This is a genomic window from Sulfurimonas sp., from assembly GCF_041563495.1.
Lineage (GTDB): Bacteria > Campylobacterota > Campylobacteria > Campylobacterales > Sulfurimonadaceae > Sulfurimonas.
This window is the reverse complement of sequence record NZ_JBFFMZ010000006.1, coordinates 1-57,671: the sequence shown is the minus strand read 5'-3', so window position 1 is coordinate 57,671 and position 57,671 is coordinate 1. Positions and strand designations below refer to the sequence as shown.

At 35.2% G+C, this 57,671-nt stretch carries 61 protein-coding genes and 2 tRNA genes (1 of these 63 running past the window's edge); 45 read left to right on the top strand and 18 right to left on the bottom strand.

All coding sequences use genetic code 11. The features are described 5' to 3' along the window. The 3 genes from ABYK18_RS07815 to gyrA form a co-directional block, all read right to left on the bottom strand. Positions 1–107: the 5' end (the start) of a hypothetical protein gene (locus ABYK18_RS07815; RefSeq protein WP_373036104.1), read on the bottom strand. It extends 307 nt beyond the left edge of the window; 107 of the gene's 414 nt are visible here — the first part of the coding sequence; it begins with the start codon at positions 105–107; its stop codon lies beyond the left edge, outside the window. Further along, complete coding sequence (locus tag ABYK18_RS07810) at positions 56–559, bottom strand: LPP20 family lipoprotein (RefSeq protein ID WP_373036103.1); 504 nt, start codon at positions 557–559, stop codon at positions 56–58. The genes ABYK18_RS07815 and ABYK18_RS07810 overlap by 52 nt, the downstream gene beginning before the upstream one ends. A gap of 66 nt (positions 560–625) precedes the next feature. Continuing rightward, positions 626–3,112: a DNA gyrase subunit A gene (gene gyrA / locus ABYK18_RS07805; protein WP_373036102.1), complete on the bottom strand. Its 2,487-nt coding sequence runs from the start codon at positions 3,110–3,112 to the stop codon at positions 626–628. A gap of 211 nt (positions 3,113–3,323) precedes the next feature. Here gyrA and ABYK18_RS07800 point away from each other — a divergent pair, with 211 nt between their 5' ends. The 4 genes from ABYK18_RS07800 to ABYK18_RS07785 all read left to right on the top strand — a co-directional run bounded on the left by ABYK18_RS07800 (position 3,324) and on the right by ABYK18_RS07785 (position 7,122). Next, complete coding sequence (locus tag ABYK18_RS07800; RefSeq protein ID WP_373036101.1) at positions 3,324–4,577, top strand: ammonium transporter; 1,254 nt, start codon at positions 3,324–3,326, stop codon at positions 4,575–4,577. Positions 4,578–4,689: 112 nt separating this feature from the next. Then, positions 4,690–5,028, top strand: a complete 339-nt coding sequence (locus tag ABYK18_RS07795) for a P-II family nitrogen regulator (RefSeq protein ID WP_373036100.1) — start codon at positions 4,690–4,692, stop codon at positions 5,026–5,028. A gap of 97 nt (positions 5,029–5,125) precedes the next feature. Further along, positions 5,126–6,301, top strand: coding sequence for an ammonium transporter (locus tag ABYK18_RS07790; RefSeq protein ID WP_373036099.1), 1,176 nt, complete (start codon positions 5,126–5,128; stop codon positions 6,299–6,301). Between the two features lie 86 nt (positions 6,302–6,387). Further along, positions 6,388–7,122 carry an energy transducer TonB gene (locus tag ABYK18_RS07785; protein ID WP_373036098.1) on the top strand — a complete coding sequence of 245 codons (735 nt, stop codon included), beginning with the start codon at positions 6,388–6,390 and terminating at the stop codon, positions 7,120–7,122. A gap of 7 nt (positions 7,123–7,129) precedes the next feature. Here ABYK18_RS07785 and rd read toward each other — a convergent pair whose 3' ends face one another. The 4 genes from rd to ABYK18_RS07765 form a co-directional block, all read right to left on the bottom strand. Beyond that, positions 7,130–7,291, bottom strand: a complete 162-nt coding sequence (gene rd, locus ABYK18_RS07780) for a rubredoxin (protein WP_373036097.1) — start codon at positions 7,289–7,291, stop codon at positions 7,130–7,132. Next, positions 7,288–8,403, bottom strand: a complete 1,116-nt coding sequence (locus ABYK18_RS07775; RefSeq protein ID WP_373036096.1) for a response regulator — start codon at positions 8,401–8,403, stop codon at positions 7,288–7,290. The genes rd and ABYK18_RS07775 overlap by 4 nt, the downstream gene beginning before the upstream one ends. 109 nt (positions 8,404–8,512) lie before the next feature. Then, a tRNA-Glu gene (locus ABYK18_RS07770) sits at positions 8,513–8,587 on the bottom strand. A gap of 16 nt (positions 8,588–8,603) precedes the next feature. Beyond that, a tRNA-Lys gene (locus tag ABYK18_RS07765) sits at positions 8,604–8,679 on the bottom strand. 223 nt (positions 8,680–8,902) lie between these two features. On the opposite strand from ABYK18_RS07765, the gene ABYK18_RS07760 reads away from it, so the two are divergent. Genes ABYK18_RS07760 through ABYK18_RS07705 form a run of 12 tightly spaced genes read left to right on the top strand, consistent with a single transcriptional unit; the run spans position 8,903 to position 21,522 of the window. Next, positions 8,903–9,742 carry a VWA domain-containing protein gene (locus tag ABYK18_RS07760; RefSeq protein WP_373036095.1) on the top strand — a complete coding sequence of 280 codons (840 nt, stop codon included), beginning with the start codon at positions 8,903–8,905 and terminating at the stop codon, positions 9,740–9,742. Continuing rightward, complete coding sequence (locus ABYK18_RS07755) at positions 9,739–11,184, top strand: VWA domain-containing protein (protein WP_373036094.1); 1,446 nt, start codon at positions 9,739–9,741, stop codon at positions 11,182–11,184. Before ABYK18_RS07760 ends, ABYK18_RS07755 begins: the two co-directional genes overlap by 4 nt. Beyond that, on the top strand, positions 11,165–12,274 hold the full coding sequence (locus tag ABYK18_RS07750; protein WP_373036093.1) for a hypothetical protein: 1,110 nt from the start codon (positions 11,165–11,167) through the stop codon (positions 12,272–12,274). Before ABYK18_RS07755 ends, ABYK18_RS07750 begins: the two co-directional genes overlap by 20 nt. A 46-nt stretch (positions 12,275–12,320) precedes the next feature. Next, the gene (locus tag ABYK18_RS07745) at positions 12,321–13,334 is read left to right on the top strand and encodes a CsgG/HfaB family protein (RefSeq protein WP_373036092.1); all 1,014 of its coding nucleotides are present in this window, start codon (positions 12,321–12,323) and stop codon (positions 13,332–13,334) included. Beyond that, a complete protein-coding gene (locus ABYK18_RS07740) occupies positions 13,324–14,352 on the top strand; it encodes a hypothetical protein (RefSeq protein ID WP_373036091.1) in 1,029 nt (342 codons plus the stop codon). The genes ABYK18_RS07745 and ABYK18_RS07740 overlap by 11 nt, the downstream gene beginning before the upstream one ends. An 18-nt stretch (positions 14,353–14,370) precedes the next feature. Then, positions 14,371–15,105, top strand: coding sequence for a hypothetical protein (locus tag ABYK18_RS07735; RefSeq protein WP_373036090.1), 735 nt, complete (start codon positions 14,371–14,373; stop codon positions 15,103–15,105). A gap of 38 nt (positions 15,106–15,143) precedes the next feature. After that, positions 15,144–16,091, top strand: coding sequence for an AAA family ATPase (locus ABYK18_RS07730; RefSeq protein ID WP_373036089.1), 948 nt, complete (start codon positions 15,144–15,146; stop codon positions 16,089–16,091). Between the two features lie 9 nt (positions 16,092–16,100). Next, positions 16,101–16,931 carry a DUF58 domain-containing protein gene (locus tag ABYK18_RS07725; RefSeq protein ID WP_373036088.1) on the top strand — a complete coding sequence of 277 codons (831 nt, stop codon included), beginning with the start codon at positions 16,101–16,103 and terminating at the stop codon, positions 16,929–16,931. Further along, positions 16,932–17,342, top strand: coding sequence for a hypothetical protein (locus ABYK18_RS07720; protein ID WP_373036087.1), 411 nt, complete (start codon positions 16,932–16,934; stop codon positions 17,340–17,342). After that, positions 17,335–18,264, top strand: coding sequence for a VWA domain-containing protein (locus ABYK18_RS07715; protein WP_373036086.1), 930 nt, complete (start codon positions 17,335–17,337; stop codon positions 18,262–18,264). Before ABYK18_RS07720 ends, ABYK18_RS07715 begins: the two co-directional genes overlap by 8 nt. Further along, entirely contained in the window at positions 18,261–20,120 is a 1,860-nt protein-coding gene (locus tag ABYK18_RS07710; protein ID WP_373036085.1) for a VWA domain-containing protein, read from the top strand. Before ABYK18_RS07715 ends, ABYK18_RS07710 begins: the two co-directional genes overlap by 4 nt. Then, the gene (locus tag ABYK18_RS07705) at positions 20,104–21,522 is read left to right on the top strand and encodes a BatD family protein (RefSeq protein ID WP_373036084.1); all 1,419 of its coding nucleotides are present in this window, start codon (positions 20,104–20,106) and stop codon (positions 21,520–21,522) included. Before ABYK18_RS07710 ends, ABYK18_RS07705 begins: the two co-directional genes overlap by 17 nt. On the opposite strand, the gene ABYK18_RS07700 is transcribed toward ABYK18_RS07705, so the two are convergent. Continuing rightward, positions 21,514–22,344 carry a prephenate dehydrogenase gene (locus ABYK18_RS07700; protein WP_373036083.1) on the bottom strand — a complete coding sequence of 277 codons (831 nt, stop codon included), beginning with the start codon at positions 22,342–22,344 and terminating at the stop codon, positions 21,514–21,516. The genes ABYK18_RS07705 and ABYK18_RS07700 overlap by 9 nt on opposite strands. 101 nt (positions 22,345–22,445) lie before the next feature. Between ABYK18_RS07700 and bamA the strand changes: the two genes are divergently transcribed. Then, positions 22,446–24,671, top strand: coding sequence for an outer membrane protein assembly factor BamA (gene bamA, locus ABYK18_RS07695; RefSeq protein ID WP_373036082.1), 2,226 nt, complete (start codon positions 22,446–22,448; stop codon positions 24,669–24,671). Here bamA and ABYK18_RS07690 read toward each other — a convergent pair. The 6 genes from ABYK18_RS07690 to plsY form a co-directional block, all read right to left on the bottom strand. Continuing rightward, a complete protein-coding gene (locus ABYK18_RS07690; RefSeq protein ID WP_373036081.1) occupies positions 24,668–26,128 on the bottom strand; it encodes a Ppx/GppA phosphatase family protein in 1,461 nt (486 codons plus the stop codon). The two genes, bamA and ABYK18_RS07690, sit on opposite strands and share 4 nt — an antisense overlap. 11 nt (positions 26,129–26,139) lie before the next feature. Further along, complete coding sequence (locus tag ABYK18_RS07685; RefSeq protein ID WP_373036080.1) at positions 26,140–26,391, bottom strand: YfhL family 4Fe-4S dicluster ferredoxin; 252 nt, start codon at positions 26,389–26,391, stop codon at positions 26,140–26,142. Between the two features lie 102 nt (positions 26,392–26,493). Continuing rightward, positions 26,494–27,792, bottom strand: a complete 1,299-nt coding sequence (locus ABYK18_RS07680; RefSeq protein WP_373036079.1) for a sensor histidine kinase — start codon at positions 27,790–27,792, stop codon at positions 26,494–26,496. A 148-nt stretch (positions 27,793–27,940) separates the two neighbouring features. Continuing rightward, on the bottom strand, positions 27,941–28,615 hold the full coding sequence (gene hsrA, locus ABYK18_RS07675) for a homeostatic response regulator transcription factor HsrA (RefSeq protein ID WP_373036078.1): 675 nt from the start codon (positions 28,613–28,615) through the stop codon (positions 27,941–27,943). 101 nt (positions 28,616–28,716) lie between these two features. Beyond that, the gene (locus ABYK18_RS07670) at positions 28,717–29,046 is read right to left on the bottom strand and encodes a dihydroneopterin aldolase (RefSeq protein WP_373036077.1); all 330 of its coding nucleotides are present in this window, start codon (positions 29,044–29,046) and stop codon (positions 28,717–28,719) included. Further along, positions 29,046–29,660, bottom strand: a complete 615-nt coding sequence (gene plsY, locus ABYK18_RS07665; protein WP_373036076.1) for a glycerol-3-phosphate 1-O-acyltransferase PlsY — start codon at positions 29,658–29,660, stop codon at positions 29,046–29,048. Before plsY ends, ABYK18_RS07670 begins: the two co-directional genes overlap by 1 nt. Before the next feature lie 99 nt (positions 29,661–29,759). On the opposite strand from plsY, the gene nadA reads away from it, so the two are divergent. Genes nadA through ABYK18_RS07580 form a run of 17 tightly spaced genes read left to right on the top strand, consistent with a single transcriptional unit; the run spans position 29,760 to position 44,340 of the window. Beyond that, on the top strand, positions 29,760–30,758 hold the full coding sequence (gene nadA / locus ABYK18_RS07660) for a quinolinate synthase NadA (RefSeq protein WP_373036075.1): 999 nt from the start codon (positions 29,760–29,762) through the stop codon (positions 30,756–30,758). Beyond that, positions 30,755–31,570, top strand: coding sequence for a carboxylating nicotinate-nucleotide diphosphorylase (gene nadC, locus ABYK18_RS07655; RefSeq protein ID WP_373036074.1), 816 nt, complete (start codon positions 30,755–30,757; stop codon positions 31,568–31,570). Before nadA ends, nadC begins: the two co-directional genes overlap by 4 nt. Before the next feature lie 11 nt (positions 31,571–31,581). Next, positions 31,582–31,710: a hypothetical protein gene (locus ABYK18_RS07650; RefSeq protein WP_373036073.1), complete on the top strand. Its 129-nt coding sequence runs from the start codon at positions 31,582–31,584 to the stop codon at positions 31,708–31,710. Between the two features lie 9 nt (positions 31,711–31,719). Next, on the top strand, positions 31,720–32,769 hold the full coding sequence (flhB, locus tag ABYK18_RS07645; RefSeq protein ID WP_373036072.1) for a flagellar biosynthesis protein FlhB: 1,050 nt from the start codon (positions 31,720–31,722) through the stop codon (positions 32,767–32,769). Positions 32,770–32,797: 28 nt separating this feature from the next. After that, on the top strand, positions 32,798–33,475 hold the full coding sequence (locus ABYK18_RS07640; RefSeq protein ID WP_373036071.1) for a bifunctional oligoribonuclease/PAP phosphatase NrnA: 678 nt from the start codon (positions 32,798–32,800) through the stop codon (positions 33,473–33,475). A gap of 1 nt (position 33,476) precedes the next feature. Then, a complete protein-coding gene (locus ABYK18_RS07635) occupies positions 33,477–34,844 on the top strand; it encodes a M23 family metallopeptidase (protein ID WP_373036070.1) in 1,368 nt (455 codons plus the stop codon). 12 nt (positions 34,845–34,856) lie between these two features. Then, positions 34,857–35,741, top strand: coding sequence for a UDP-3-O-acyl-N-acetylglucosamine deacetylase (lpxC, locus tag ABYK18_RS07630; RefSeq protein ID WP_373036069.1), 885 nt, complete (start codon positions 34,857–34,859; stop codon positions 35,739–35,741). Then, positions 35,734–36,195, top strand: coding sequence for a hypothetical protein (locus ABYK18_RS07625; RefSeq protein WP_373036068.1), 462 nt, complete (start codon positions 35,734–35,736; stop codon positions 36,193–36,195). The genes lpxC and ABYK18_RS07625 overlap by 8 nt, the downstream gene beginning before the upstream one ends. Positions 36,196–36,203: 8 nt before the next feature. After that, positions 36,204–37,085, top strand: coding sequence for a homoserine kinase (gene thrB, locus ABYK18_RS07620; RefSeq protein WP_373036067.1), 882 nt, complete (start codon positions 36,204–36,206; stop codon positions 37,083–37,085). 31 nt (positions 37,086–37,116) lie between these two features. Continuing rightward, positions 37,117–37,380, top strand: a complete 264-nt coding sequence (locus tag ABYK18_RS07615) for a DUF448 domain-containing protein (protein ID WP_373036066.1) — start codon at positions 37,117–37,119, stop codon at positions 37,378–37,380. Beyond that, positions 37,364–40,000 (top strand): translation initiation factor IF-2, encoded by a 2,637-nt coding sequence (infB, locus tag ABYK18_RS07610; protein WP_373036065.1) that lies wholly within the window; start codon positions 37,364–37,366, stop codon positions 39,998–40,000. The genes ABYK18_RS07615 and infB overlap by 17 nt, the downstream gene beginning before the upstream one ends. Beyond that, positions 40,001–40,360, top strand: a complete 360-nt coding sequence (gene rbfA, locus ABYK18_RS07605) for a 30S ribosome-binding factor RbfA (protein ID WP_373036064.1) — start codon at positions 40,001–40,003, stop codon at positions 40,358–40,360. Beyond that, on the top strand, positions 40,357–40,803 hold the full coding sequence (locus ABYK18_RS07600; RefSeq protein ID WP_373036063.1) for a ribosome maturation factor: 447 nt from the start codon (positions 40,357–40,359) through the stop codon (positions 40,801–40,803). Before rbfA ends, ABYK18_RS07600 begins: the two co-directional genes overlap by 4 nt. 17 nt (positions 40,804–40,820) lie before the next feature. Beyond that, positions 40,821–41,807, top strand: coding sequence for a bifunctional diaminohydroxyphosphoribosylaminopyrimidine deaminase/5-amino-6-(5-phosphoribosylamino)uracil reductase RibD (gene ribD / locus ABYK18_RS07595; RefSeq protein WP_373036062.1), 987 nt, complete (start codon positions 40,821–40,823; stop codon positions 41,805–41,807). 1 nt (position 41,808) lies between these two features. Beyond that, positions 41,809–42,534: a bifunctional demethylmenaquinone methyltransferase/2-methoxy-6-polyprenyl-1,4-benzoquinol methylase UbiE gene (gene ubiE / locus ABYK18_RS07590; protein WP_373036061.1), complete on the top strand. Its 726-nt coding sequence runs from the start codon at positions 41,809–41,811 to the stop codon at positions 42,532–42,534. A gap of 22 nt (positions 42,535–42,556) precedes the next feature. Next, positions 42,557–43,744 carry an exodeoxyribonuclease VII large subunit gene (gene xseA, locus ABYK18_RS07585; RefSeq protein WP_373036060.1) on the top strand — a complete coding sequence of 396 codons (1,188 nt, stop codon included), beginning with the start codon at positions 42,557–42,559 and terminating at the stop codon, positions 43,742–43,744. After that, a complete protein-coding gene (locus ABYK18_RS07580; RefSeq protein WP_373036059.1) occupies positions 43,741–44,340 on the top strand; it encodes an FmdE family protein in 600 nt (199 codons plus the stop codon). The genes xseA and ABYK18_RS07580 overlap by 4 nt, the downstream gene beginning before the upstream one ends. A 17-nt stretch (positions 44,341–44,357) precedes the next feature. On the opposite strand, the gene sppA is transcribed toward ABYK18_RS07580, so the two are convergent. From sppA to ABYK18_RS07560, 4 genes are all read right to left on the bottom strand, one after another. Then, positions 44,358–45,227 (bottom strand): signal peptide peptidase SppA, encoded by an 870-nt coding sequence (gene sppA, locus ABYK18_RS07575; RefSeq protein ID WP_373036058.1) that lies wholly within the window; start codon positions 45,225–45,227, stop codon positions 44,358–44,360. Beyond that, positions 45,227–46,447 carry a metal-dependent hydrolase gene (locus tag ABYK18_RS07570; protein WP_373036057.1) on the bottom strand — a complete coding sequence of 407 codons (1,221 nt, stop codon included), beginning with the start codon at positions 46,445–46,447 and terminating at the stop codon, positions 45,227–45,229. Before ABYK18_RS07570 ends, sppA begins: the two co-directional genes overlap by 1 nt. Before the next feature lie 67 nt (positions 46,448–46,514). After that, positions 46,515–47,645: a glycosyltransferase gene (locus ABYK18_RS07565; RefSeq protein WP_373036056.1), complete on the bottom strand. Its 1,131-nt coding sequence runs from the start codon at positions 47,643–47,645 to the stop codon at positions 46,515–46,517. Beyond that, the gene (locus ABYK18_RS07560) at positions 47,642–49,006 is read right to left on the bottom strand and encodes an FAD-dependent oxidoreductase (protein ID WP_373036055.1); all 1,365 of its coding nucleotides are present in this window, start codon (positions 49,004–49,006) and stop codon (positions 47,642–47,644) included. The genes ABYK18_RS07565 and ABYK18_RS07560 overlap by 4 nt, the downstream gene beginning before the upstream one ends. A 150-nt stretch (positions 49,007–49,156) precedes the next feature. On the opposite strand from ABYK18_RS07560, the gene ABYK18_RS07555 reads away from it, so the two are divergent. From ABYK18_RS07555 to mnmA, 11 genes are all read left to right on the top strand, one after another. Continuing rightward, on the top strand, positions 49,157–49,492 hold the full coding sequence (locus ABYK18_RS07555) for a hypothetical protein (protein WP_373036054.1): 336 nt from the start codon (positions 49,157–49,159) through the stop codon (positions 49,490–49,492). A 78-nt stretch (positions 49,493–49,570) separates the two neighbouring features. Next, positions 49,571–50,053 (top strand): type II 3-dehydroquinate dehydratase, encoded by a 483-nt coding sequence (gene aroQ, locus ABYK18_RS07550; RefSeq protein WP_373036053.1) that lies wholly within the window; start codon positions 49,571–49,573, stop codon positions 50,051–50,053. 16 nt (positions 50,054–50,069) lie between these two features. Beyond that, positions 50,070–50,558, top strand: coding sequence for a 2-amino-4-hydroxy-6-hydroxymethyldihydropteridine diphosphokinase (gene folK, locus ABYK18_RS07545; protein ID WP_373036052.1), 489 nt, complete (start codon positions 50,070–50,072; stop codon positions 50,556–50,558). Continuing rightward, positions 50,555–51,826 carry a flagellar biosynthesis protein FlhF gene (flhF, locus tag ABYK18_RS07540; protein WP_373036051.1) on the top strand — a complete coding sequence of 424 codons (1,272 nt, stop codon included), beginning with the start codon at positions 50,555–50,557 and terminating at the stop codon, positions 51,824–51,826. Before folK ends, flhF begins: the two co-directional genes overlap by 4 nt. Then, entirely contained in the window at positions 51,823–52,698 is an 876-nt protein-coding gene (locus ABYK18_RS07535; RefSeq protein WP_373036050.1) for a P-loop NTPase, read from the top strand. The genes flhF and ABYK18_RS07535 overlap by 4 nt, the downstream gene beginning before the upstream one ends. Before the next feature lie 21 nt (positions 52,699–52,719). Further along, positions 52,720–53,055: a hypothetical protein gene (locus ABYK18_RS07530; RefSeq protein WP_373036049.1), complete on the top strand. Its 336-nt coding sequence runs from the start codon at positions 52,720–52,722 to the stop codon at positions 53,053–53,055. Then, entirely contained in the window at positions 53,052–53,735 is a 684-nt protein-coding gene (locus ABYK18_RS07525) for an RNA polymerase sigma factor FliA (protein WP_373036048.1), read from the top strand. The genes ABYK18_RS07530 and ABYK18_RS07525 overlap by 4 nt, the downstream gene beginning before the upstream one ends. Position 53,736: 1 nt before the next feature. Next, positions 53,737–54,852 (top strand): flagellar motor switch protein FliM, encoded by a 1,116-nt coding sequence (fliM, locus tag ABYK18_RS07520; RefSeq protein WP_373036047.1) that lies wholly within the window; start codon positions 53,737–53,739, stop codon positions 54,850–54,852. Next, positions 54,845–55,711 (top strand): flagellar motor switch protein FliY, encoded by an 867-nt coding sequence (gene fliY, locus ABYK18_RS07515; protein WP_373036046.1) that lies wholly within the window; start codon positions 54,845–54,847, stop codon positions 55,709–55,711. Before fliM ends, fliY begins: the two co-directional genes overlap by 8 nt. A gap of 1 nt (position 55,712) precedes the next feature. Next, positions 55,713–56,483: a TIGR00730 family Rossman fold protein gene (locus ABYK18_RS07510; protein WP_373036045.1), complete on the top strand. Its 771-nt coding sequence runs from the start codon at positions 55,713–55,715 to the stop codon at positions 56,481–56,483. Between the two features lie 2 nt (positions 56,484–56,485). Beyond that, positions 56,486–57,517 carry a tRNA 2-thiouridine(34) synthase MnmA gene (gene mnmA / locus ABYK18_RS07505; RefSeq protein WP_373036044.1) on the top strand — a complete coding sequence of 344 codons (1,032 nt, stop codon included), beginning with the start codon at positions 56,486–56,488 and terminating at the stop codon, positions 57,515–57,517. The last annotated feature ends 154 nt before the right edge of the window (positions 57,518–57,671 follow it).

Genomic DNA, 57,671 nt, shown 5'->3' with positions numbered 1-57,671 from the left:
CGATACGAGATAAGAAACTCTTTGGCATCCGCAGATGCTAAAGAGCTAAGAAGGATTATTGAGCAAATTGCGCGTGTGAGAGAACAATTTCCATCTCTACTTCGCATAGACCCTCTTTAAAAGTAGTCTCAACAATATTTGAATTTCTAATCATTGCTTTTACTGATGTACGAATAGTTGATCTTTTAACCATCATGTTTTTGATTAGGTCTTGACCATCAATACGAACACCTTTAACTTTCTCAGCAATAAGTCTGTAAGCATCTGCCGTAGCAGCTCTTTTTGCAAGTGCGTAAGCTTGAGCAGGAGAAGTTGTGTTCATCGGTGCTACGCCTTGCCCTGTAACGCTTATAAGAACATTTGAATTCTCTTTTAGAACTTGTTCTTCTTGCTCAGCCGATTTTTTTGTTGCTTTCATATCAGCCATATCTGATTCCATAGAAGCAAGCTTTTCTTCAACTGAAGATATTTGAGTTTCTAGAGAGTTTATTTCTTGAGGTGTTCCGGCTACTAATGCAGAAGCACTTAAAAGTGTTGCTAAAAGCAGAGAATATTTCATGGTGTATCCCTTTTATTAGGCACTAAAAAATGTGCCATTAATTTAATGAAGGAAGAATAGCAAATACTATTCCACTTCTAATGTTGTAGGTGGAGTTGTCTCATCCTCTTCATCTTCTTCCGGTTTTTTAGGACAACGAGAAACATTTACAACATCGTCACCTTTTACAATATATACACCAGATGTGTTTCTGCTAGATTTAGAGATAGTCTGCATATCTACTCTTATCATCTTACCGCCTTTAGTAAGAGCCATCATATCCATTGTTTCATCTACCATTAGACAGCCGACAACATGTTTACCTGTCTTTGGACTCATCTTCATCGCAATAACACCTGAACCACCGCGGTTTGTCAAGCGGTATTCACCGGCATCCGTACGTTTACCGATACCTTTTTCAGCTATGATTAAAATCTCTTGTTCATCATCTGCAATGATGTTAGCATCGATTACTTCATCAGACTCATGTTTGAACTTGATACCTCTAACACCACGAGTGCTACGACCCTGTTCACGAGTTTTTTCAATGTCAAATTTAATACACTGAGCCAACTTAGTGACAATGAATAGATATTTAATAGAACGGTCTGCAATTTTTGCAGTGATTAGTGCATCATCGTCATCAAGAACGATAGCTCTTACACCGTTGCTTCTGATGTTAGAGAATTCACTTAGATTAGTACGTTTAACAACACCTTTTTGCGTAAAGAATACTAAACCTTTCTCTTCACTGAAGTCTGTCGTAGGGATGATAGAACGGATTCTCTCATCAGCCATAAGGTTAAGAAGGTTTACAACCGCTTTACCTTTTGCTATTCTGCTTCCTTCAGGAATTTTGTAGACTTTTAACCAGTGTAGTTGACCACGGTCTGTTACAAAGAGTAAAGTATCATGAGTGTTACAAGTGAAGAATCTTTCTATGAAGTCATCTTCGTAAGTAGTAACGGCTGTTTTACCTTTTCCGCCGCGTTTTTGTTTTTCATATAGAGCAAGAGGAACTCTTTTTATATAGCCTCTGTGAGTGATAGTTACTACCATAGGTTCGTTAGGAATCAAATCTTCGATATCGATGTCATCATAGTCGTCTTCAATCTCTGTTCTTCTTTCATTAGAACCGTAAATCTCAAGAGTTTCATCAAATTCTTCACCAATAATTCCGTGTAAAACTTCTTCACTTTTAAGAATAGATTCTAAATACTCAATAAGTTCTATGAGTTCACGAAGTTCATTTTCAATTTTTTCTATCTCTAAACCTGTTAAACGACCAAGTCTCATAGCTACAATGCTTGTTGCCTGAATTTCACTAAAGTCAAATTCGCTTACCAAATTGTTTTTTGCTTCTTCTTCACTTTTAGAAGCTCTGATTACTCTGATTACATCTTCAATGATTTCTATGGCTTTTTTAAGACCCTCTAATATGTGAGCTCTAGCTTTTGCTTTTTCAAGATCAAAAATAGTACGACGAATAATAATAGTTTTACGGTGATTTATAAAGTGTTTTAATATAGTTATAAGACCAAAGATTCTAGGTTCTTGATTTAATATAGATAGCATGATGATACCAAAAGTAGTCTGCATGCTTGTTTGTTTAAAAAGATTGTTTAGGACTATTTCGCTCATTGCATCTTTTTTCAGTTCAACTACGACTCTCATTCCGTCACGGTCAGATTCGTCACGGATTTCTGAAACACCATCAATCATCTTATCTTTAACAAGATTTGCAATATTTTCAATAAGACGAGCTTTGTTTACTTGATATGGAAGTTCATCGATTACGATAACTTCTTTTTTAGCTTTTTGCTCTATATGAGTTTTTGCACGAACTTTGATACGTCCACGGCCAGTCTCATAAGCGTCCATAATTCCTTTTTTACCAAAGATGATACCGCCGGTTGGAAAATCTGGTGCCTTTACATGTTCCATAATCTCCATTAATGAGATGTCCGGATTTGCAAGAAGCGCTTTTAGGGCAGTTAAAATTTCTCTTGGATTATGCGGAGGTATATTTGTAGCCATACCGACAGCAATACCTGATGAACCGTTAATGAGAAGATTAGGAACACGAGTAGGCATTACGTCTGGCTCTTTAGTAGTACCGTCGTAGTTATCTATCATGTTTACAGTATTTTTTTCAAGATCTTTTAAAAGTTCACCTGCATATTTTGTCATGCGGGCTTCCGTATATCTCATTGCTGCAGCAGAGTCACCGTCAACAGAACCGAAGTTTCCTTGACCGTCGACAAGTTGCATTCTCATTGAAAAGTCTTGAGCCATACGAACAAGAGCATCGTATACAGCTGTATCACCGTGAGGGTGGTATTGACCAATAACATCACCAACTATACGAGCTGATTTTTTGAATTTTGCACCGTGTGAAAGGTTAAGTTTGTCCATTGCATATAGAATTCTTCTGTGAACAGGTTTAAGACCGTCACGAACATCAGGAAGTGCACGACCTACAATTACACTCATAGAGTAATCAAGGTAACTGTTTTGAAGGGTCTCTTCTATATTAATAGTTTGTATCTCGTCGTTGTTTAGCAAATCGCTCATATAAACCACCTAGTTTTGTAAAATAAAATTCATTTATAATATCTGATTAACCCTTAATATATTAGAAAAATAAGATTATTTTTGTAAGAAATTTAATATGTGTGAATATGTGAGACTTTAATAATAGTTGATTAAAAATTAATCAGTTTTTTGATTAATATGTTTCGGTTAACTAGTATACTTTTGGTAGATTAAATATTAAGGATAAATGATGAAGAGATTCTTTCTTGCTCTATTAGCGTTACCGAGTTTGGTATTCGCGGAGGATACATTAAGCGGTGGTGATACTGCCTGGATGTTAGTTGCTACGGCTTTTGTAATGTTAATGACACCTGCGGGGTTAGCACTTTTTTACGGTGGTCTTACTCGTAGTAAGAATGTGCTTAATACTATAGGTATGAGTTTAGGTGCTTACGCAGTTGGTACTTTGGTATGGGTTTTAGTCGGTTATTCAATCGCATTTGGTGACGGTGATATAATAGGTACTGGTAAAGTTATGTTGTCTGGAATCACATCAAGTTCATTAACAGGTACTATCCCTGAACTACTGTTTGTCGCGTTTCAAGGGACTTTTGCTGCGATTGCCGTTGCAATTGCCAGCGGTTCTATGATTGAGAGAGTTAAATTCTCTACATTTATGATATTTGCGGCACTATGGATAGTTGCTGTATATGCACCTGTAACACACTGGGCATGGGGTGGTGGTGAGACACTTAACTTTGGAGAAATGGACTTTGCCGGAGGTACGGTTGTTCACCTAAATGCTGGTGTTGCAGGTTTTGTTGTTGCGATGATACTAGGACGTAGAAAAGATTACGGTAAAGCTGCAATCAAACCTTTTTCTCCTGTATTGGTTGTGCTTGGTGCTGCTCTGTTATGGTTCGGTTGGTTCGGTTTCAATGCCGGAAGTGAAGTTGCTGCTGACGGTACTGCTGCATCTGCATTCTTAGTTACAAACGTTGCTGCTTCTCTTGGTGTTATAGGTTGGATAACTGTTGAGTGGTTAGTGTATAAAAAAGCTACATTGGTTGGCGGTGCTTCCGGTGCAGTTGCTGGTCTTGTCGCTATTACTCCTGCTTCTGGTTCTGCCGGTGTTGAAGGTGCGATTATTATCGGTCTTGTCGGTGGTGCATTAGGTTTTTATGGTGTTGCTAAACTTAAAACTATGTTCAAGGTTGATGACTCTTTAGATGCATTTTGGATTCACGGTCTAGTAGGTATCTGGGGTTCGATTGCAACGGCAATATTTATAGCTGACTATGCACTACCTGAAAACTACAACATGGGTTCACAATTAGTAGCTCAGTTTAGTGCTATTGGTTTGACAATAGTTTATAGTGGTATAGTTACTGCAATCGTATACTTTATAGCTTCTGCAATCACTGGTGGCGGTAGAGTTGATGAAGAGACTGAAAGTCGCGGTCTTGATGAAACTGTTCATGGTGAAAAGGTTATAAACTTATAACATGAAATAAGCAAAGCCTATTGCTATATGCTCCCTTTGGGAGTAAAACTATTGGTATTTGCTTAAAACTATAAAAATAGCTAAAATGCTAAAATTAAATTGGAGAGATATTATGAAAAGAATAGAAGCGGTTATAAAACCATTTAAATTAGAAGATGTAAAAGACGCACTTGCTGAAATCGGGATTACGGGTATGACGGTCAGTGAAGTTAAAGGTTATGGTCGCCAAAAAGGTCATAGTGAACTTTATCGCGGTGCTGAGTATGTTGTAGATTTTTTACCAAAGATTAAAATGGAAATGGTTGTAAATGATGATATGGTTGAGCAGGTGACAAGCACTATTGTTGAAGCGGCAAGAACCGGTAAAATCGGTGACGGTAAGATCTTTGTCAGTGACATAGAACAAATCATCAGAATTAGAACTGGTGAAACAGACAACGAGGCTGTATAAATTTATCAAACTGATTAAAAATTAATCAATCAAAAAAATATCTGCACTTTTTTTAGGCTATAATTGCCCCTTTTAAGATATCAAAGGGGTATATTATATGTTAGAAGCTGATTTTAAATACATTATTGACACTTTCTTTTCATTGTTTGCAATGGTGTTAATAATCTTCATGGTTCCCGGTTTTGCAATGCTTGAAGCTGGACTGGTCAGAACTAAAAACGTTACTTCCGTTTTAACTATCAATGTTATGATTTACGCAGTTGCATCTATTGCATTCTTGCTTATTGGTTATTCACTTGCATTTGGCTCATGGGAGAATGACAGTATGAGCATCTGGGCTGCATTTTTGTTTCAAATGGCATTTGTAGGGAAGACTATAAATATTATGAGTGGTGGTGTAAGTGAACGTGTCCGTATTATCCCTTTGGCTATTTTTGCTGTTATTATGGGTGGCGTAATCTACCCGTTGGTTGTAAACGTTAGCTGGGGTGCTGATATGATCGCAGATACATTTTTAGATTTAAATATGTATGACCTTGCGGGCTCGACTGTTATTCATTCAACAGGCGGCTGGGCTTTGTTGGCGGCAATTATAATTATGGGCTCTCGTAAAGGCCGTTATGTAAACGGTAAAATAAAAGTTATACCGGCTTCAAATATTCCTTTAGTTGTACTGGGTGCATTCTTACTATGGATAGGGTGGTTTGGCTTTAACGGTGGTTCTGTAGGTTCAATTTCTAGTGTCGAAAATGCAAATACCGTAGCTAAGACTATCATGAATACAAATACTGCGGGTCTTGCAGGTGCTATTATTGCCGGAATTATTATGCATGCAAGATATAAACTTTTTGATATTACTATGATTTTAAACGGCGCATTAGGCGGGTTGGTTGCTGTAACTGCTGCTCCTGACTTGTATGATATGCACACTCCTATACTTATAGGTGTAATAGGTGGTGCATTAGTTGTTTTTGCTGTTCCTATTTTTGACAAACTTAAACTTGACGATCCTGTTGGTGCTCTTTCTGTTCACCTTGTTAATGGCATCTGGGGGACACTTGCTGTTGGTATTTTTGTTGACAGCATTTCTTTTATGGATCAACTAAAAGGAGTCGTAGTTGTAGCAGTTTTTGCTTTTAGCGTTTCTTTTGTTGTTTTATATCTAATTAATAAAGTATCAAGATTTAGAGCTGAAGATGATGCTCAGGTCGAAGGTATGGACGTTAATGAGTGTGGTGTTGAAGCTTATCCGGAGTTTAAAAGAGCCATTTAACGATACAATCTACCTTCATCATACAAAGCCCAAATATCTTTGGGCTTTAATTCTTATATAACACATAATTAGTTATTATCATACTTATGATTAGACACAGCAGTTCATTTCTTTTTTCACTAATCCTTCATGGGGCTTTACTCTTTGTCATATTTTTTACATGGAAAAATATTCCATCTATAAATAAGGTTGATTGTGAAGATAAAGTTTCTATCAAACTTTGTGATGTGATAACTAAAAAACCGCTTGATAAACCAAAAATTGAGCCAAAATTAAAACCAAAACCAATTCCAAAAAAAATCGAAAAAGTAAAAACCAAACCAAAATTAAAACCAAAGTCTGTTGAAAAAAAAATAGAAGTAGTGAAAGAAGTACCTAAAGTTGTTCCTGAAATAGAAGAAGTTGTGTTAGAGGAAGTAAAAGAAGAAAAAGTCGTTGAAGAAAAGTCTGTAGAAGTTACTCAGACAGTTCAAGAAAAAGTCATTGAAAAAGATATCGTAATTGAAGATGCACAGACTAAACAAGTGCGTCTTGAACAAACGTATATGCAAGAGCATTTAGCCAAGATAAGAGAGCTTTTACAAGATAATCTATACTATCCACGAAGAGCCAGAAAAAGCGGTACAGTAGGAGATGTTATGGTGAAGTTTACACTATCAACAGATGCAACGGTTTATTCGATTGAAGTTCTTTCTTCAAATAGTGAAATATTAAGTCGTGCCGCTATAAAAACTATTGAGAATCTCTCAGGAGATTTTCCAAAACCAAATGAAGAGTTGATACTACATGTCCCGATAAATTTTTCACTGCATGCTCAATGATATAAACTTATTCTACAGGATTAAAATACTCTTTAGCTGAGCCACAGCCTGGACATACCCAATTCTCAGGCAAATCTTCAAATGCAGTTCCAGGAGGTATACCGCCCTTCGCATCACCGACTTCAGGATCATATATCCATCCGCAAAATACACATTTGTATTTTTTCATATTTTCTCCTTTTCATATTTGTTTTGAAGCTTTATAGTTACCGTCGTCTCTTCATCTTCTGAAGATATCTCAATAGTGCCGTTCATAGACTCTTTTAGTATGTTAAAAGCATTGTAAAGACCTAAACCTACGGAGTTCTGTTCCTCTTTTGTGCTTACATATGGTTCGAAAATTCTAGGCAGTAGACTTTTCTCTATACCACCTGCATTATCAACTATTGTTATATAGGTAAAAAGATCGGTTTGTTTAGTAGATATTTTAGTAAGTTTTTCTTTTTTTGCAGGGTTTTTTTTAAAAGCTTCTATAGAATTAGTGTAAATATTTATAAGTATTTTTATTAATTCATTTTGAAAATAAAAAATATCCTTTTGCTCTTTAAAATCAGTTTGAAGAATAATGTTGTTTGACTTAAAACGGTCTTGAATTAATTGTAAACTTTTTTCAATGCTGTTGTTTATATTGTTTAGAGAAGTTTCTTTTTCTATATGTGAAATTTGACGAAATTCATCAAGCGTATTAGACAGCTCTATAACCGCACCGTTTATCTTAGTAAGTGATTTGTCTAATGATTCAGTAGTTATCTTCCCTAACTCATTTTCTATGGCAATATCCATGGCTATTATATTTATAACAGAAAGAGGTTGTCTCCATTGATGTGCAAGCATTTGAACCGTCTCATTTACCGTAAGAAGTCTGTTTTGATTTAAAATCAGAGCATCTTTATGTGCATTCATAAATTGAGATTCAATACGTACTTTTAGATTGGTTATATTGACGGGTTTTGTAACAAAATCATTGGCTCCGGCTTCAAAGCTTTTTTCAAGTGTTTCGTCACTATTGTCTGCCGTAATCATAATAATAGGGATTTTATTGCAATTTGGACTTTGACGAATAGTCTTACAAGCTTCAAGACCGTCTATCTGAGGCATCATTACATCTAAAAGAATCATGTCAATGTTGTTGTATTTTAATATCTCATATGCTTCAACTGCCGATGTAGCACTGAAAATAGAAGTATAGCCTTCATCTTCGAGCAGACTCTGAAGTATAACTATATTTACTCGGTTGTCATCTACTACTAAAATATTTTTAGCATAAAAATCTATCTGCATAGCCGCAACCTGTTCAAAAATAATATTGGACTATTATACATGAAAAAAAGTTATTTGATACTAAAGAAAGAATAAGGGTAAAATAAAAGAAAGTTTTATAGAGAAAAGTTGGTGACCCCGAGGAGAATCGAACTCCTGTAACATGGATGAAAACCATGGATCCTGACCGCTAGACGACGGGGCCAACAATTTGTATAGAATGGTGTCCTGTGATGGATTCGAACCATCGGCCACATCATTAAAAGTGACGTGCTCTACCAGCTGAGCTAACAAGACTTTTCCCTCTTATTGTTAAGAGGTCGAAATTATAGGCAAATAGGTTTTAGATGTCAAGATATTTCACAAGGAATTTCTAAATATTTTTAAATTTGTAGTAATTACTCATATAAAACATTATTTTAGGTAAAATATAACAATGAATTATTACAGTTTTGAATATCCTTTTTTAATTTTCTTACTTATACCTATAATTTATTGTCTATATAGATGTAAAGAGTATATGAAGCCTGTTTATTTTGTGCATCTTCAGTTTTTGGCTGCAAAAAAAAGTTTTTTAAAGATAGAGTGGATTATAAAAGTTCTGATTTTTATTTTTCTTTGTATAGCACTGTCTTCTCCTATAGTTGTAGATAAATCAAGTCCAAACAACAGACACGGTAAAGATATAGTCTTAGCAATAGATGCCAGTGGGTCTATGAACTCATCGGGTTTTGATTTTGAAGACGAAGTGAGTGAAGGCAAAAGGCTCAGCAGATTTGAGATAACGAAGCTTATAGCAACAGAGTTTATCAAAAAAAGAGTAAGTGATAATGTTGGAATAGTCCTGTACGGTGATTTTGCTTTTATAGCTTCGCCTATAACATATGAGAAAGAGATAGTATCTCAGATGCTGGGATATCTCACGCAGGGAATGGCAGGGCAGAACACAGCTATAGGTGAAGCCATTGCTATGAGTGTGCGCTCTTTTAAACATTCTAAAGCAAAAACAAAGATAATCATCCTTCTTAGTGACGGAGAACACAACAGCGGAAGCATCTCGCCAAAAGATACGGTAAAAATGGCAAAAGACAAAGATATAAAAATATATACTATCGCCATAGGCAACAAAGGCGAGGCTGATGAAGCACTTCTTGAGGCTATGGCAAAAGAGAGTGCGGGTAAGTTTTTTAGTGCAGGTTCTGCAAAAGAGTTAAAAAAAGTATATGATGAGATCGATAAACTTGAATCATCTAACATTAAGAGTAGAGAGTATCTTTTAAAAAAGTACTATTATCAGATATTTTTACTTTTGGCATCCGGACTGCTTCTTTACCTGCTTTATAGAGAGATAAGAAAATGAGTTTTTTATATCCTGAGTACTTTTGGCTTTTTTTATTTTTAGCTGCAGGTTTTGTGAAAAAAGATTTTAGAGATTTAAGTGTTGTCTCGCTCGGTTATATAGTCACATTTGTTTTTATAGTACTGGCTCTTACTCGTCCTGTAATAGAACAAGAACCCATAAAAAGTGAGCAACTGCTGAGTGATGTTGTCATAGCGGTTGACCTGTCTTACTCCATGCAGGCAAACGATATAAAACCGACAAGACTCAAACGTGCGAAAGAAGTACTAAAAGATCTTATAAAAAGTGAGCACAAAAGTAGATTTGGCATCTTGGGCTTTACTACAAATGCCATAGTCCTCTCACCGATGACACAAGACAGTGAACTGCTTGAGCATCTCTTTAATTCACTGGATGAAAAACTTATCATTACAAAAGGCTCTTCAGTGATGCCTGCTTTAAAGCTGGCAAGAAAGATGTCGAAGTCAAAAGATCTAAGTGTTGTGATATTAAGTGATGGGGCTGATGAAGCCAGTTACGAAGATGAAGCAAGGTTTGCAAAAGAGAACTCAATGGTTGTAAATGTGTTTATGCTCGCTACAAAGATAGGCGGAACACTGAGCTTAGAAAATGGGGAACTCTTAAAAGATGAGACTAACGATATAGTAGTAAGCAGAGAAAACTCCGCTATAAAAATAATCTCAGATGCCACAGGCGGAGTATATACAAGCAGTTTTAATAAACTCACAGATGCCCTGCAAAATCAAAAAACAGACGATAAAAAATCTCAAACGACAATCATTCAAAATCTGGAACTTTTTTACTATCTTATTGTTTTGGCGATTCTCTCATTTTTAGTAAGCGTGACAACTTTAAAGCGTTATGTTTTAGCCTTTTTACTTCTTTTTGGTGTGAGTTTGAATGCAAATATTTTAGATGTTTTTGAAGATGAAAACAGAGTGGAGTTTAAAAAAGCCAGCTCTTACTATAGGAGTGGAGAGTACGAAAAAGCGTTAAACTCTTATGAAAGAGTAAAATCAGCAGATGCAGAGTTTAAGTCTGTGGTTTATTACAACATGGGCAATTCACTTGTCAGGCTCAAAGAGTTTAAAAAAGCAAGAGATGCTTACCTGAAATCACTTACTCTTAGTTACTCTAAAGAAGCTGATGAAAATCTGAACTATATCAAAGATGTAGATGAGCAGATGCAGATGAAGACAGGTAAGCAAAAAAGCGCTAAAAAATCATCTATCGCAAAAAAAGAGAGTTTAGATAAAAAGAAAAAAGAGGGAGGAAGTTCAAATATGAAAGTGAGTGCCAGTGCAAGCAGCGGTGCTGAAGATGAAGGTAAAAAAACCTCTTCAGAGGCAAAAGTAGACCTTAACTCGGGTAAGGCGAAACTAAGCTCAAAGCAGTACGAACTAATTAATAAAAGGGGAGTTAATGAGAAACAACCTTGGTAGAATAATTTTAACGCTCTTAATATTTTTGCATCTGGATGTTTTAGCTTCTACATATAAATGGAGTGTAGAATCAGATAAAGGTCTTGCAATGACAAATGAGGCTGTATACCTGAAATATGTATGTGAGTACAATGATACCGCAGGGCTTTACGTCATTGAGTTCAATCCGGTAATAGACAATGAACAATACTCTATTGAGATTTTAAGTGAGAACGAGAGAATTAAAAACGGTAAAAAAATAAACACTTATGAATTTGTAGTCCTTGTAAAAAAGCCGGGGAAAATAGAGATTGTTTTAGATACTACAATGAAAAAAACAAACAAAGACTCCATTCAAAATACTGTTTTGGGCCGTGACAACGCTGACTATGAAGAGTTTTCAAAAAAAGTTATAAAACAAAAAGCCGTAATCATCGACGTTAAGCAAAGCAGTACAGACTTAGTCGGAGAGTTTACTTTAAAAGTTAAAAAAGATAAAGCTGAAGTAAAAGCCTATGAGCCTTACCACCTTGAAGTCTCCATAGAAGGAAAAGGAAATTTTAAAGCTCTAAAACCTATAACTTTTAATATAGAGGAAGTGAAAGTCTTTTCACAAAAAGTTATAGAAGATACACAACTGACAAAAGAGGGATATAAAGGAGTCTGGAGTCAGAAGTTTGCTTTTGTCGGCGAGAATGATTTTAAAATTCCAAGGCTGAGCATGGAATATTTTGATTTAAAAGATAAAAAGCTAAAAAAACTGATAATAGATGAGACAGAGATAAAAGTCACAAAAGCATATAAAAAAGAAGAACTCCTAGATGAACAGAAGAAGAGCTTTGTCTTTAGCTACGGCTTTATATATTACATACTGACATTCATAGCGGGATTTCTTTTTGCAAAGATAAAATTTAAAAAAGTAAAAAAGACAAATTCCGCAGATGCCTCCTTTAGCGCGAAAATACAAGATACAAAATCATTAGAAGAACTTATGATGATATTAGCTTTAAAAGACTCAAAAAAATATGAAAATATTATAAATAAAATAGAGAATAAAGAGATGAAATCTCTAAAAGAGGCGAAAAATGTCATAAAGTTAAAGTTGGGTTAAATGTTTTTTAACTAAAATTGATTAAATTTTTTTAAAGGGAAGATAAATGAAATTATCATTGAAACTGTTATTAACGGCATCTGCTGTAGCACTACTAATGAGCGGTTGTGCTCAAAAAGTAAGAATCAAGGCCTTAGACCCGGCAGAAGTTGGAGAAATGGCTACGAAGAAAAAAGTTGCAATAAGCGGTTTTAAAAATGATAACCATGGTTTATCAGGTAAAATTGAGTCTCAAATAGCGAGACACAAGCTAGATAAAAAAAGATATTTTACTGTTGTAAGCAGAAAAGATTTAAACAAGATTATGGCCGAGCAAAAACTTCAATCATCAGAGTTGATGGATGAAGCGACAGCTACTAAAGTCGGTAAACTAATAGGTGCTCAGGCTGTTATCAACGGTGAAATAGCATCTGCAACTGCAACTACCGATAAGTATGTAGAAGACAGAGAAAAGTGTCTTAAATGGACTAAGGAGGGTTGTGCCAGATATAAGCACTACAGAGTCACTTGTAAGACAATTCAGGCTGAAGTCTCTGCAAATCTTAATATCGTAAATGTTGAAACAGGTTCAATAATCTATGGTGACACAATCAATAAAGAGTATAGTGGAGATTCTTGTAGAAAAGCCATTCTTTCTAAGGGTCAGGCTTTAAATAGATTGACGGACGCGATTGCTAGTGAGTTTGTATACAAATTGACTCCCCACTATATCTACTTTAATGTAGCATTGCTTGACAAAATAGAACTTAAAACAGTAACTGACAAACAAGAGAAGATTTTCGAAACATCATTGGCATATATCAAAGCAGGACGCATGGATAAAGCTGAATCAATGTTGCAAGGACTTCTTGATGAGTTAAACGGTAAATCTTATGTAGTAGCATTTGTATACGGTGTTGTACAAGAAGCACAAGGCAAACTTGATGATGCGAAAAAAATGTATGCAATGGCTGATGATTTAACAATTGAGCCTGTCGAAGAGATTAACTTAGCACTTTCTAGAATTGACAGATCGATTGTTAAGAGAGAAGAAGCAAAGAAGCAGATGAATGCCAAGTAAAACGAGATTAATTAAAAGTTTACTATTATTAACTTCTACAGCCCTTATATTTAGTGGTTGTGGAGGCAGCTCGTCATCTGTTGCTCCTGCCGCAAAACCAACTCCAAAAGTACTGCCTGCTTGGATTAACGCACCGCTTCCAAGTGACAACGATAAGTTTATGTACGGTATGAGTGTAGAGTCTGACAGAGAGTCTGCAATCAAAGCGGCACTAAGCGATATGATTGCCAAACTTGGTACGACGATAGAGTCTTCATATGAGTCAAATGAAGAAGTTCGGGGCGCATTTGTAAACTCTAATATTAAAAATCAAATCAAATCAGACGTATCTAAGATAAAGATTAATAACTACAAGATTATCAAGTCTCATAAAGTGAGTTACAGAGAATTTGCCGTAATGATCGAGACAGATAAACAAAAGCTAGTTAAAGGTTTAAAAGAGAATCTTGAAGTAAAGAAAACCAGTATATCTCAAAAGTATGCTTCTTTAAAAGGCAGAGATTCTCTAACTAGATATAACACTAAAAAAGAACTCTCAGAGAGTGCCTCTGAACTACTGTCTGAAGTTTTGATTATTGCAGAGCTTGATAGAAGTTTTAACAAAAAGGAAAATTTAGACTTCATAACTAAAAAACAAAAAGAATTTTTAGCAGAGTCTAAAAAACTTAAGTTTTTCGTAAAAGGTGATCAAAAATCGTACAAGTTTGCAGGGAGTATTAAAAACTATCTTGCACAAAACGGTTATAACGTTACAAACTCAAACAAAAATGCGGTACAGATAAAAGTAAAAACTACAGAGAATATAAGTGGAAGTAACTCTATGAGAATAGCTGTTTTAACAGTGGATGTAAGCGTTTTTGACAAAGAACAACGCATCGGCGGTAAATCGGTTATAGTAAAAGAGAGATACAACGGTTCCATTGCCAGCGTATATAAAAATGCTTCAATTCATTTAGAACAAGACATCAAATCTCAAGGTATCAATCAAGTTATAGGCATTAATCTTAACATAGATTAATTGCCCTATACTTCTGCTATGTATAAACAACCTCAAATATACTATCTATCTCGTGAAAAACTAAAAGATAAACTCTATTTTAAAGAGCAGATATGTGCCGACATGGATAACAGCTACTACTGGAGTGACGACTGGTCTAGTGATTTTTACATAGAGTTGGCAGATGCCGGTTTTATAAGCACTTCATATGACACAAAAGGCGGATTGGTTCTGCTTCCCGAACTTCAGTATGATTATGCACTTTTAGATTTTAAAGACTTGCATATCTCAAAAAAAGTAAAAAAACTCATCAATGATGATAGTTATACGTTTAGTATAAACAACAGATTTTACGAAGTAGTTGAGAAAATCTCAAATCAACATAAATACAATTGGTTAAAAGAAGAGTATTTAGAGCTTCTTAAAGAGTTACATGTAAACGATAATGAAAAGAGAAACTTTAAAATCATCTCAGTGGAGATAATATACAAAGATTCAAATGAATTGATAGCAGGAGAAGTCGGTTACGTCATCGGCACTACATACACAAGCCTGAGCGGATTCAGCTCAAAAGAAAAAAAATATAACAATTACGGAACTCTGCAACTTGTCTTACTGGCAAAGTACTTAGAAAACAGAGGTTTTTCTTTTTGGAATCTTGGCCATTCTCATATGGAATATAAGAAAAAACTCGGATGTAAAGTCTATGAAAGAAACGAGTTTTTAAAAAGATGGAACAAGAGTAAAATTTCACCAATCATTAACCCCGCTTAGATATACTTACGTCAGATTAAACATAAGGTCATCAACATATGATTTCTAAGATACAAATGATAAAACAAGAAGTTTCTAAAGTAGTTGTAGGGCAAGATAAGATGATAGACGGGTTGCTTATCGCGCTTTTATGTGAAGGGCATATCCTTATAGAGGGTGTTCCGGGACTTGCAAAGACCACAACTGTCAATGCATTGGCAAAATCATTGGGACTCAACTTTAAAAGAGCTCAGTTTACTCCAGACCTGTTGCCTTCCGATATTCTTGGTGCTGAGATTTACGATCCGCAAAACAACAGTTTTAAAATCAAAAAGGGACCGATCTTTACAAATCTTCTTTTGGCAGATGAGATTAACCGTGCCCCAGCAAAAGTGCAATCTGCTCTGCTTGAAGTAATGCAGGAAAAGCAGGTTACTCTAGGAGATGCTACATTTAAGTTAGACCTTCCGTTTTTTGTAATGGCTACTCAAAATCCTGTGGAACAGGAGGGTGTTTACCAGCTCCCAGAAGCTCAACTTGACAGATTTATGTTAAAGATAGTGGTTGATTACAATACAAAAGAAGAAGAGCTTGAGATTGCAAGACGCATCTCGAGTGGCAAGTTCGAAAGTATAGAAGCAGTTATAACTCATGAAGATTTAGAAGAGTTGAAAAAAGCCATCAAAGAAATACATGTAGATGCCGAAGTTGAAGAATATATCATAGAACTTGTAAATGCAACCAGAAATCCTGCTGATTATGGACTTGATGAACTCAAAGACTTTATTCAGTTCGGTGCATCTCCGCGTGTGAGTATAGACATGTTTAAAGCTGTAAAAGCAATGGCATACTTAAGAGGTAAAGATTTTGTAACTCCTGTTGATGTCGCTTACATCGCAAAAGAGATTATGCGTCACCGTATAGTCTTGACTTATGAAGCTGAGGCAGAAGGTGTTACGACTGATGAAATAATACAAAAAGTTTTAGAAACTGTAGCAATCCCGTAGGTTGTTAGTTTGAGCAAACTTCAAAAAATCCTGGTTCGGGCAAGGCGTCAGGTCTTTAGCGAAATGGTCGGTAACAATCCTTCTATCTTTCAAGGTGAAGGTTATGACTTTATTGAGCTGCGTGAGTATATGGCAGGTGACGATATCCGTCATATTGACTGGAATATCACGGCTAAGATGCAAAAACCTTATATCAAAATCTTTCGTGAAGAGAGAGAGCTTAATGTTGTGATAGCAACCGTGCTCAACGGAAGTGTTCATTTTGGCTCGAAGAAATTTAAACAAGAGACAATAGCCGAGATATCGGCACTTCTTGGTTTTTCAACACTCAAAAACGGTGATTTGTTAAGCTCATACATATTTACGGACAAGATGATATCAACTTCAAAACCGAGTAAAAAACTCCACCAAATCCAAAAAAATGTCTTAGAGATTTTAGATTTCAATGCAATCAATCAGAAGGTTGATTTTAAAGTCATAGCAGACACACTATTTAAACGATTAAGAAGAAAATCGCTTATCTTGGTCATAGGGGATTTTTTTGAAATACCGGACTTTAAACTGCTTGCAAAAAAACATGAAGTCGTAGCAATCATAGTAAGAGATATGCTTGAAGAAAAACCGCCTGAAATGGGTTTTGCATCTTTGGTCGATCCAGAGAGCGGAGCTATTTTAGAGGGTGATTTTAACTCTTCAAGCGTAGATGCCTATGCTAAAAAAGTCACGGCACATGATCATGAACTCTATAACACATTCAGAAAACATCAGATCAGGTTTACAAAGATATACACACACAGTGTAGCCAGCGTAGAACTCCGCAGATTGTTTGAGGGTAGATAGATGGTAGATACTAAACAAAACTTTGACATTCCACTGCATGATATTAAGCCCATAGTGGATATACAAGAGTATTCTCTTTATTACTTTATCGGAATCACTCTTGTTGTTCTCTTGTTGGCATCCGGACTTATTTACTTCATATATAAATGGTTAAAGGCAAAAAAAGCCTTTAACGTAAGAGCGGAGCATTTTAAAATCATAAATGAGTTGAACCTCAGTGATACAAAAAATGCCGCATATACAATAACCTCACTCGGGCTTACTTTTAAGGACGACTCGGAGAGACACTCAGAGATGTATGATAACTTGGTGCATAGACTTGAATCATATAAGTACAAAAAAGAAGTCGATGAGTTTGACTCTGAAGTGATGGGTTACATAGAAGTTTATAAAGGCATGATTGATGTTTGATGGACTTTTTTTTGAGTTCCCAAGACTTCTGTTTGTAATCTTTTTTTTCATAGCCTGTGCGAGTCTGTGCAAAATGAAACTCCCATCGCTGTACTTTCCTCATACGGGTCAGTTTATGAAAAACTCGGTCTCAGCGTCTAAGCTGTTGTTTTTTTTAAAATGGCTGGGCATTATCATGTTGATTCTTGCACTTATGTCACCTGTTAAGGATGAGCCGTATGAGTTAAAACCAAAAGAGGGCTATGAGATAGCACTTATCTTGGACTCATCGCAGTCTATGAAAGCACAGGGCTTTGATGTTAATAATCCTGCATTGACAAGATTTGACGTTGTCAAAGATATCGTAGGTAATTTTATCAAAGAAAGAACAAACGATAACATAGGTTTAGTCGTGTTTGGAGCATACTCGTTTATTGCATCTCCTCTTACTTATGATGAAAATATCTTAAATAAAATACTTTCACAACTCTACATAGGAATGGCAGGAAAATACACGGCACTTTATACCTCTTTGGCTCAGGGTGTGAATCTTTTAAAGATGAGCAAGTCTAAATCAAAAGTGGCTATTTTACTCACAGACGGTTACAGCACACCTGAAATTGACAGAATCCCTTTTGACGTGGCACTCGAAATGGCAAAAAAAGAGGGTATAAAAGTCTATCCTATAGGCATCGGCATGCCAAATGAGTATAACCAGCAGGTTTTGGTAAAGATAGCGGATGCAACCGGCGGTGTAGCTTTTGGAGCTGCAAGTGCTGCAGAGTTGCAAGAGGTATATAAGAAAATAGACGAGCTGGAGAAATCAGAGATAAAAGCAGAGACTTTTTCACACTTGAAATACTACTATATATATCCGCTTTTTATATCTCTTCTTTCTTTGATGCTTTATGTATTTTTGAGAAATAAAAGGGGGCACGCGTGAGTTTTTTACATCCTGAATTTCTATACTACATGTTACCGCCTCTTTTCATACTTTTTGCACTTTTGCTTACCCAAAAAGAGTCGCAAGCCCACTTCTTTTCAAAAGAGGTGATGGATAAGCTCAGAGTGAGCGCAAACAGTTTGACCCTTCGTGCCAGAAATGCTCTGTTCTTTTTAGTAGGCTTTTTTATAATCGTGGCACTTGCACAACCTGTAATAGATGACGGGGTTGTTGTGGTAAAAGCAAAAAGTGCAGACATCATGATAGCTCTTGATATCTCAGACTCTATGCTTGCGGAGGATGTTTACCCAAATCGTCTGGAGTCGGCAAAACAAAAAGCACTTACGCTTTTGCAAAATGCTCCAAATGAGCGCATAGGGATTATGGCGTTTGCAAAGAACTCTTATCTTGTCTCTCCTCTTAGTTTTGATACGGGTGCGGTCAGTTTTCTTCTGAGTCAGTTAGACACTACCTCTATAACCCAAAAGGGAACAGACTTCTCATCTATCTTGGATGTCTTTTCAAAATCATCTAAAAATGAAGGAGAAAAGTATCTTCTCATACTAAGTGACGGCGGAGATGCTAAAGACTTCTCAGATGAGATAGCACTTGCTAAAAAGAATAAGATAGTTGTTTTTATTTTGGGGGTAGGTACAAAAAAAGGTGCTCCGATAAAACTCAAAGACGGAAATTTCATCAAACAGCACGGGGAGATACTTGTATCACAGCTAAATGAAAATATTGCAGATCTGGCAACAAAAACAGGCGGTGTCTACATCCAAAACACGACTTCAACTTCGGATATAGGTGCGATGCTAAAAGAGATAAAAAGCATCTCTAAAGCTAAAGAGTTAAAGAGTGAGGAAGTTCACAAATATATACCTCTTTTTTACTATCCTGTAGCGATGGCACTTCTTTTACTTCTCATTGCCACAAGTTCTATGAGTAAGAGAGTAAGAGTTCAACTTCCATCTCTTCTTATTTTCAGTGCACTTGCTTTTGCAGCTACAGATGCAAGGGCGGGTCTGTTGGATTTTATGGATTTAAAAGAAGCTAAAAAAGCTTATGAATCAGGAGATTATGAAAAATCCGCAAAACTTTATGAAAACTATGGCGAGCAGTCTAAAAAAGGAGAGAGTTATTTTAATGCAGGAAACTCTCTTTACAAACAAAAAAAATATGAAGAGGCTGTAAACGCTTACGAAAAAGCGACTTTTGATAATGCAAGCCAAAAAGCGAAGAACTTTTCAAATATGGGAAATGCGCATGCAAAAGGGCAAAATCTTCAACAAGCCGTAGAGTCATATGAAAAGTCTTTGGAGATAGAAGAAGACAAAGAGACCAGAGAGAATTTGGAAATGGTTAAAAAACTTCTAAAAAAACAAAAGCAGCAATCTAAAGATAGCGACAAAAAAAACGATAAAAAAGATAAAAACAAAGACGATAAAAATAAGTCACAAGATTCACAAGACTCTAAAGATAGCGACAAAGACTCGGACAAAAAAGATAACAACAAAGATGACAAAGACAGCTCAAAGAGTAAAAAGTCTAAAGACAAAGAGCAAAAATCTGATGATATGAAAAGTGAAAAAGAAGATCCCTCAGATGCTAAAGATGAGAATAAAAATAAAGACAAAGAGAAAGAAAAAAAAGAGCAGTTAGAAAAGCTTGATAAAAATGATGATAACAAAAGTTCAAACTCCAAAAGCAAGGCTGAGGGCATCTCAAAAGAGAAAATGAGCGAGGCTGAAGAGAGAAAATGGCTAAATCAGTTAAATCTGGAAAAAAATACTTACCTATATAAACTGGGTGAGCATAAACCTATGAAGGAAACGGGCAATGAAAAACCTTGGTAAAATAGTTTTATTTTTGTTTCTAGCGCAGTATACGGTATTTGCCGGCGTAAGAGCTACAGTAGATGCTTCAACTGTTGAAGCAGGAGAGATGGTTACGTACTCCCTGCATGTATCGGGAGTAGACATAGAGAGACCAAATATCCACTCTCTTTGTGGAACTGACGTAATCTCAACAAGCTCGCAGACTTCTATTGAGATGATAAACGGAAATATTTCCAGAAGCAATGTGCTTAGTTATAAGTTCATACCTCAAAAAAGTTGTACGGTTGAACCTATTGAAATTGAAATCGACGGAAAAACAGAGAAAAGTAACTCAGTAAAAATAGAAGTAAAAAAAGTAGTTGCAAATAAAGATGCCGACTTTGTCTTAACACTTGAGACTCCAAGCAAAGAAGTCTTTGTCGGTGAACCGTTTGAGGTAACTCTTCTTTTTAAGCAAAAAAGAAATACTGAAGCAGTAGACAGTAAATTTATACCGCCTGAGTTAAAAGGCTTTTGGATAAAAGGCGAGTCAAAACCGACTACGACTCAAGACGGTGAATACTCAGTCACTAAAATCATATATACAATGGCGGCTCAAAGGGTAGGAAAACTAGATATCACCAAGGCTCAGATGCGAATAGCTTCAAGAGCACATATTCGTGACAGCTGGGGTTCATGGATACCAAAAATCAAGTGGAAGACTTATTTCTCTAACGAGTTAAGCCTAGATGTCAAAGCTCTGCCAGGAGGTGTTGACTTAGTCGGAAACTTTAGTATTCTAGCAACTGCCGACAAGACGGAAATAAACTCAAATGAAGCGCTAAACGTTACCATAGAAGTGCTAGGAGATGGTAATCTAGAAGATATAAAAAGTTTTAAACCTTACATAAACGGAGTAAGTGTATTTGATGAAAAAATAGCTATAAATGGAAATAAACTTACTCAAAAGATTGCTTTTGTCGCAGAAAATGATTTTGTGATAGCTCCGTTTACTTTAAGGTATTTTGATCCAAAGACTAAAGAGATAAAGACTGTCTCTACAAATGAGATAAACGTTAAAGTTAAAAATGCAAAACCAAAAGAAGAAATTACTATAAAAAGAGAAGAAAAAAAAGTTCAAGAGCCTGTCATTGTCAGTGAGAGTAGATTATCAAATTCTTGGATTGCAGCGATATTTGTTTTAGGTTTGATATCTGGAATCTTGCTTATGCTTTTTAAACCGTGGAAGTTTGCAAAAAAAGAAAAAAGCATATCGATAAAAGAGCCGAAGACTCTTTTGATAAAACTGCTTCCGTATAAATATGACGCAGAGGTACAAAATATCATAGATATCTTAGAGAAGAATCTCTACTCAGATGGCAAAGTGGAGATAGATAAAAAACTCTTAAAAGAGATAATTAAAAAGTATAATCTAATCTAGTATATCGTGAAGTTTATTGCCATCGTTCATGGTTTTATTTACTTCACTCCATTCATCATTTTCTATACTTTTTTTGAGCATTGCAAGTTCGCTTTCAAAGATCTCTATCGCTTCAAGCAGGTTTGATTTGTTTTGTCTAAAGATGTCTTCCCACATATTAGGTGAGCTTTTGGCAAGTCGGCTCATAGAACGAAAACCACCGGCAGCAAGAGCCAGAATATTATGTTTGTTCTCTTGTTTCATAACGGTGTTGGCAATAGAAAAAGATATGGCATGAGGCATATGTGAGATAAAGGCGGCATGGCGGTCATGCTCATTTGCACCCATGAAGTACTTTCTCATCTTAAGAGCTTTAAATATTTTTCTGCTGACTTGCTGTTGCGTTTTTCCGCTGTGTTCCAAGTCACATAAAACTACAACCTGATCTTCATAGAGACCTTCTACCGCTGCAGAAGGACCGAAATTTTCCGTTCCGGTCATCGGATGTGCCGCGATGAAGTTTTTTCGTATTGAATGCGGTACGGAGGAGACTATTTTTGATTTGGTACTTCCCAAGTCAATGATAGTTGTATTCTCGCCTACTTCTTCAAGGTTTTTAAGTGCTGAGATAACACCGTCTACTGGTATAGCCAGAAAAATTACATCATATTTTTTGACTTCTTCAAACTCTACTATTTGAGAGACTAAACCAAGTTCAAGTGCTTCTTTTTGGTGCTTCTGGTTATGGTCGCTTCCTACAATATTATCAATAAAATTCAGTTTTTTCAGACTTAGTGCAAGTGAGCCGCCCATAAGTCCAAGTCCAACAATTGCTATGTTCATATTATTCTTTTGTATTTAGTTGTAAAATTATGTCACAATTTACTTAACATTAACCTCATAACGGGTAAAATCTCTTCTTATTTTACAACTATGGACTTTTGATGAGAATATTTTTAGCAATCTTGCTAGCCCTGATAACAATTAACCTGTCTGCTATGACTATAAAGTCTATTAATTATGATGGAATGGTGCACATCTCCAAGCCGGTGGCATTGAGAATGTTGGAGTTCGAAGTCGGTGACACAATAGATGACAAAATACTCGACGAATCAATTAAAAAATATTTTAAACAAGGTTACTTTAACGATGTCTGGGCTGAGTTTGATGATGGAAACTTGACTTATCATTTTAAAGAGAAGGCAATTATCTCAAACATTGAGTTAAAAGGTTGGAAAGAAAACGACAAAGAAGTTTTAGACAGCGTTGTTCAGATAAAAAAAGGTTCTCTTTACGATAAGAAAAAACTAGAAGCAGCTAAAAAAAGAATCAAAGAAGCAATAGCCCAAGACGGAAAGATCGACAGTGTTGTAGAGATAGAAGAAGAGCATCTTGACAATGGAAGTATAAAAGTGACTTTCATTGCAAATGAGGGTGCAGAGATAATTATCGAAAAACTTCAGTACAGCGGTTTAGTAGGTTTAGAAAGTGATCTTTTCGATGATGTCATCGCAAATAAAGAACATGAATTCATGGGTTGGTTCTGGGGGCGAAATGATGGAGAGATGAAACTCTCGGATTTAGCGTACGACCCGCTAAGGATTCGTGATTTATATATGCAGTACGGATACTTGGATGCTAAGGTGGATGAGCCTTTTGTTAGAGTAAACTTTGACCACTATACGGCAGATATGAGTTATCAGATTGAAGAGGGCGAAGTATACTACATAAGCGGTATCTCCATCAATCAGGTTGAGCATGTTGTTGATGATGCAAAGATAAGAGAGGTCATCAGTTTAGAAAAAGGCGAAGCTTTTAATATCAAAACATTCCGTGATGATGCACAAAAAATTAAAACAATTATTGCAGATTTGAGTTATGCCTTTGTACAAGTTGTTCCAGATCTTAGAAAAAATAAAAAAGACCATACTGTTGAAGTTGTTTTTAAAATTACACCCGGTGATAAAGTCAAGATTAGAAATGTTTTGATTTCCGGAAACAATAGAACACTTGATAGAATTATCCGTAGAGAACTCTATCTTGGACCTGGAGATATGTACTCTCTCACAGACCTTAAAGATTCTCGTAACTCTCTTGGAAGACTTGGATTTTTTGACGGTAACACTATTGAAGAGAAAAGAATAGATAATTCAAACATGGATCTCATTGTTAAAGTTAAAGAAGCTCCTACAGGTAATGTTCAGCTTGGCGGTGGATATGGAAGTTATGGCGGACTTTTAGTTACAGTAGCCGTTAATGATAGAAATATCTGGGGTTCTGGGATAAATATGGGTATTAAGGCTGAAAAATCTGAAAAGACACAAAACTACTCCTATAATATTTCTAATCCCAGATTAAACGACAGTGATTTTAGCGGTAACTTCTCTATCTTTAAATCATTTTATGAATATAATGATTACAGTGTAGACTCAGATGGTATAAGTGTTGGGGCAGGTCATAGGTTCTCAAGACATATTAGCGGATATTTGGGTTATAGCTTTTCCGATAATAGCTATAGTAATGTAGATACAAATACTACAACAACCTATTATTTTGAGAGTTATGCAAAAAGTTCTATTGTAATAAGTATGAATTTTGACAATACCGATGATTTTTACCTTCCAAGAGAAGGATATGTGATGGGTCAGAGTTTTGAAAAATCAGGAGTAGGCGGAGATGCCGACTTCTTTAAAAGTAGAACGACTTTCGGCAAGTATATAGGGCTGGAAGATTACATAGATTTTGATGCTATCTTCAGATATAAAGCAAGGTTCTACTATGCAGCGGATACGGGATACCTTCCTGTAGCAGATAAGTTTTACATGGGTGGAATGGGAAGTGTCAGAGGTTATGAGTCATACTCTATTTCTCCGACTGAAACCTTGAGTGACGGAACTATCAGACGTATTGGTGCAAGACAGACTTTTTCAAATAACGTAGAGTTAAGTTTACCGCTTGTCCCTAAAGCCAAGATGAGACTTGTTACATATTTGGATTGGGGATTTATCGGTGATGATTCTTTAACTGAGTTTTCTCGGGGTGGTTATGGTGCCGGATTAGAGTGGTTTTCCCCTGTTGGTCCCATACAGTTAATGTTCTCAAGACCGCTTAACTCGCAAGATGGAGATAAAACATCATCTTTTGAATTTACAATGGGACAGAGATTTTAAAATTTAATTTTAAAATCCTCTATTCTTACCAATTTAGCTACAGCTTCTTTGCTAAGACGCATACTTTCTTTAGAATCTATTTGTAATACACCCTCATCAAAAGTTAATTCAAAGTCTATATTTCTAGGTCTATGCGAAAGAAGAGAGACACAAAGAGATAGCATGTAGCTAAGTGTATTAATAACTCTAGTCTCAGGAAGTAGTTGATAATATTTTTGTACATGCGTAGAAGATGGCAGCTTATTTTTGGCATATTTGCACAAAGTTGCGATAAGTGTTATCTGGTGATGTGTAAATCCATATTCCAGTGCACTTTGAAGCAGATAGTAGCTATGTTTGTTTTTAGAATAGAAATGTATACCGTTACCACTTGGATATAGTTTTGCGGCTATAGATAATTCTTGACGGTAACATGCATCAATATTTAAGTGCTTATGTGTTAAATCAAAGATTTTTTTTGCAAGAAAATTCAGTTGATTGGAAAAAGATATATCACCAACGTGTTTGTCTAATATATATCTTACCGAAGTATTATAGTGAACTGGAAATTTATCTGCAGAGCCCCTTAAAAGATCTGCGAGAAAGAGACCTTCTCTAACCCCGACACCGCTAGTAATAACTTTTTTAATAGATAGTTTTTTAAGGACTCTTTGTAAAATCAATGCTCCCGGTTTGATAATATCAAATCGTTCACTTTTGATACCAAAATTTTTTAATTCTTGCTCATTTGCTTCTAGAATGTATGAGATAAATTCTTCCAATTCGTAAGCAGTGTAGGAAAAAGCATGAAGTTTATTAAGTGGATGTTTTTTGTTTTTTAATATAGCACTTGATATTGCTCTAAATGTTCCACCTATACCAATCAGAGAAGTGGCATTTAGGTCATCAAGAGCTTCTAGTTTTGTATCTATGTAGTGTACGGCTTCATTTTTCTTATTTTTATCAAAGAAGAGTTCTTTAAGTCTTACTGTTCCAAGATCAAGTGAGACAGTATTTGTAATATCTTTGGAATTAATGATAGAAAACTCGGTTGAACCACCGCCGATATCAATGCTTAGAGCCTCTTTTTGAGGAGGAAGTAGGTTTGCACAAGCAATGGCACCAAAGTAAGCTTCCCGTTCGCCATCTATTATTTTAATATTTAATTTTAATTCTTTTTTTACTCTAAGCAGGAACTCTTTTTTATTTGGAGCATCTCTAAGTGCTGAAGTTGCGACACACAGAGTTTTTCTTGCTTTATAAGAATCTATTATGCTTAGGAAATCTTTTAGTGCATCAATGGTTCTTTGCATAGGAATTTCTTGAAGATTGCCATTGTTCTTGTAAGCATTCTCTGAGAGTCTTACTCTGCTTTTTGACTCATTGAGTAGGTGAAATGCAAAACGAGAAGTTTTTTCATATACTACTAACCTTACTGAGTTAGAGCCTATGTCTATAACTGCTACACGTTTTGCCATGTAATTGTACTTTACTCTTCTTCTTGGAGATTTTTATATTTGAATTGAAGTTCGGCAATAGATTCCACGTTATCTTTGTCTAAAACAATACAGTCAACAGGACAAACTGAAATACATGCCGGTTCATCATAAACACTTACACACTCGATGCATCTGTCTGGATCTATATAGTAAATAGGATCACCTTCTTCGATAGCAGTTGTCGGACACTCTTCACGACATGCATCACACGCAATACATTCATCATTAATTAATAGAGCCATTAGTAAACCTTATATTTTATAGTTGTTTTTTTATAGAATCTCTTATCTATATTTTACATGCTCGATTTATATCAAATTATAGCTTCAGTTTTTTTTAAACGATTATTTTTTTGGTAGTATACAAGACAATTTAGAGTTTATTTCAAGTGATGAAATTGTTCCTTCTATACCGTCCGTTCTATTCGTTATTTTTATCTTGGCACCAAGTGCATCTGCAGCGCTTTTAGCCAAGAACAATCCCAATCCTACACCAGATTTGTTTCCTTGCCTTTTAAACGGTGCAAAAAGATCTACACTCTCATCGATACCGCAACCTTCATCTATTATCTCTATAAGCAGTCCATATTCGCTTTGAGAGCTACGAAGTGTCACAGTTTTCTCTTTTTCGGTAAATTTGAGTGCGTTTTGTAAAAAGTTTTGAACAATCTGGTTTAATAATGAAATTTGCATTGTTGCCATAAATCCATTTGGTTCAAAACTAATATTAAGATTTTTACCTTCATTCTCTGCTAAAAGCCTAAAATCATTTGCCTTTTCACGAAGAAAAGCAATAACATCTACTTCTACAGGTTTTTCAAGTTGAGCGCCTTCTTGACGACCAATATTGAGAATATTAGAGACTATGATATTCATCTCATCTATAGTTTTATTTGTTGTTTTAAGAGCCTCTATGTATTCCTCGGGAGTTCTTTTTTTGATCAGGGTGACTTGATTTTTTAATTTTATAACGGCAAGAGGTGTCTTTAACTCGTGTGCAGTACCTATAAAAAGCTCTTTTTGATACTTAACGAAGTTTTGTATTCTTGCAATTAAGTGATTAATTGTGCTTCCGAGCGGTTCAAACTCTTGTGGAAGTTTTTCTACTTTTATAGGTCTCATGAGATGTTCATTCATGTTTGATAGTCTTGAACTAATAGTTTGTATTGGTGTTATTAACATTTTTGATAGAGCAATCGCATATACGATTACAAGTATAAAGCCAACAATATTAATGATAAATATATAACGAAGAATCTTATCCAAAAGTTTTTTAGTGTGTGTAATTTCTTTAGTTATTTTTAAATAACTGAGCTCATCAAAGTTAAACGGATATATAAGAGTCAAGTATGTGCGTCTTTTTTTTGTACTTTCATATAAATCTATATCTTGATTTAATTTATTGATTTGTATTATCTCGACTTCTATACCAAGAACTGTATCGGGAGCATCCGGATCTATCTGTACTAGTGCTTGATTGTTTGCAATTTTTTTTGCATATTGAATTAACTCTTGGTGTTTCTCGTCATATATTGAGTTTTCTATATATAGATATAAAAAAGATGAAAATATAAAAATTAGAGATGCAGATGCAACTATCAGTTGGATTAAGAAACTTCTTCTAATACTTCGTTTTGTAAGCATTTATGACCTTGATATAAATTATATACAATTATATCCTAGTATATTAAAATAAAAAAAAGTGTTTTTGAAGTTTTTGTTAATAAATTTGTAGTTTTAAGTAGAGATAGGTAAGAAGGAAGCTCTTCCTTCTTACCTTAAATAAATATTGTTAATTTATTTCTTTTGGGAAACAAAAACGGTAACCACGACGACGAACAGTCTCGATAGTTGTTATATTTAACGGTTTATCCATTTTTTGTCTAATTTGATTTATAGCGACTTCAATTACGTTTGGAGTAACTAGCTCAGGCTCTTCCCAGATTGCGTCAAGCAGTTGTTCTTTAGAAACAATTTGATCGCGGTGACGAGCTAGATGAGTAAGAACTTCGAAAGGTTTACCTTTAAGTTCTATTTCCTGCTCTTTATAAGTGATTTTTTCTTCTTCAGGATTGATTGTTAAATCTTCAATCTCAATAATGTTGCTTCCGCCAAAACGAAGACGAGCTTCAATACGAGCTATAAGAACATCAAAGTCAAAAGGTTTTCTGATGTAGTCATCAGCACCGCTTCTAAGCGCTTCTATTTCGCTTTCGTTATCATCTCTTGCAGATAAAACAACTACAACAGTTTTTGGAGTATTTGTTTTTATATCACCGATAATATCTATTGAGTTTCCATCCGGAAGCATCCAGTCCATTAAGACTAAATCGTAATTACGGATATCTAAATAGTATTCTCCATCTTTAAGAGTCTCTACTACATCACTTTGGTAACCAAATTCTTTTAGTCCCTCAGCAAGCATTTTGTTTAATGTTACTTCATCTTCTATAATAAGAATACGCATTAATTTTGTCCTATAAGTGAATATTTTGGCGGAATGATATCATAATTTTAGCTAAGTTTAAAGTTTTTTTCAATTTTTTTTAATAATTTTTTAACTTATAATTAAGATTGAGATTTGTAATGATTGCTCACACTTACCTTGCAGTCGGGTAAAATCGATGGTTTTGTTATCTTTATTTTCATGCTTTTTATGGAAGAAAATTCTTTAATTAACTTTAAATTCAAGCTATCTAAAGCTTCTTCTATGAGTAAAAATTCACTTTTAATCATAATTTTTTTTACTCTTTGAACAATTTCGGCATAGTTTATAAAGATGTCTTTGTATAAATAGTCTATATCAATATTGATTATTACATCTTGCGGAGTAACTCTTTCAAAATCTAAAATTCCAATAATGCATTGAAATTTTAGATCTTCGACATGAATGGTCACTACACTACTCTTTTTTCTTGGCCTTTAATAAGGCGAATAATATTTGGAATATGTTTATAATAAAGTATAAAGACAATAAATACAACAGGAGCGTGAGCCATATCAGGGTGAATATAGAAGCTGGATATTAAAAGTGCGGCTACACCTGTAAGTGATGAGACAGAAGATATACGAATAGTTTTAGCACCAACAGCCCACACAACTAGAGCTATGATAGTTTCAATAGGAAGCATAAACATCATAACACCCATGCCTGTTGCTATGCCTTTACCTCCTTCAAGACCTAAATAAGGACTAAAGCAGTGCCCAATAACTGCAAGAACGGAAATTCCCCACATTGTAGATTCACTTACTCCTATGAAATAAGCAACAATTAAAACTAAAATACCTTTAAGGGCATCCAGAGCTAAAGTCGCAGCTCCAAGTTTTTTTGCTAAATCAGGATTGCTCTCTTTTACAACTCTAAGTACATTTGTCGCACCGATACTTCCGCTTCCGCTCGCTTTAACATCTACACCGGCGAACTTCTTTGCAAGAAGCAGACCAAATGGGATGCCTCCGACTAGATAAGCTGCTATAAAAAACTGTACGTTTGTATTGAATAAAAATTCCATTGAACACCTTATATATTAATAATGACATTTTACTTTACATATAGTTATAAGTATATAAAATTCGATATAATTACAAAATTATAAATTAAGGGTTATTTGTTGAAGTTTACAAATGAAGAATTAAAACAAAAAATTATTGAATTAAAAGAGAAGTTAAGCGTAACTCTTGTGGCACACTTCTATCAAAGAGATGAAGTCTTTGAAATGGCAGATATCACGGGCGACTCTTTGGAACTCGCTATCAGAACAAGAGATGATGATGCAGAGTTTGTAGTCTTTAGCGGTGTCGGATTTATGGGGCAGAGCGTAAAGGTTCTTTCGCCTAATAAAAGAGTTGTTATGCCAAAGGCAGCTTGTTGTGCCATGGCTAGAATGATTGACTCGATGTATTATGACGAATCTGTAAAGTTTTTAGAAGACAACGGAATACCAAAAGAGAATATCTTGCCTATCACATATATTAACTCGAATGCTGATGTAAAAGCTAAAGTCGGTGAAATGGGCGGTATGGTCTGTACGAGTTCAAACGCTAAGAAGATTATTACGACGGCTTTAGGTGAAGGAAAGAAGATCCTTTTTGTTCCTGATAGATGCCTGGGTCAAAATATAGCAAACCAAATGGGACTAAACTCTTGTGTAATCGGAGACGGGAAAGACCCAAATGATGCAGATATTATCTGCTACAACGGCTTTTGCTCGGTTCACCAGCTCTTTACCGTAGAAGATATCGAGTTTTACCGTAAAAAATATCCAGGCATATTAATAGCCGTACACCCTGAATGTGACCCGGCAATTTGTAATGCAGCGGACTTTGTAGGCTCGACTTCTCAGCTTATTAAGTATATTACAGAATTACCAGAGGATCAAAAAGTTGCAGTGGGTACAGAGTTTAACATGGTTAATCGTCTAAGAGATAAAAACACTTATGTACTCTCTTCTACAAAACCTGAGTGTCCTACTATGAATGAGACTACACTTGAAGACCTTTATCTTACTCTTAAGTCTATTGATGACGGTGAACCTCTCAATGAGATACTTGTTGATGAAAAAACTCAAAAGTGGGCAAAAATAGCTTTAGAGAGAATGTTGGCATTATGATAAAAAAATTTGTAATAGACACACTAGCTGAAGATGTAGGTCGCGGAGATTTATATGCTTTAGTCGAACCAAGTGTAGACGCTAGTGCAAAAATTATTGCAAAAAGTGAAGGTGTCGTTGCGGGAGTAAAATACATAGATGTTTTGGCAGAGTTAGAAAACTTTGAGCTCGTTTGGTTAAAAAATGATTCTGAAGTTTTTGTAAAAGGTGATGTTATAGCTACGATCAGTGGAGACTCACATACACTCTTGCGCATCGAGAGAACTCTACTTAATATGCTTTTGCATGCAAGCTCTATTGCTACTCTTACAAGAAAATATGTAGATATTATCGAGCCATATGGTGTAAAGCTTTTAGATACAAGAAAGACTAGGCCACAGCTTAGAGTATTTGAGAAATATGCTACAAGAACAGGTGGTGCAGTAAATCACCGCATAGGGCTTGATGACTCACTGATGATAAAAGATACACATCTAAAGACGATAAAAGATTTAAAAAGCTACATAGCTAAAGCCAGAAAACAAATCCCATTTACTGCTAAGATAGAAGTGGAAGCTGAAGGTTTTGAAATAGCAAAAGAAGCAATGGCTAGCGGTGCTGATATTGTCATGTGCGATAATATGACTCCTGAGCAAATTAGAGATATTGTTGTTTATAGAGATGAAAACTTTACACATATCCTCTTAGAAGCAAGTGGAAATATTTCACTTGAAACAATCGAATCATATGCCAAAAGTGGTGTAGACGCTATAAGCAGTGGATCATTAATCCATCAGGCAAATTGGATAGACATATCTATGAAAATGGACTAAAGTTATAATACATGGCTGATGATGCCCAAATGACTGAAGATTACTACAATTTGAACGAAAAAGGAACACGTACCTTTTTCTACGCTAACCGCTTTGATACTAAAGAAAAATCTTTAACAGATTTTTTTGTGTCCTTCTAGGAGATTTAAATGGCTGATGATGCTGAAAAGACAGAAGAACCCACCTCCAAGAAGATAGAAGACGCCAGAAAAGAAGGCAATGTTCCAAAATCTCAAGATGCTTCCGGAGTTGTCACCCTTTTTGTGGCAATTCTTGCCTTTTTGATGCTATTTCCATATATGGCCCAACATGTAGCCCAGTTATTCAAGTACTACTTTTCACTTATAGGTACGCCGTTAGATAAACTTTTTATGCTTGATATTGCTATCGTGACTATAAAAGAAGTTCTTTTAGTGGTTCTTCCGTTGGCTGTTTCTGTAGCTGTTGCAGGGGTACTTGCTGCATTTTCACAATTTGGATTTCTCTTTACAGCAGATGCTATACAACCTAAATTTAGTAAGTTGGACCCGATAAAGGGCATGGCAAACTTGTTTTCCATTAAAAAACTAATTGAGGCGGTAAAAGTTACTTTTAAATCGTTTACGACTTTGGGCATAGGCTTTGTGTTTTTCTTCTACTTTATACTTGAACTCCCGACTGTAGCTCTGTTTGGGCTTGCCGATCAGTTAAATTGGCTCAAAGATAAGATGTTAATTATTGCTTTTGTAATGCTGTTGATAATTTTTGTGTTTGCAATCATCGATGTTATAATAGTCAGAAAACAGTACTTTGACGGTCTAAAGATGAGTAAGCAAGAGATTAAAGATGAGATGAAAAGCATGGAAGGAGATCCGTTAGTAAAAGGTAAAATTCGTCAAATACAAATGGAAGCATCCAGAAAAAGGATGATGGCGGAAGTTCCAAATGCAGATGTGGTAATTACCAATCCTACCCACTATGCGGTTGCTCTTAAATATGAAGAGACAAAGCGTGCACCGATAGTAGTTGCAAAAGGGATGGATAATATTGCTCAACAGATTAAAAAGATAGCCAGAGAAAATAATGTGCATATTGTTCAAAATCCGCCACTGGCAAGAAGTCTATATGCAGAAGTTGAGATAGATAGACAGATTCCGGAAGAACTTTTTGCGGCTGTTGCGGAAGTGTTGGCATACGTTTATAAAATGAATAAGAAATAGTGTATAATCACCAAAATGTGAGAGAAATATGAATAATATTTTAGATGGAATTGATAACGCAAAATATGTTATGATAGTTGCAGATGCGAAAAATCTTTCGTGTGCCAGTGCATTATATACACATTTACTCAGGATGCATAAAAAAGTATCTTTGGTCTGTGAAAGTAAAAATATAGATAATAAGTTCTCTTTTTTACCTTGGTTTGAAAAAATAAAGTCAGGTAGAATTACATCTGCAGATTTTATTATAGAACTTAATATCAGTAGTCTTGAACTTTATGATTTATTCAACAACAGTAATATAAAAATAAATCACAAAATGGCAACAGCATTGTATTCAGGGCTGTTGGTTGAGACTAGCGGCTTTTTAAATAGCAGTGTCTCTGGTACAATTTTTGCTGCTGCAAAAGAATTAATAGAGTGTGGTGCAGATTACAAAATTTGCACTGATTTCATAATGAAAAGAGCGACTTTGTGTGCGCTTAGATTAAAAGCAATAATGCTAGAGAAAATGATTCTTCAAAACTCTGCAAAAGCAGCTGTTTTTTATATCTGTGATGATGATTTAAAAAGAACTGGTGCAATACTTCAAGAGTGTGATGAGGTTTTAGAAGAGGCATTAATGCTTCCTTATGTAGAGTTGTCAGTTTTGCTGAACTTGGATAATGAGTATGAAGTGTTAAAATTAAAAGTTAAGGAAATATAGTTTGAGAAGAAGAAACGGTAAATCTTCGTTAGGTGTTAAGTTAATATTTGCTTTAGTGATAGCCGGTGCTGTATATGTGTATAGTTCTGCAATGTTTGAAAGAGATGTTCCAAATATAGGTATGAGTAATAATGGCTATTGGAACCTGAAAGAACCACTTAAAATAAATATTGATGATGCTAGCGGTGTAAAATCATATAGTGTGATATTAAAAAGCAAAGATGATGAAAACACCCTGCATTATGAGCAATTCATTACACCAAAAGGTTCTTTAAACATAGAAGTTGAGCCACCAAGAAGCGCTTATGCTATGAAAGATAAAAAAATAAAGATTATTGTTCAAGCTACGGACTCAAGCAAGTGGAATTTTTTAAACGGTAATACAGCAATCAAAGAATTTGAACTTAAGATTGACAAAAAAAGACCGGAATTGTCTATAATCAGTCACTCATATAAGATAAAACAAGGCGGTGCGGCTCTTGTCATATTTAAAGTAAGTGACGATAATTTAAAAGACTTTTACATTCAAACAAATTTTGACAAAAAATTTAAAGCTCAGCCATTTTATAAAGATGGCTATTATATCTCTTTGTTAGCATGGCCGGTTACGAGTCAAGACTTCAAAGCTACCATAGTTGCTAATGATTATGCTGACAATAGTTCAAAAATGTATGTTCCTTTATATATAAAACAAAAAAGATATAGAGTTTCTAACATCAAGTTAAGTGATAGTTTTTTAAAAGGCAAAATAACTCAGTTAGCAGAAGAGTTTTTAGAAACACAAGGTGTTGAAGAGCCTATAGAACAATTTAAAATAATAAATGAAAATGTAAGAGCCAAAAATGAAAAACTTATTCATGAGATAACTTCTAAAGTTTCAGATAAAATAATCAGTGATTTTAAAATCAATAAGATGTATCCGCTCAAAAATGCACAAGTGGTGGCTTCATTCGGAGATCATAGAAAATACTCTTATGAAGGCAAACCTGTAAGTGAATCATACCATTTAGGTATTGATATGGCTAGTAATGCACAAGCTCAGATAAGACCGCAAAATAGCGGTGATGTAGTATATGCCGATTACAATGGTATTTATGGGAATATGCCCATTATTCATCACGGACTTGGTCTTTATACTCTCTATGGACATTGTTCGAGTGTAGAGGTTAATAACGGTGATTTTACAAATAAAAATCAAAATATAGCAAATACAGGTAAAAGCGGCTACGCTATGGGTGACCATCTTCATTTTGGTGTTTTGATACAAGGTGTTGAAGTTCGCCCGGCAGAGTGGATGGACAAAGAGTGGATGAAGTTAAATATCGGTGACGTTATTAAAAGCGCTAAAGAAATTATAGATAGAAGTTAAGGAAATAGATTAATGTATCAAACTACTATAAAAAAAACTGTTGAGTTAGTTGGAATTGGACTGCATAAGGGAACTCCCGTCCGTCTAAAATTAGAGCCATTAGAGTCAAATAGCGGTATAGTTTTTTATAGAAGTGATGTCGATGTTGCAATTGCTTTGATTCCTGAGAATGTCGTAGATACAAAAATGGCAACTGTGATAGGAAAAGACGGAATAGTTATCTCTACCATAGAACATATGCTCTCAGCAGTTTATGCTTATGGAATCGACAATCTAAAAGTTATAGTAGATGCAGACGAAGTTCCGGTCATGGATGGAAGTAGTGCCAGTTTTTGTATGCTTTTAGATGAGGCCGGGATACAAGAGTTGGATAAGCCTAAAAAAGTTATGCGTATAAAAAAAGATGTTATTGTTCAAGAGGGTGAAAAGTATGTAAAACTATCACCATCTCCTGATCTTAAATATGATTTTACAATTAAATTTCCTCACCCTGTGATTAATAAACAAGAGTATGTACTAGAGTTTACTAAAGAGAGCTACAAAAATGAGATAGCAAGAGCCAGAACTTTCGGTTTTTTACACGAAGTCCAATATTTGCGTTCAAAAGGTTTGGCACTTGGCGGTACCTTGGAAAATGCTATTGTTTTAGATGATAAAAAGATATTAAACCCTGAAGGTTTAAGATTTCCTGATGAATTTGTAAGACATAAAATCTTGGATGCCATTGGAGATATGTCTCTCATCGGCATGAATTTTATAGGTAACTATGAAGCCATGGCAGGAAGCCATGATTTAAATCATAAGTTAACTGTAGAACTTTTAAAAAATCCTGAGAATTATGAAGTCATAGAACTTGTGGGTGAAAAAACTGCAGAGTTAGAAAAAGCGTATGCCTAAAGCTGTTGATGTTGTTTTAGTCGCTCTTTCTTCTCCGATATTAGTAGGCATATATGAGAACAAAAAACTCATAAAAACAATAAAAAGTGAAGAAAAAAGTTCAGAAGTACTGCCAAAGATATATGATGAAATTTTTAAAACATATGAAGTAAAGAATCTTTTTTATGCAAACGGACCCGGTAGCTTTATGGCTATAAAAATCGCGTATATCTTGTTAAAATCATTCAGTGTACTTAAAAATATACCGCTTTTTGCCACAGATGCATTTTATTTTAATAAAAATCAACCTATAAAAGCGATTGGAAAGCTATATTTTGTTAGAATTTCATCAGAAATAAAAACTCAAAAATTAGAAATAGCGCCAAGTATGGAGTTTAAACTCCAAGATGTGCTTGATTATAATGAGTTTAACACAGCAGTCACTCCTCTTTATGGTATAGGGGCTGTTGGATAGGAAAATAATTGACAATAAGCGTACCGGCAACAAGTGCCAACTTAGGACCAGGGTTTGATTCTTTAGGTTTAGCAGTAGATTTGAGAAATAAAGTAGAATTTCATCCATCAAAATTTTTTAGTGTCAGTATTAAAGGTGAAGGTGAGAACAACCCTAGACTTAAGGGAAATAATCTTTTTGTCAGTATTTTTAATGATCACTACAATAGATTAACTCAAAAAAAACAAAATTTCAAATTTACTTTTTACAATCAGATTCCAATGTCAAGAGGACTTGGAAGTTCATCAGCAGTAATCGTTAGTGCAATTGCAAGTGCACATGAAGCAGCAGGAATAAAAGTTTCAAAAAGAAGGATCCTAAATCATGCGCTTTTTTATGAGTCGCATCCGGATAATATTACTCCTGCAGTTATGGGTGGTTTTAATGCTGCAACAGTTGAGAAAAATAAAGTTTTTTCACAAAGAAAGCACCTTCCGACATATTTAAAGGCAGTGGTAACTATACCAAACAAGCCTATAAATACCTCAAAAGCCAGAACACTTTTACCAAAGTCTTACTCAAAAGAGAATGCAATATATAATTTATCTCACACCGCTTTGACTGTTGGAGCATTTTTTAATGAAGATTGGGAAATGTTAAAACTTGCAGCTCAAGACAGATTTCATCAAAAAGCAAGAATGAAAGTTTTACCGGAACTTTTTTCCGTGCAAAAGATAGCATATGAAAGTGGGGCCCTTATGAGCACACTTTCAGGCAGTGGCTCAACTTTTTTTTCAATGGTATATGATGAAGATTCAGCTATGATAGCAAACAAATTAAAGCAGAAATTTCCGGATTTCAATGTGAAAACTTTGGATTTTGACAACAATGGACTTGTGATAGAGCGCTAACCTCTATTAAATAAAGTAAGATTTAGATATAATGGCGAAAAAATTTAATCAACCTCTTCGAATGTGCATCTCTTGCAGAGACAGAGACGCACAAAACAAGCTACTGAGACTTCAATGTATTGATGGTTCATTAGAAGTATTCAAAGGTAGTGGAAGAAGTTTTTATTTATGCGAAAATTGTATCTTTGAAGAAAAAAAAGGTTTAAAAGCACTTATGCGTCAATGCAAAAGTGGAGATAAAGATAAATTTACGAACAAACTAAAGGAGATCATCGCTGATGATAGAAAAAGTTAGAGTACACGAAATTGCAAAAGAACTAGGAATAGCTTCTAAAGATGTTTTAGATAAAGCAAAAAAAATGGGTCTTGAAGTAAAATCGGCACAGAGCGTAGTAACAATGGAGCAAGCTGAGGGATTGGCAAACTTTATTATGAACGGTGAGCCCGCTACAGAACCGGCTAAACCGGAGAAAAAAGAACCTATTACAGCAAAAAGTGAAACTCCTAAACAAGAAGAAACTCCTAAGGTAGAAGAAAAAGTTGTTGAGAAAAAAGATGTTGAAACATCAAAAGAAACTTCTAAGAATGAAGTAGTTAGTGATAAAACTCTTAAAGAAGAGAAGACTAAAGAAACTTCAAAAGAAGAGCCTAAGGCAAAAATAGAAGAAACAAAAGAGTCAAAAGAAAAAGAGAGTTCAATCAAGATTGTTGAACCTGTTGCTGTTCGTCAAATTAAGAAAACTGGACTTAAGATCGTTAAGAAGAAAAAGCCTAAAGTAGAAGAGATATACAGTGCTCCTCAAAAACAGGCGGCTGCAGTTTCTTCTTACGGAAAGATCAGTGCTGAAGTTTTAGAAGAATTAGCTCAAAAGAAAAAATCTAAACAGAGTAGTGCAGCACCTACAAGAAAAAAAGAATCCGGTACTAAGATTGATATCTTTGGTGGATCAATGAGTGAAGTCTCCATGGATATGGATGACCAGGTCACGCTGCTTGACTTAAACTCTACAGAGAGAGCGCCTCTTCCTGTTGAAGAGCCTAGAAAACCTCGTGCACCAAAACCTGCAGGTAGAAATGCCAATAAGAAACAGGCACCTCGCGGTAGAAAAGTTTCTCGTGATAAGAGAAAAAAATATGCAAAAGTTACTCAAGAAGATGAAATAGTAACTCATGTGGAAATTCCTGAGGATATTCGTGTTTATGAGTTTGCAGAAAAACTAAAAAGACCGATGTCAGATATCATTAAAGTTCTCTTTGACCTTGGTATGATGATGACTAAAAATGATTTCTTAGGAAATGACGAGATAGAAATTCTTTCAGAAGAGTTTGGTGTAGAGGTAACAATCATTGATCCTAAAGATGAATTTACTCAGGCAGTAGAAGACATTGAAGAAGATCCGGATGCTACTGAGAGACCTCCTGTTATTACGATTATGGGACACGTTGATCATGGTAAAACTTCACTTCTAGATGCCATTAGAGAAGCAAAAGTAACTGAAGGTGAAGCAGGCGGAATTACTCAACATATCGGTGCCTATACAATTGAACAACACGGTAAAGCTATTACTTTCCTAGACACTCCTGGTCACGCTGCGTTCTCATCAATGCGTCAACGCGGTACTGATGTTACAGATATTATTATTATTGTTGTAGCTGCTGATGACGGTGTAAAACCTCAAACTTTAGAAGTTATTAAATTAGCTCAAGAATCAGGTGCTCCTGTAATTGTCGCACTAAATAAAATGGACAAAGAGACTGCTCAACCGGATATGGTTAAAGGTCAAATGGCTGAACATGGTATGAATCCTGTTGACTGGGGCGGAGATATAGAGTTTATTCCTCTATCTGCAAAAACCGGTATGGGGATTGATGATTTACTAGAAAATATTCTTATCACTGCTGATGTACTTGAACTTAAAGCAAATGTAAACGCGATGGCAAAAGCTGCTGTTGTTGAGTCTTCTTTAGAAAAAGGTCGTGGTCCTGTTGCAACCGTAATCGTTCAAAACGGTACACTGAAAGTTGGTGATTATGTTGTTTGTGGTAGTGCTTACGGTCGTGTTAAAGCTCTTATAGATGAACACAACAAACAGATTAAATCTTTACTTCCAAGTCATACTGCCGTAGTTGTAGGATTAAATGAAGTTCCATCATCTGGTGAAATCATGATGGCTATGAATAGTGAAAAAGAAGCTAAAGAGTATGCTCAAAAAAGACATGAATATGATAGACACAAAGAGCTTTCTGTTAGTACTAAATCTACTTTAGAAGATATGACTTCTATGATTGCAGAGGGTAAACTGAAATCTCTTAAAGTTGTTCTTAAAACTGATGTTCACGGTTCACTTGAAGCTATCAGATCTTCACTTAATGAACTTAGAAATGAAGAAGTAAAAGTAAATGTTATCTCTTCTGGTGTCGGTGGAATTACAGAAAATGATGTTGAGTTAGTTAACAATTCTGAGAACTGTGTATTACTTGGCTTTAATGTTCGTCCTACCGGTGCAGTAAAAGCTTCTGCAAAACAAAAAGGTGTTGAGATTAAGACTTACTCAATTATCTATCAGCTAATTGATGATATTACCGGAATGCTTACGGGTATGATGACTCCAAAATATACTGAAGAGAACACTGGTCAGGCAGAAGTCAGAGATACATTTAAAATACCTAAAGGTATGGTTGCCGGATGTGTTGTTGTTGATGGTAAACTTGTTCGCGGCGGTATGGTTCGTGTTATTCGTGAAGGTGTTGTTATTTACGAGGGTGCACTAACTTCACTTAAACGTTTCAAAGATGATGTAGAAGAAGTCGGAAACGGTTATGAATGTGGTGTTGTAATCAGCGGTTATGACGATGTTATAGTTGGCGATACGATTGAAACATTCAAAAAAGTTGAGCAAAAAGTTTCTTTATAAATGACAGAAGCTCAAATAAAACTAAAGCGAACGGAATCGATTCTTAGTGAGTTGATTCCTCAAGCATTAGGTTCATTAAACGATAAAAGACTTCATGACTTAGAGATTTTGGAAGTTAAATGTTCTCGTGGTAAAAGTGATGCCAAAGTTTACATAAATCCAAGTGAATTTAGCGAACAAGAAAAACGAGACTATCTAAAACTTTTAAGAAAAGCCAGACCTATAGTTGAGACATTCTGCCTTAAAGACCAAGGCTGGTATCGTTGTCCAAAACTTACTTTTGAATTTGACACGCAGATAAAAAAATCGCAAGATATCGAAGAACTATTTAAAAAAATTGCAAAAAAGGATGAAGAATGAGTTTAGAGAGTGATATAAATTCATTAGTAGCATCTGTTGATTTAGAACTTTACGATACTGTAATTCTTAATGAAAATGATGAAACTATTTATCGTGTAAGTGTGATTTCAAAAGAAATTAATGATGGTAAGAGAGCTGGCGTTTCACTTGATAGTTGTGTTGAGCTAACACATCTTATCTCTCCACTGCTTGATGTTACTCCTCCAGTTTCTGGCGATTATAGGCTTGAAGTCGGTAGTCCCGGTATTGAGAGAAAGTTAACAACTATTAATCATTTTAAAAAATCCGTCGGTGAAAAAGTAGCACTTAATGTAAATAAAGAAAAAATCAGAGGTGTTTTAGCTAAAGTCGAAGGCTCTAAAATATTTGTTGAAACTGAAGATGAAACAGTAGAATTAGAGTTTAATGACATTTCAAAAGCTAAAACTTACTTTGAATGGTAGTAGACGCTAGCTTTTTTATGAACCTGGCTTTAAAAGAAGCTTGGAAATATCAAGGTCTAACCTATCCAAACCCTGCAGTTGGTTGTGCAATTGTAGGTTCAAACAATGAACTTCTAGCAATTGAGGCACACCAAAAAGCAGGAAAGCCTCATGCCGAAGTTTTGGCATTTCAAAGTGCATATTTCAAATTAACAAATGATTCTAAAATATTAAAACTTACATCTTCAAGTGATATCCACACATTTCTTTTAAAAAACCATAATAACTGCTTTAAAGAGATATCTCTTTACACTACATTAGAACCATGTTCTCATGTAGGAAAAACACCATCTTGCGCATCTCTTATCAGTGAACTTGGAATTAAGAAAATATTTGTAGGTTTTAATGATATCAATGATGTGGCATCCGGTGGAAACGATGTGCTGAAAAATAGCGGAGCAGATGTTCAAAGCTCCATAGAAGAAAAAAAATCACAAGAGTTGATAGCACCGTTTAATCTTTGGAATCAAGAAAAATTTGTTTTTTTTAAATGGGCACAGAGATTAAACGGCACTACAGATGCAGGAATTATCAGCTCTGAAAAATCCAGAACAAATGTTCATGCTATGAGAGATGTTTGCGATCTGCTTGTTATAGGCGGTAATACAGTAAGAGAGGACAGACCTACCCTGGATGCCAGACTTGTCAATGGAAAAGCTCCAGATATTCTGATCATATCAAGAGAAAAAGAGTTTGACAAGAGCATACCGCTGTTTGATGTTAAACAAAGAGAAGTCTTTGTTGAAGACAATTTTTCACGTTTAAATAATTATAAAAATATCATGATAGAAGGCAGTTCAAAAATGTTTGAGCTGAGTAAGGATATTGTGGATTATTATTTATGTTATTTAGCTCCGACTATGGGTGGAACTGCCGGATTTGAAAAAAATGAAGAAAAATTTGAGATTTTAAATATAGACCAAGATGACCAAGATATAATCATGTGGATGAAAAGGGAAAAATAAGATGCAAAAACAAGAAACACAAAAACAAGAAAAAATTGTCTCAATGTTTGATAATATTGCTCCGACTTATGACACTGCAAATCGTGTTATGAGCATGGGCGTAGATAAAAGCTGGAGACGTAAAGCTTGTGATTTGGCTTATAAGTTTTACGCTAAAGACTCTATTGACAAGATTGTAGATGTAGCTTGTGGAACCGGTGATATGATGGATTTCTGGCGCTCTCGTGCAGAGGTGTCCGGCATTGCAGTCGGTGAGATTGTAGGGGTTGACCCGTCTGTTGGAATGGTAGATGTTGCCCGTAAAAAATACCCTAAATTCAATTATCATATTTCAAAAGCTACAGAGATTCCTCTCGAAGATGCGAGTGCGGATTTTCTAAGTATCACTTACGGTATCAGAAATGTTGTCGAGAGAAAAGAGGCTTTAGACGAATTTAACAGAGTCCTGAAAAAAGACGGACTTGTAGTAATATTGGAGTTTATGAAAAATGAAAATCCATCTCTTCTTGGTAAAATCAGAGATTTTTATATGAACAAAATACTGCCTAAAGTGGGTGGATTTATCTCTAAGAACCTAGAAGCATATGAGTATCTTCCAAACTCTATAGAAGATTTCTCAACTGTAGAGAATATGCAAAAAGAACTCGAAGCTGCAGGCTTTCTTATGCTGTATACAAAAAGTTTTTCTATGGATATCTCAACACTTTTAATAGCTAGAAAAAAATAATTTTTATACAAAAGGTGAAGCTTTGAATGTTTTAAACGTTTCATCACTAAATGAGCAGATTAAAACTCTTTTAGAGAGCAGTTTTTCTCGTGTTCTTGTCGAGGGAGAACTCTCTCGAATCACTTTTCATAACAGCGGTCATATTTACTTCACGCTAAAAGACTCCACATCGACTTTAAAAGCTGTAATGTTTAAGGGCAATGCAACAAAACTGAAGTTTCAACTAAAAGAGGGTCTTAAAGTCATTTTAGACGGTGCTATAACTCTGTATAAGCCCCGCGGTGAATACCAGATAAACTGCTTCTCGATTGAACCAGCAGGTCATGGAGCTTTGGCTTTAGCTTATGAGCAATTAAAACAAAAGCTTGCATCTCAAGGCTACTTTGAGCCAAGCAGAAAAAAACAACTTCCGAAATTTCCTTCTAAGATAGCACTAATCACATCTGCATCCGGAGCAGCCTTGCAAGATATGCTAAGAGTTGCCAACACTAGATACAGAGCCTTAGAGATAGATATATATGATGTTTTAGTCCAGGGAGAAAGCGCAGCTTCTTCAATAGCTAACGCCATCATCGTAAGTGACACAAGAGATTATGACTTTATTGTCATAGGGCGTGGCGGCGGAAGCATCGAAGATTTATGGGCTTTTAATGAAGAGATAGTCGCAGATGCGATTTTTAGAGCAAAGACACCGATTGTCTCAGCAGTCGGACATGAAATAGACTGGGTAATAAGCGATTTTGTCTCGGACCTCAGAGCACCGACTCCAAGTGCTGCGATGCAAATGACACTGCCTGATACAAATGAACTATATCAGACGCTAGATTCACTCTCATCCCAACATACACAACTGATATCTCAAAAACTGCAGAGTTCAAAACAGGAACTTTCTCATCTGTATAGTCTATATTCGACTCACTCCATAGAAAAAAAATTAGAGCAGAAAATGCAAGAGGTAAAAGCTTTAAAAGAGTCTTTTTCTCATGCCATAACTACGAGGCTTAATGTTGCGCAAAATCAAGTTTTAAATCTTCAAAAGATGTTAGAATCTAACCATCCAAAATTTAAAAGTAAAAAAGGTTTTGCACAAATATCACAAAACTCAAAAGTAATAGATATCTCTACACTTAATGTCGGAGATGAATTTACGGCACAGAGTGATGAAGTCAGTATAAGTGCAAAAGTGATTAAAAGGGAAAATATAATATGAGTTATCCAAGTTTTTTTGATGAAGTAGAAGTTATAAAAGTTAAAGATCCTCTTTCTGCTGTTTTAGGTGTATTTTTAATGGGTGAATATGAATTTAATTATCTTGATGTTGTTAAATCTGCAGGACACAGTTGCCCAACTGTAGCAGGTGCTTATCTTATAACTGCAGAAGCTTTAAAAGCTCTTTATCCTGGTGAAGTAGCTATTCGCGGTAATATAAAAGTAGAGTTCAAAGAGTCACTTGAAGATGGTGTTGCAGGAGTTATCAGTAATGTTGTATCTCAGATTACAGGTGCAACAGACAAGAGTGGTTTTAAAGGATTGGCAGGAAAGTTTGCTAGACACTCTTTGATGAGTTTTGATGCTAACATAAACTCATCTGCTAGATTTACCAGAGTTGATAATGGTAAAAGTGTTGACGTGATTTATGATCCTTCATCTGTAATGCCTAGTCCCAATATGCAGCCGTTGATGCAAAAGATGATGGGTGGAACGCCTCAACCTTCTGAGATAAAAGAGTTCGGTGAACTTTGGCAAGACAGAGTAAAAAGAATCTTTAAAAATACTCAGAGTGTAGTAAAAGTAGTAGAGGTTTAAGACCTCTACTCAGTAAATTATTTTAAAATCATAGCTGGAAAATATGTGTGAAGTGTTACAGCAGTAGATGCTGTGAGTTTCTTCATTAGTCTATCAAATTTATCTTCTTTGTTCCAAACAGGATTTTGCACTCCGCTTAATAAAATGAGTTTCATCTTCGCATTGTGACTTACACCAAGAGAATCTACCAGACCGACATCTTTAGCTTGTTGTGCGGTAAAGATATGTGCGTTTGCAAATTGGTCTCTTTTTTTAATGTCAAGTCCTCTTGCATCTGCAACATCTTTTGTAAACATATCGTAAGTTCCCTGAATGACTTTATTTAACTCATTAACTTCATAAGGTTCCCATTTTCTATCTGGAGTTCCGATTTGTTTGTACTTACCGGCTTTAACGGTTTGAGAAGAGATTCCTATCTTGTTCATAAGTTCACTCACATCCGCACCTTGCATGATAACACCTATGCTTCCAACCATAGAACCTGGATTTGCTACAATCTCATTCGCCCAGATGCTCGCATAATAGCTGCCGCTTGCTATAGTCCCTTTAGCATAAACGACGACAGGTTTTTTGTTTCTTAATCTTTTTATGGCATAAGCTACTTCTATAGATGGAGCAACAGCACCGCCTGGAGAATCAACGACAAGTAAAACACCTTTTATGTGATTGTTAGACTCGGCTTTTTCTATTTGATCTACCACTTCCGATACATCTATGATAGGTCCGACAAGGTTGATTTGTTGAAGATTGTTCGGTGTAAGGTCTTGCTCACTCTCAGGAGCAAAGATCAAAAATAAAATCAGTACAAAGATCATAGCTTTGAAATGATTTTGAATAAAACCTAGTGTAGCAGTTATAGGAGAAAACAGTTTTTTTAAAAATTGCATCAGTTACCTTTTTCTTTTTTTCCGTTTATATAAACTTTAGATATATTATATCTATGTAATATTAAATGGATTGCTAACTCTTCACTGGGTTCTTTATCTAAGTCTAAGACAAGCATATCGGCATTTTTACCTTCTGCTATTTCACCTGTGTTTAGATTAAGTGCAGATGCCGCATTTATTGTAACGCTGTTAATAAGTTTTTTTGCCAAGTCTAACAGAGGCATTTCCGAGTGCATAAAAAGAGCACATTTCATCTCTTCAAAAAGGTCCAGCACATAGTTTGAGCTAAGACCGTCTGTTGCACATACCCAGTTGATATTTTGCGCTTCAAGAGCATTCAAATCAATTGCACCGTTTCCTAAAAGTCTGTTTGAGATAGGACAGTGAATAACTGTATGTTCATTTGCAGCAATGGTTTTTAACTCTTCATCATTTGCTTTTACAACATGAGTTAAAAGTGTTTTTTGAGTGTTAAAATGTTCTAAAAATTCTTTTGAATCGCTAACGGCGTAGTTTTGCTTTAAGAATTTCTCAAAAAAATCTTTAAAGTCTCCCTCATTTGAATCTAACCAGTTTCTTTCAGCTTCACTCTCCATAAAGTGAGCTGTAAGTTTCAGGTCCTCATTTTTTACAATTTCAAGAGCTTTTTTAATCAGAACCGGATGAACTGAATATGGTGAGTGGATAGCGACAGCCGGATAAAAACCATCTCTTATTACGCTTTTAGATGCATCAAGTCTTGATATAAAGTCACCAAAGAGTGCATCTGCCATAGTTGCCTGTGAACCGATAAGTTCATTGAAAAACACTACATTTTGGGGAGCATCTGCACAAGCTTGTAAGTCCATTCCATGTGAACTTACTGCACCAAATGTTGTGATTCCTGATTCAAGCATAGCATCTATGGCTTTACCCATACAAGCAGCATCACAGCCACCGATAAGATCTTCACGGTTCTCAATTACGCTGTAGAGCCAGTTCATAAAATCACCGTAACTCAGGCTTGTCTTATTTGCACTAAACTCTATGTGAACGTGTGCATTAATCAGTCCAGGCATTACAAGTGAGTTTTTTTCTAATTCAGTTATCTCTGCATCAGGGTACTCTTTTTTTAACTCATCAAGCGGAGCAATTTTTTGTATTGTTTTGTCAAAAGCAATTGCTAAGTCTGAAAGTACGGCATCCGGCGTCAGTATATAGTTTGGTGAAATTATCTGCATTTTTTATCTCTATTATAAAGTGGCAAATTATATTGAATAAGGGATGAAAAGCTCCTTTAGAATCACTTTAAAGCGATTTTAGTTCTTCATAAAGCTCTTTTGCCATGATTTTGTAGTTTCTTTTATGGGCAAGTAGTTTGTCTTGCCCCGCATGTCCCATTTTAGCAATTTCATCTTGTGACATATCTATTGTTTTTTCAAGTTTTGCTACTATATCATCGACATCAAATTTACAAAAAAGGGCATCAGAATCACTAAAAAGTGAACGATTCTTTGGGTTGTCTGTCATGAGTGTGGGAATTGCACAAGTATAATAGTCCATAACTTTTGCAGGTATTGCAGTCGAATAGATAGGGATATCGGGAAGCAGGGCAATACCAACGTCGCAATCATCAATCTGAACCATAAGTTCATCAAGATTATCTGCTTTTATAATACTGACTTTATCAGAGATTGAAGGGTATTTCTGCATTACATCTCTTGCAAAGGCTGAATCAAGCGTAGAGATATTTAGATGCCATTTATCTGAATGAACTTTTGTAAAAGCAACCAAGACTTTTTCAAATTCTCTAAGAGTATCAAGGGTTCCCACATATATAAAGTAGCATTCATCTCCGTCCGACTGACGGTGAGGAGTGATTCTAGCAGGGTCAAGTCCTGCAGGCAGAGGAAAACTTCTAACACCGCTGTTTGCATAAAAAGCATCTTCCATATCTTTAGATGTTGGCATGAATAAATCACATTGAGAAAGAAGATTTTTTTTGCTCTGTTTTTGGAAATAGTTTTTAGCTCTGTCTATAATTGTAGTATTATTTTTAGCTTTATGAGCTTCATATACCTCTTCTCTTTTTGGAAAAGATAGTCTATAGCCGACTTTATACCCATACTTATTTCTATTTTCAAGAATATTTTTTAAAATATCAGGTTTATTACGAACAAATACATAGTCATACGAAGATAAATCAACACCTTTGGAATCCATATAGCAGGATATCTCTTTTTTGTGTTGCTGTGGAACTACATAGTCCGTGCCTTTTGTCTGAAAACTATTTTTAAACTTTGTAAAATATACAACATTTACATCATAATACTCTTTAAGATAACCGTTAAAAAGTGGACCTATAGTTCCATGATCAGTGTATTCCTGCTGATCTGTAATATATAAAAGCTTCTTTTTTGTTTTATTTTGAGTTGTCATACTTCGTCTCCGTGTATAGGTTGCTCTTCTACTAACTCGTCGTTAAAAAGTTTTTCATTGAAAGTAAATCCAAGATACTCACATATTGACTCGACATCGCGCACTGCATTGCCAAGACAAGATGTAGCCCCAGGTGATGGCGTCATATTAAAGATAATACCTTCACCGGTATTTATAGAAGCTTCACCAAGCATTAGCTTTTGGTTTTTCTTATCCAGAATCTGAGGTCTTACTCCGCCAAAGCCTTTTGCGTAAGAGATGTCTTCATCGCTGAGAGAAGGGACTATTTTTCTTGCATCCTGGAGAAAAAGTTTTTTGTTGATAAACGGGACTTCAAACATAAAGTTTTTAAGTACATAATTTCGTATATCTGAATCTTTAAAAAGGTCATAAAATATTTTAATTACGGTAAAATCAAGCCTTAAAGTCTTAACGAAGTCTATATATGTACCGGGTTTAAAACGTTCTAGCTTCGGTAGCATCAGAGCTGTCGGACCAAATCTTGTAAAACCGTTTACTAAGATATCCGGGTCACCGTGAAGTGCGGCAAAGGGGAGTTTTGGGTTTTGAACCATATAGACTTTACCGTTTAAAATCTTACGATTTGCCATATAAAAACTTCCGGCCATCGGAAGACATCCATAGTCTAGACCGTGACCCATCCTATGTGCCAAATAAAGACTGTGCGCACCGGCATCTACAACAACAAAATCAGCAGTGAACTGGCTCATAGTTGTTTGTATGTGATATGTACTTCCAATCTTTTGAATGTGTTTAACTTCATTGTTGAAAAAAATATCAGTTACTTTGTCTTCTATCTTTAGAGTATTATCTATAAAAGTATCACTGAGGGCTTTAAAATCAACTGTTGTATACTCTCCTTGCGCTCCCATTCCTACTATGTCTTCTGGACGTTCTTTGCCGTCTTTGTCAAATATAACGGCAGGTTCTATCTCAGCTAATTGCTCTTTTGTGTAAAATTCCAAATACGGATAGAGGGACTTGAACTCTTTATATCGGTTTTTTATGTAATCTACTTCTTCATACCCGACACCTAAAGCGAGTTTTTGATGTGAGAAAATTACTTTATTCTCATAAGAGTGTTGAAGGCAATATTTTTCTACCATTTTTGCTGTTCTTTTAACTTTTGCAGCTTTTTCCAGGGTATAGTTTGTCTCAATATCACCACAATGAATAGTCTGTGAATTTGCTGACCCGTTAGAATTCAATGAAGCTAGAGAACCATATTTTTCCAAGAGGCATATATTATTTATGTTGGTATAACGGCCAAGCTCATAAAAAAGAGCAGCTCCGGAAACGCCACCTCCGACAATGATGACATTATAATGGTTTTGAGTCATGATTTCCTCTTACTATCTTACATAATTTATTGTTATTGCTGTATGATACTACGATAATATAAATTCAAATACTCTTAAATTACTAAGAAGAAAATATATAAATATGATATAATTGATAAAAAAGAGATTCACTTGAATAAGGAGTTTGTCATGGGTCAGTTTATTAAATTTGAAAACCTTGAAGAAGAACTTGTTGATTTGACGGATGTTCTTAAAAATAGTTTGCAAAGTGAAGTTTTGTCTATTAAAAAGCTTGTGAAAAGTTGCGATAAGTTTAAACGTATATCAAAAGCGATGCCCGAGTTAGAAGGAGCTGAGTATGTTATTTTTTCAAAATATATGAATAAAAAATTTCATGATTCTGAAGCTTTTATTTTTGTTGATTCTACAGGTAAAAATGTGTGTAGCCTTTCGGGTAGAGAAATTGATCTGTATGACATGATAATGGACTGTAGAAATTTAATCGAGAAAAAAGAACAGTATTGATTTAGTGTAACTCTTTTTAATATTACTTTTGATAGAATAACCCCTTAAAAGTCTTAATATTTACAAAAAAGGTAAAAAATGAAAATAGTAGTTATCCAGGGTCCAAACTTAAATATGCTAGGTGTTCGTGAACAACATATATACGGTCCAATGAAATTGGAGCAGATTCATTCACAAATGAAAGAATTTGCGTCTCAAAACAATTTAGAAATTGAATTTTTTCAGAGTAATTTAGAAGGCGAGATCGTAGATAAAGTTCAAGAGTGTTACGGAGATGCTGATGGTATTATTATTAATGCTGCAGCATATACTCACACTTCAATAGCTATCAGAGATGCAATTGCAGCTGTAAATCTTCCTGCAATCGAAGTTCATATAAGCAATATTCACCGTCGTGAAGATTTTAGAAAAGAAAATATGATAGCACCTGTTTGTACATCATCTGTTGTTGGTTTCGGTCCTTTTGGTTACCATTTAGCAATGATGGGCATGCTTCAAATCATGAATGAAATGAAAGCAGCACAAGAGATGCAAGCTCAACAACAAGCAGCGGCCAACTAATAAATTAGTAGTATATATGTACTTAAAACGTAAGCTAAATAATAGTTTAACAACCTTTAAAGGTTTACGCTTTGGGTCTGAATCTATACCCAAAAGTTCTCATAGATATAGAGTTACCGTTGGAATAGGCGGTAATGTAGGAGATGTGAAACGAAGGTTTGAGCATCTTTATACATTTTTTAAAAGAGATAAAAGAGTTGAACTTTTACAAACGTCGTTGATTTTGAAAAATCCTCCGTTTGGTTTTATGGACCAAGATGATTTTTTTAATTCAATCATAGTACTCCAAGTAAGCATGCAACCCCTTGCTTTTTTGGAATATCTACATAGAGTAGAGAAAAAATTTGCACGCAAAAGAAGTTTTGCAAATGCTCCCAGGACTTTAGATTTGGATATCATTTTTTTTGATAATAGATTTATAAAAACAGACAGACTTAACGTACCGCATAAGAGCTGGTTTAAAAGAGAGAGTGTAATGATTCCATTGATGGATATAAGAAGATGAAAATACTCACATTTACAGGTCGTACACCATCAGAAGCTCTAAAAAAAGCCAAACTTGAAATAGGTGATGATGGCATGCTTATTGAAACTCGCGAGATTCACAAAAAAGCATTGGGCAGGGAAGCTTTGTATGAAATCGTCATAGGTATAGACGGTAATGATGTTCATGCCACTTACCCGAATAAACCTAAACCATTGAATCAGCAAAAACCTTTAAGACAGGAAAGTGAAGATGTTCTTTATGATATCTCGAGTGCTGCTGCACAGATATCTGAGATAGCAAACGTTACGGATCCATTATATGAATATGGAGTTCCTAAAAGAGCACCTAGTTCATATGAGCCAAAAGAGCTAAAAGAGATAAAATCAGAGATTAATAAACTTGGTGACAAAGTTAAGCTTATTCAAAATATGTTTTGGAATGAAAAAGCGCCTGATATGGAAAATCAAATACCATCAGAATTTGCTGAAATATACAGACTTGCATCACAAAGCGGTATGGATAGAGAGCATCTTGACGGTATTATGAGAATGACGTTGGAACATATGCCTGCAAAGATGAGAGAAAATTCAGGAACGGTCAAAAGATATTTTCAAACACTTCTTAGAAAAATGATACCTATCAGAAGAGAGAGTGTACCTGCTCCAGGGACCAAAAAGGTAATTATGCTTGTGGGACCCACAGGTGTCGGTAAAACAACTTCAATAGCCAAGCTTGCGGCAAGATATTCATATCTGATGCAAAAAAAGTATAAAGTAGGGCTTGTTGTCCTAGATACTTATCGTATAGGTGCAGTTGAGCAGTTGATGCAGTATGCTAGAATGATGAAACTTGGAATAGAGACAGTTGTAGATCCTCCGGAATTCTCAACAGCTCTAAACTCATTGAGATATTGTGATTATATACTTATAGACACAATGGGTTCAAGCCCGTATGACAAGGGCAAGATAGAGAAGATTTATGAGTGCTTGGAAGCTAATGACACGGAATATCAAGTTGATGTTGTTTTAGTTATGCCTAGTTCCATTAAGTATGAAGATTTAAAACTTACTTATGATAACTTTTCTACTCTGAATGTAGATACGGTTATGTTCACAAAGCTTGATGAGACTATGGGATTTGGAAATATCTTTTCACTTGCTTATGAGACAAAAAGTCCTATAAGTTATTTCTCCGTAGGACAGGAAGTTCCTGAAGATTTGGTTTGTGCAAGCAGTGACTTTTTAGTAGATTGTTTGTTAAACGGTTTTAACAGGAGTAAAGCATGATGGGACATCAGGCTGAAAAGTTAGAAGAACTTATTGCTTCAAATACTCAAAAAAAATCTAAAAAAACTAGATTTATTGCTATTACAAGTGGAAAAGGCGGAGTTGGTAAGAGTACTATAAGTTCTAATCTGGCTTATGTTCTATCTCAAAGTGGTTTGAATGTGGGCATATTCGATGCTGATATTGGTCTGGCAAACTTGGACGTAATGTTTAATGTAAAAATTAAGAAAAATATTTTACATGTATTAAAAGGTGAAGCTACCGTAAGTGATATTCTTATTCCAATAACAAGAAATCTTATCTTGATTCCTGGAGAGAGTGGTAACGAGATATTAAAATATGCAGATGCGGCACTATTTAAAAGGTTTATGGAAGAAGCTCAGGTCCTTGATAAACTTGATGTAATGATAATAGACACAGGAGCGGGAATAGGTGAACATATTCAAATGTTTTTAAATGCGGCAGATGATGTGATTGTTGTCACAGTCCCAGATCCGGCGGCAATTACAGATGCATATGCAACCATTAAAACTGTCGCAACGTTGAGAAATGATATTGGTCTAATAATGAATCAAGTCAAAAATGAAAAAGAAGCGGCAGCTGTTTTTGAAAAAATTCGTAAAGTCGCATTGGCAAATATCGGTGGAAATTTAGATTTACAACTGATGGGTAAGATAAACAGCGATGTTAAAGTAAGCTCTTCAATAAAACGAAGAGCTTTATTTAGTGTTGCCTATCCAAACTCTCAACCATATACTGATATTACGGAAATAGCGAACAAGATAGCGGCTAGATTGGAACGAAATATGCTGGTAACTTCAAATGAAAGTGGATTAACTGGTTTGTTTAAACGCTTAATGGAACATTTTTAAGCTTATTTTTGGGGTACACGGATGTTAGGTGAAAACTTTGTATATTTTTTTACAGTTCAAGGCTTTTTTGTCGGAATAATTTTTGGTGTGCTAAAATCTTTTGATGCAGAAGGATTGCTTTTATACACTTTTTTTATTACCACATTTTTTTACCTTTTTTCTCATGTAATAATCGCAATGTATTTTAGAACCATAACTACAAAGACTTATTCTTTTCCTAAAGAGGCACATGAAAGAGAGCTTGACCTGTTTGTTAAAGAAATTAACAAAAGAGAAAAGCTTATTGATTCTGTGTATAAGATTACAGATGCCGCAATAAAAATGAATTCTCAAGAGATGCCTGGACAAAAATCATGATAGCCGCATATGAACAAGATATAAAGCATAAAGAAGATGAGTTGGCTATTCAGTATCTGCCTGCCGTAAAGGCAATGGCATTTAGACTCAAAGAAAGACTTCCAAGCTCTATCGATTATATGGATTTATCTGCTATTGGAACTGAAGAACTTATAAAACTAGCAAGAAGATATGATGAGAAATTGAACGATTCTTTTTGGGGTTATGCAAAAAAAAGAGTTTATGGTGCAATGCTCGATTATTTGAGAAGTTTGGATGTCTTGTCTCGTGCAAGCAGAAAGTTGGTAAAAGCTATAGACTATGCTGTAGAAGAGTATAGACTAACAAATGAAGAAGAACCAACAGACGCTCAACTTGCAGAGATATTGAATGAGAGTGAAGATAAAATTCATGAAGCCAGAATAGCATCTACTATCTATACGGTCATGCCTTTGCATGACCAGCTTCATGTAGGCGATGAAGGTGCAGCGTTAGCAATGATAGAAAAAGAAGAACTTGTTAATGTGATTAAAAAAGTTCTGGCAGGTTATAATGAAAGGGAACAGTTGATTATTCAATTTTACTATTTTGAAGAGTTGACACTTAAAGAGATAAGTGAGATTTTGGATATTACAGAGTCCAGAATATCACAAATTCATAAATCAGTTATTTATAAAATTAAAGAGAGTGTAGGAGCATAACATGGCAGATATACTTTCACAAGAAGAGATTGATGCTTTACTCGATGTCGTTGAAGATGAGGGTGATGATGTCTTAGAGAATTCAGATGACAATCTGCTTCCGCAAAGACAGGTAACACTTTATGATTTTAAGAGACCAAACAGGGTCTCAAAGGAACAACTTCGTGCTTTTAGAGGTGTCCACGATAAAATGGCACGTTCACTGGCATCTCAAATTTCTTCTATCATGCGTTCAATCGTAGAGATTCAACTACACTCAGTAGACCAAATGACATATGGTGAGTTTTTAATGTCTCTGCCAAACCCAACGAGTTTTAATGTTTTTTCCGTAAAACCTTTAGAAGGCAGTGGTGTAATTGAGATAAATCCTTCTATAGCTTTTCCTATGTTAGATCGTCTTTTGGGAGGGAAGGGAGAACCTTTTGATGCCAGCAGAGAGTTCTCAGATATAGAACTAAGCCTTTTTGAGACTATATTACGCGTTATGATGAGCACTCTAAAAGAGGCTTGGGGACCCGTTATGGAAATTTACCCTACGATAGAGTCTAAAGAATCAAGTCCAAATGTTGTCCAGATTGTTGCTCAGAATGAGATTGTTGTTATGGTTGTTATGGAGATAATAATCGGACACAGTTCAGGTATGATGAATATATGCTATCCTGTTATATCGTTAGAGCCGATTCTGCCTAAGTTGGCAAGTAGAGATTTAATGTTAAATGAAACAAGTTCTAAAAAAAGTAGAAATACAGAACTTCAAGTTTTACTTGGTGGTGCGAAGGTAAATGTAGAAGCCAATCTTGGAGACGCTGAGCTTACTATGACTGATGTTTTAGAATTGCAAATTGGTGATGTTGTAAGACTCTCAAGTGCAGCTGATGATATTGTTACTGTTAGTATTGACGGCAAAGAAAGATTTAAAGGTGAGATAGGACTGAGAAGATTTAGAAAATCGATTCAAATTACAGAGATTATAGATACAGAAAAAGATGCCGTTAAACGAGCACTTGAAAATTTTGAAAATATGAGACATGATAAAATATCCGGCGTTAGAGAAATGGTAGAGGATAATGAAAGTATGAATATGAATAAGAATAAGGAGGAGTCAATAGATGAATGATTTTATGAAATTATTTGAAGATGAAACGATTGGTACAGTTGAAGCACTTGTTGGACAAGCACCGACTTTAGAGCTGAAAGAGGAACAGAATTTAAGTATCATCTCAAATATTATTCCTCCAATTGTACTTGCAAAACTTAGTATTAGCGGTGACATTGAAGCTACGGCTATGGTTGCACTTACTCCTAATCTGGCTGCTTCACTTTCTGATATGATGATGGGTGAAGATGCGAGTGATAGAGAAGATGTAAGCGATGATGATTTAGATGCGGCAAAAGAAATAATTTCTAATATTTTTGGAGCTATAGGAAACTCTTTATCTGCACAAAAAGAAATACCTGTTCTTTCGTTTAAAATTGAAGATATAAAGTTTATTGGGGATGATGCAGAAGTAAGCCTTGAAGAATACAGTAAAATGTATGTATATAAATTTTTAATCGGCGAATTAAATTCCCTGTTTATGTTCATACTTGATGAAAAGCTTAATAATATTCTCAGCGGTAATGCTGCGGAAGAAACTAACGAAAGCTTTTCACAAGGCGTACCTTTTATGACTAGTAATTATACGTCTGATGTGAAATTAAGTGGTGAAGAGATGAATAATATCGCTCTTATTATGGATGTCAAACTACCTGTACGAGTAAGAATAGGTAAGAAGAAAATGCTTCTAAAAGATGTTTTGAATATGGATATAGGTTCTGTAATTGAGTTAAATCAACTGGCAAACGACCCATTGGAGATCTTGGTTGATAATCATGTGATAGCACAAGGAGAAGTTGTTATTGTCGATGGAAATTTTGGTGTTCAAATAACTTCTATCGGATCTAAAAGAGAGAGATTAACTCAACTTAAGGCATGATGTGAGAGCTGATAAAGATGAATTAGCAAAGAAATACATAAAAGACATAAAGTCAGCCGATGTCTGGAGTGTATTTAAAATACTTGCCGATTTCGTAAAAGGATTCGATGAACTGGGTGAGTTAGGTCCGACTGTTACAATTTTTGGCAGTGCAAGAACTAAGAGGAATGATCCTTACTATAGAAAAGCTCAAAAGTTATCATCAATGCTTGGCTCAAGAGGTTACAATATAATGACTGGCGGCGGTCCTGGAATTATGGAAGGGGCCAACAGAGGTGCTCATAAACATCCCGATGTTGATTCTATAGGCTTAAATATCGATCTTTCTTTTGAACAGACCCCCAATCCATATACAACTAAAGAGTTGAGTTTTGATTACTTTTTTTCAAGAAAAGTTATGTTGGTTAAGTATTCTATAGCATACGTTATTTTTCCAGGTGGATATGGAACATTAGATGAATTATTTGAGGCGTTGACACTTATTCAAACAAGAAAAGTAACCGGAGTAAAGGTATTTGTAGTTGGTGTTGACTTTTACAAACCTCTTATGGACTTTATTGAGACTAAGATGGTTAAAAATGGTATGATAGATGAAGAGGATTTTCAGATAATCAGATTAACAGATGATTTAAAACTAGTAGTAGAAGAGATAGGACAGTCACTTTTAGGACAGATTGAACTTCTTAAAGAGGCTGGTTTAGGAGATTCTAGTTACTGTAAATCACTTTCAGAATTTTCATTAAATCAAAATATAAAATATAAAGACACATAAATATGAACAATCCTAAAAAAGTATTAGTAGGAATGAGTGGCGGAGTTGATTCAACAGTCGCTGCTTTGCTGTTAAAAAAAGATGGTTATGATGTAGAAGGTTTATATATGAAACTTCACTCAAAACCTGGTTATCATGAAATACATCTCGCACGCGCACAAAAAGCTGCAGATTTTGTCGGAATGAAACTTCATGTTTTAGATTTACAAGACACATTTAATGAAAAAGTTTTTCAGCCATTTATTGACACTTATGCAAAAGGCAAAACTCCAAATCCATGTGCTTTATGTAATAGAAACCTAAAGTTTGGAGAGATGGTCAAGTTTGCAGATGAAATCGGTGCAGACTATGTGGCAACAGGACACTATATAAAAACAGACGGAAAATACTTTTATCAAGCTGATGATGATACTAAAGATCAAAGCTATTTTCTTTTTTATGTTCAAAAAGATATTTTGCCAAAATTGCTTTTTCCTCTGGGAAATAGAAAAAAAAGTGATATCAAAGATTTTGCTGCTTCAATTAAAGGGTTAGAGTCTTTTGCATCTCAGGGCGAATCCAGTGAGATATGTTTTGTTGAGACTACATACACAGACCTCTTAAAAGATTATGTAAATGTTGATAATATCGGTGACGTTTTGGATAGAGACGGCAATGTAGTCGGAGAGCACAAAGGCTATATGCATTACACTATAGGTAAAAGAAAAGGCTTTACAGTAAAAGGTGCGCATGAACCTCATTATGTATTAAGTATAGATGCTGATAAAAATCAAATCACAGTGGGTAAAAAAGATGAACTTGCATGTAACAGTGTAATACTAGAACATCTTAATATGTTTAATGACTTGGATGAATTCGATACAACAGTAAAGCTAAGATATAGAACTACTGCTGTACCTTGTCATGTCAAAATAGAAAACAACAAAGCTATAGTTACTCTTAAAGAGAGTGTATTTGGTGTTGCAACAGGTCAGGCAGCTGTATTTTATGACAATGATAAACTAATAGGCGGTGGATGGATTTGTGAAGTTTAGGGTATAAATTGTATACAACAAAAAACAACTTTCAAACTTTGCGAAAACTTCTTCAGTTATTAAGAAACTTCTAAGCAACATCCTCCTATAATTCCCATCCACAAACAAAGAGACCTTGAAAAAGAGGTTAATAGAGACTTCGAGTTGAAGCTTT

Excerpts from the sequence above, each read along its gene's own strand:
- ABYK18_RS07800 (WP_373036101.1), top strand. The coding sequence starts at position 3,324 with ATGAAGAGATTCTTTCTTGCTCTATTAGCGTTACCGAGTTTGGTATTC.
- fliM (WP_373036047.1), top strand. The coding sequence starts at position 53,737 with ATGGCAGATATACTTTCACAAGAAGAGATTGATGCTTTACTCGATGTC.
- gyrA (WP_373036102.1), bottom strand. The coding sequence starts at position 3,112 with ATGAGCGATTTGCTAAACAACGACGAGATACAAACTATTAATATAGAA.
- ABYK18_RS07525 (WP_373036048.1), top strand. The coding sequence starts at position 53,052 with ATGATAGCCGCATATGAACAAGATATAAAGCATAAAGAAGATGAGTTG.
- bamA (WP_373036082.1), top strand. The coding sequence starts at position 22,446 with ATGAGAATATTTTTAGCAATCTTGCTAGCCCTGATAACAATTAACCTG.
- ABYK18_RS07790 (WP_373036099.1), top strand. The coding sequence starts at position 5,126 with ATGTTAGAAGCTGATTTTAAATACATTATTGACACTTTCTTTTCATTG.
- ABYK18_RS07565 (WP_373036056.1), bottom strand. The coding sequence starts at position 47,645 with ATGACAACTCAAAATAAAACAAAAAAGAAGCTTTTATATATTACAGAT.
- ABYK18_RS07715 (WP_373036086.1), top strand. The coding sequence starts at position 17,335 with ATGTTTGATGGACTTTTTTTTGAGTTCCCAAGACTTCTGTTTGTAATC.
- nadC (WP_373036074.1), top strand. The coding sequence starts at position 30,755 with ATGATAAAAAAATTTGTAATAGACACACTAGCTGAAGATGTAGGTCGC.
- ABYK18_RS07615 (WP_373036066.1), top strand. The coding sequence starts at position 37,117 with ATGGCGAAAAAATTTAATCAACCTCTTCGAATGTGCATCTCTTGCAGA.
- ABYK18_RS07530 (WP_373036049.1), top strand. The coding sequence starts at position 52,720 with ATGTTAGGTGAAAACTTTGTATATTTTTTTACAGTTCAAGGCTTTTTT.
- flhF (WP_373036051.1), top strand. The coding sequence starts at position 50,555 with ATGAAAATACTCACATTTACAGGTCGTACACCATCAGAAGCTCTAAAA.
- ABYK18_RS07570 (WP_373036057.1), bottom strand. The coding sequence starts at position 46,447 with ATGCAGATAATTTCACCAAACTATATACTGACGCCGGATGCCGTACTT.
- ubiE (WP_373036061.1), top strand. The coding sequence starts at position 41,809 with ATGCAAAAACAAGAAACACAAAAACAAGAAAAAATTGTCTCAATGTTT.
- ABYK18_RS07705 (WP_373036084.1), top strand. The coding sequence starts at position 20,104 with ATGAAAAACCTTGGTAAAATAGTTTTATTTTTGTTTCTAGCGCAGTAT.
- ABYK18_RS07685 (WP_373036080.1), bottom strand. The coding sequence starts at position 26,391 with ATGGCTCTATTAATTAATGATGAATGTATTGCGTGTGATGCATGTCGT.
- ABYK18_RS07760 (WP_373036095.1), top strand. The coding sequence starts at position 8,903 with ATGAAGCCTGTTTATTTTGTGCATCTTCAGTTTTTGGCTGCAAAAAAA.
- ABYK18_RS07560 (WP_373036055.1), bottom strand. The coding sequence starts at position 49,006 with ATGACTCAAAACCATTATAATGTCATCATTGTCGGAGGTGGCGTTTCC.
- ABYK18_RS07690 (WP_373036081.1), bottom strand. The coding sequence starts at position 26,128 with ATGGCAAAACGTGTAGCAGTTATAGACATAGGCTCTAACTCAGTAAGG.
- ABYK18_RS07580 (WP_373036059.1), top strand. The coding sequence starts at position 43,741 with ATGAGTTATCCAAGTTTTTTTGATGAAGTAGAAGTTATAAAAGTTAAA.
- ABYK18_RS07600 (WP_373036063.1), top strand. The coding sequence starts at position 40,357 with ATGAGTTTAGAGAGTGATATAAATTCATTAGTAGCATCTGTTGATTTA.
- flhB (WP_373036072.1), top strand. The coding sequence starts at position 31,720 with ATGGCTGATGATGCTGAAAAGACAGAAGAACCCACCTCCAAGAAGATA.
- ABYK18_RS07810 (WP_373036103.1), bottom strand. The coding sequence starts at position 559 with ATGAAATATTCTCTGCTTTTAGCAACACTTTTAAGTGCTTCTGCATTA.
- folK (WP_373036052.1), top strand. The coding sequence starts at position 50,070 with ATGTACTTAAAACGTAAGCTAAATAATAGTTTAACAACCTTTAAAGGT.
- fliY (WP_373036046.1), top strand. The coding sequence starts at position 54,845 with ATGAATGATTTTATGAAATTATTTGAAGATGAAACGATTGGTACAGTT.
- ABYK18_RS07640 (WP_373036071.1), top strand. The coding sequence starts at position 32,798 with ATGAATAATATTTTAGATGGAATTGATAACGCAAAATATGTTATGATA.
- ribD (WP_373036062.1), top strand. The coding sequence starts at position 40,821 with ATGAACCTGGCTTTAAAAGAAGCTTGGAAATATCAAGGTCTAACCTAT.
- plsY (WP_373036076.1), bottom strand. The coding sequence starts at position 29,660 with ATGGAATTTTTATTCAATACAAACGTACAGTTTTTTATAGCAGCTTAT.
- ABYK18_RS07775 (WP_373036096.1), bottom strand. The coding sequence starts at position 8,403 with ATGCAGATAGATTTTTATGCTAAAAATATTTTAGTAGTAGATGACAAC.
- ABYK18_RS07680 (WP_373036079.1), bottom strand. The coding sequence starts at position 27,792 with ATGCTTACAAAACGAAGTATTAGAAGAAGTTTCTTAATCCAACTGATA.
- ABYK18_RS07730 (WP_373036089.1), top strand. The coding sequence starts at position 15,144 with ATGATTTCTAAGATACAAATGATAAAACAAGAAGTTTCTAAAGTAGTT.
- ABYK18_RS07720 (WP_373036087.1), top strand. The coding sequence starts at position 16,932 with ATGGTAGATACTAAACAAAACTTTGACATTCCACTGCATGATATTAAG.
- ABYK18_RS07740 (WP_373036091.1), top strand. The coding sequence starts at position 13,324 with ATGCCAAGTAAAACGAGATTAATTAAAAGTTTACTATTATTAACTTCT.
- ABYK18_RS07555 (WP_373036054.1), top strand. The coding sequence starts at position 49,157 with ATGGGTCAGTTTATTAAATTTGAAAACCTTGAAGAAGAACTTGTTGAT.
- ABYK18_RS07750 (WP_373036093.1), top strand. The coding sequence starts at position 11,165 with ATGAGAAACAACCTTGGTAGAATAATTTTAACGCTCTTAATATTTTTG.
- ABYK18_RS07785 (WP_373036098.1), top strand. The coding sequence starts at position 6,388 with ATGATTAGACACAGCAGTTCATTTCTTTTTTCACTAATCCTTCATGGG.
- ABYK18_RS07755 (WP_373036094.1), top strand. The coding sequence starts at position 9,739 with ATGAGTTTTTTATATCCTGAGTACTTTTGGCTTTTTTTATTTTTAGCT.
- mnmA (WP_373036044.1), top strand. The coding sequence starts at position 56,486 with ATGAACAATCCTAAAAAAGTATTAGTAGGAATGAGTGGCGGAGTTGAT.
- ABYK18_RS07535 (WP_373036050.1), top strand. The coding sequence starts at position 51,823 with ATGATGGGACATCAGGCTGAAAAGTTAGAAGAACTTATTGCTTCAAAT.
- lpxC (WP_373036069.1), top strand. The coding sequence starts at position 34,857 with ATGTATCAAACTACTATAAAAAAAACTGTTGAGTTAGTTGGAATTGGA.
- ABYK18_RS07795 (WP_373036100.1), top strand. The coding sequence starts at position 4,690 with ATGAAAAGAATAGAAGCGGTTATAAAACCATTTAAATTAGAAGATGTA.
- ABYK18_RS07700 (WP_373036083.1), bottom strand. The coding sequence starts at position 22,344 with ATGAACATAGCAATTGTTGGACTTGGACTTATGGGCGGCTCACTTGCA.
- infB (WP_373036065.1), top strand. The coding sequence starts at position 37,364 with ATGATAGAAAAAGTTAGAGTACACGAAATTGCAAAAGAACTAGGAATA.
- sppA (WP_373036058.1), bottom strand. The coding sequence starts at position 45,227 with ATGCAATTTTTAAAAAAACTGTTTTCTCCTATAACTGCTACACTAGGT.
- aroQ (WP_373036053.1), top strand. The coding sequence starts at position 49,571 with ATGAAAATAGTAGTTATCCAGGGTCCAAACTTAAATATGCTAGGTGTT.
- rbfA (WP_373036064.1), top strand. The coding sequence starts at position 40,001 with ATGACAGAAGCTCAAATAAAACTAAAGCGAACGGAATCGATTCTTAGT.
- ABYK18_RS07650 (WP_373036073.1), top strand. The coding sequence starts at position 31,582 with ATGGCTGATGATGCCCAAATGACTGAAGATTACTACAATTTGAACGAA.
- rd (WP_373036097.1), bottom strand. The coding sequence starts at position 7,291 with ATGAAAAAATACAAATGTGTATTTTGCGGATGGATATATGATCCTGAA.
- ABYK18_RS07625 (WP_373036068.1), top strand. The coding sequence starts at position 35,734 with ATGCCTAAAGCTGTTGATGTTGTTTTAGTCGCTCTTTCTTCTCCGATA.
- ABYK18_RS07735 (WP_373036090.1), top strand. The coding sequence starts at position 14,371 with ATGTATAAACAACCTCAAATATACTATCTATCTCGTGAAAAACTAAAA.
- ABYK18_RS07745 (WP_373036092.1), top strand. The coding sequence starts at position 12,321 with ATGAAATTATCATTGAAACTGTTATTAACGGCATCTGCTGTAGCACTA.
- hsrA (WP_373036078.1), bottom strand. The coding sequence starts at position 28,615 with ATGCGTATTCTTATTATAGAAGATGAAGTAACATTAAACAAAATGCTT.